The following is a 40,709-nucleotide window of genomic DNA, read 5'->3' as shown; positions in this document are numbered from 1 at the left end:
AACACACTTTCTCGCAGATAAAGTTTATTACTTAAAAAATTCTCAGGAGGCTGCGCCTATTGCAGCTATATATGTAGCAAAGCAAGGCACAATTGTTAATGCGTCTCGTATAACTGTTACGGGTGATAATCCAGATGAAATATCTCAATATGGTGCATTCGTACAAGATAGCGGAAAGCTTATTCTAAGGGATTCAAACTTTAAGGATATCCCCGGTCTTCGTGTTCTAAATGGAGTTATTCAGATGAATGACGGGAAGATTGAGGGAACTTCGCACGCTATTTATGCATCGGGGAAAGAGACGGATGTTATTTTAGTTAGTGTCAATGTTGAGATTAAACCAGACAATTTGAATGCAAAGGGTATAGGGATTGTAAGTGGTCTTAATGCATTTGTTAGGATGTCAGGTAGCACTGTTACTTTTAATGAGATTGGCGCGTTTTCAACAAAGTTTGGGGGGAGATATCTTCTCGATACCATGACGATTGAGGGAAAAGGAAAAAAATACACTGCTATAGTTAATAATGAAAGTGTCGATAAATTACCAGAGGCTTTTGACATATTGCAAGGTGGGGATGTTCATTTGAGGAGTAGTTCTATTGTGCTTAATGATATGCATGGCTTTTTGGTTAAAAATTTTTCAGCTTTTGTAAATAGTAGAGGCCAGCCTATTCATAATTATGATCTATCAGACGCTTTTAAGAAGACAAATATTGAGATTGAGAGCTCAAATATTTCTGTGCAGGGAAAGGGGGTTTATGGTCTGTATTTTAATCTATTAGATCCAAACACAGTGGCAGAATATTATGGACAAAAAGGTGTTTCAAAAGAGCCAAGAATCACTATGGGAGAGGCATCTGTTCGTTTAAAACAGACAACTTTCACAGTTCCAGATGGTACAGCTATTTATGTTACTGGGCAGGGCGGTTATGGAGCCAGTGTTTCTCTTGATTTATCAGAAGCAACAAAGATCTCTGGTGATTTGTTATTAAAAGCTGAAAAGAACTCTTCTATATCTATTAAAGCAAGCGCTTCTTCCCTTACAGGGGGGGCGCACGTTGAAGATACTTCTACTGCTAGATTAGAATTAACGCGTGGTTCTACTTGGTATCTCACAAAAAGCAAATATAAAGGTTTGCAGGGTTCTGTTTTTACAGATTCATCACTTTCATCTGTGAGTCTTTCTGATAGTACATTTATTTTCAATCGGGATGTATCCAGCGGTTATCAAACATTGCGTATCGGGAATGAACGATACAAGGAGGCATACAATGCGGAGGGTAATGTTCAGATTAAGCTCAGTACGTTTTTAAATGATGATGGTTTGTTTGATTCTCAAAAAACCGATCGTATTTTGATCGATGGAGATGTTTCCGGCGCTACATTGCTTGTGATGGAAAATTTTTCCAAAACTTCAGAAAAGAAAGTAAGCGGTGAAGGAAGCAACAGTATTTCACTTATCCAAGTTTCTGGATATGCGCGTGAAGATTCTTTTAAACTAATGGGCGATTATACTGCAATAAATGGTTTGCCTTATCAATATCGTCTTCGTGCTTATGGACCAAGTTCTTCTTTTGGAAAAGCAGATCCTATGAATAGATTAGTTGCAGGAGATCGGGACTTTTGGGATTTTCGTCTCGAGGGTATTTATATTAGTCCTAAACAAGATTCTTCTACGATTTTACCTATTCCACCTTCACCTTCTGCGCCGGTAGATCCTACACCTACAGACCCTGTTCTCACTCCATTACCTACACCTATTACACCAACACCTGCTCCGTCTGAGCCCTCTGATCCAAGTGATCCTACACCTGCAGATCCTTCATCATCTTCTTCTGTGCCTATTACACCAACACCTGCTCTGTCTGAGCCCTCTGATCCAAGTGATCCTACACCTGCAGATCCTTCATCTTCTTCCTCTGTGCCTATTACACCAACACCTGCTCCGTCTGAGCCCTCTGATCCAAGTGATCCTATACCTACAGATCCTTCATCATCTTCTTCTGTGCCTATTACACCAACACCTGTTCCGTCAGCGCCCTCTGATCCAAGTGATCCTATACCTACAGATCCTTCACATTCTTCTTCTGTGCCTATTACACCAACACCTATTCCGTCAGCGCCCTCTGATCCAAGTGATCCTACACCTGCAGATCCTTCATCTTCTTCCTCTGTGCCTATTACACCAACACTTGCTCCGTCAGCGCCCTCTGATCCAAGTGATCCTATACCTACAGATCCTTCACATTCTTCTTCTGTGCCTATTACACCAACACCTGCTCCGTCAGCGCCCTCTGATCCAAGTGATCCTACACCTGTAGATCCTTCATCTTCTTCCTCTGTGCCTATTACACCAACACCTGCTCCGTCTGAGCCCTCTGATCCAAGTGATCCTACACCTACAGATCCTGTCCCCACTCCGCCTGTTCCTGTTAAGCCTGATATTCAGCCCGAAATGGGAATTAGGGCGGTTGTCCCACAGTTGCCAACTTATCTCCTTTTACCAAATGCTTTATTCCATGCCGGCTTGATGGATTTTGCCTCTCAAAATAAAAAATTGAAGGCAATACGAAGCTTTTCTGGAGGTTCTTTGAAAAGTGATGAAAATCCAGCATTTTTTATCCGTGGTTATGGTGGAAGCTACCACTATGCTTCAAATCTTTCTGCTTTTGAATATGGCTATGGAGCAGAACTTGATTATAGTGCACTGGAAGCAGGTGTTTTGCTGAAAGAAATTGAGAGTTCAGAGAGTTGCACATTCTTTGGGGTCACGGGAACTTATGGAAAACTCTCTCTCCATCCTCTAAATGTTGAACAGAGCAAAAAAAGCGCATTTGATAAATGGTCTGTTGGAGCCTATGGAAGTTTACAGCATGATACGGGTTTTTATATCGATGGAGTATTATCGTATGGACTTTTTAAGGGAGATGTTTTGACACTAGCACGGGGCAAGGTTGTTGCGTTAAAGGGTAAACAGTTTAGCGGTTCTTTAACAAGTGGCAGAACGTTTGCAACAGGGTATAAAGGTGTTGTTTTTGATCCGCAGATTCAGGTTGTTTATCAGCATCTTCAGTTTAATCCGGCACATGATGTTGATAATATTGAGGTTGATTTAGGAAAATTTCATCAATGGGTGGGGCGTGTTGGTGGGCGTTTAAGCAAGACACTTAATGTTTCTGAAGAGGGACGTGTCGTTTCTTTTTATAGTAAGCTTTCTTATTTGCATAGTTTTGAAGATAAGCGATTTGTTTCTTTTAAAAACGATTTCCAATTAGGTTTTTTTGGTTCTTCTTTGGAAGCAGGTCTTGGGTTTAATGCGCGTCTTTCTTCAAAACTTTCTCTTTATGGAGATATAAATTATCAGCATAGACTGACAAAAGCAGGGTTTTCTGGAGCAAGTTTCTCTGCTGGTTTGCGCCACCTTTTTTGACAAAGTATGATATGTCTTTTTATAAAAAAGGCAGTAGAAAATGCTGCCTTTTACTTTATTAAAATCTTCTCTTATTTTTTCTAAATGGTTCTTTTGTCTTGATGAAAAAGGTCCACAATATATGATTTCTTTGGTTTGTGATTGAAAATGCCTCGTAAGTGTGTTTATTTTTTAGAGAGGAAGATGGGTTTCATGCGCAATTGCTTCTGGAGGATTGTGCGGCTATTTTAGCTGTAATGGTTGTTGTTTTTTTCTTAAACAGAGATGTTGATAATACCACACTCACCATTTTCGCTACCAAAGGCAAGGTTGTGTCCTGTCTGATCCCAGTTGAGCGCTGAAATGGCGCTTTTTCCATAGCCTTTTAGAAGAACCTCTTTTCCATCGTGAAAATGTGCACACAAAATCATTCCGTCATTGAAGCCTATTGCTACAATGTCTTCGCTTGGATGGCATGCAACGGTGCTGACAAGTGCATTTGCTCGTGTGCCCAGTTCTAATGGTGTTTTTCCCATGGGGCCATCTTTTGTATGAAAGGGCCAGACAATGGCTGCTGATGCACCGGATGTTGCTAACCATTTTCCCTTCGCGCTCCAAGACCAGCTTTTGACTTTGCTTGGGTAGCCACTCATGCGGAGATGCTGATTATCAGTGAGACGCCAGCCATGGAGGGCGTTTTCTTGCATGGTAGAAATGACATAGCGGTTGTCTGGTGAGAAGGTGACACCAAAGTGTGCTCCTTTCCAGACCAATGTGGTGGGAGATGTTTGCGTTGATAACCAATGAAGGGTAACACCATTGTAATGGGCAACGGCAAGGCGCAACCCCTTTGGAGCAAAAGCAAGACCTTCTATACTGCGTTCATGTATAAGCTCTTGCAGTTCTTTGCCAACATTTGCCAGTGTGATACGTGAAGAGGAAAAAGCAAAAACTTTCCGTGGTCCAAATGCAACATTGCTTATCCATTTGCCTTCCTGTTTGCCCAGTACTTTTGTATGACCATCTGCTGTTGTTTGACAGACCTTTCCGTCTTCTCCACCTGTAATGATAGCTGTGTTATCATGGGAAAAATGGCTAGAAATTATTCCTTGGTGAACTTCAATGGTTTGTGGGATTGGGTTAAAAAAAACAATAAAACCTTCAACCGAGACAAAAGCTGGTTTGTTATCAATAAAACCGGAGGAAAGACAATAATTTTGTAAATTGTAATTGGTAATGCTTGGCATTGTTACTCGCTTATGCACAATTTTCAAAACCCGTTCTCAGTTTTTCGGCATCAAGGGTGCGTCCAATAAAAACAAGTCGGCTTTCACGTTTTTCATCTTCACGCCATGGACGTTGGTGCTGTCCTTCAAGGATCATGTGTATGCCTTGAATGACATAACGATCATCGTCTCCTTGAAATGCGATAATGCCTTTTAAACGCAAAATATCGGGACCCTGTTGTTGCGTGATCTGTTGAATCCATGGGAAAAATTTTTCTGGTTGAAGGGCACCTGTTTTTAAACTTACAGAGGTTATTGTAATATCATGAATGGTGGATTTGTGGTGATGTGCATGATCATGATTACAATCGGGACCACAGACATGGTCTGCGTGCTGATGGTCAAGAAAATGGGGATCATTATCTAAAGTGCGTTGGAGGTCAAAGGAACCTCGATCGAGGAGTTTATCAAGAGGGATGTTAGCGCGCTCTGTTGCGTAAATTATGGCTCTGGGATTAATTGCAAGAATGAGCGATTGCGCGTGTGCACGTTCTCCTTCGCTGACAAGATCAATTTTATTTAAGAGAACAATATCAGAGAAAGCAATTTGCTCTTCAACTTCTCGGCTTTTTTTAAGTTGGTGTGAAAAATGCTTTGCATCAACGACTGTGATGACACTGTCGAGAGCGGTTTTTTCATGGACCGTATCATCCATAAAAAAAGTTTGTGCAACGGGGATTGGGTCAGCAAGCCCTGTTGTTTCTATAATGATAGCATCAAATCGATGAGAGCGTTGCATTAGACTTTCCAAAATGCGAATAAGATCGCCGCGCACGGTGCAACAGACACAACCATTATTCATTTCATAAATTTCTTCGTCCGATTCAACGATAAGATCATTATCAATGCCAATTTCACCAAATTCATTGACAATGACTGCGTAACGTTTGCCGTGGTTTTCACTCAGAATGCGATTGAGAAGAGTGGTTTTTCCTGATCCAAGATAGCCTGTGAGAACCGTAACAGGAAGTTTTGTGGGAGTGTTTTGCGTCTTTTCCATGGTTCATGCCTTTTTATTGAAATGTGTTTATTTTAAATCGATTGATATCATCAAGTAAACCATGAAGCCCACAAAGAACATGAGAGAAAATTGCTTCACCGGCTTGCGGTGTTGCTTCACTTGCATTGCCTGCTGCTCCTTGTTTGTTAAGGTCACGCATTGTCCATCCAAAGGCATGAGGACCATAAGCGCGTAAATACTGATAGTTGGCAATCATATCAGCTTGCTTATTATGAAAATTTTCTGCTTTCTCCATATGCACTTTTTCGGGTGCTAAATAGAGCATGAGAGAGGTTTCTATAAAACCTCCATGGATATCAAGATGCTGTTGAGACGGTACCATTAAACCTTGTGGTAGGCCAAAACGACTCCAACTTGTTGCTACCGCAAGCATTGAAAAACGCCTCCGTAATTCGGTGATAACAATACTCATTAAGGGTGAATTACCTCCGTGAGCATTGAGAAGAAGAAGACGGTTGATCCCTTTGTGATAACAGTTTTCACCAATCTTTATCCATCGCTCAATAGCCTCGAAAAAGGTGAGGGTTTGTGTGCCTGTAACATCCATATGTTCTATAGAATAGCCAATCTTTTCAACCGGTAAAAGTGCGATATGAAATTGCTCTTTTGTTTGTAAAGTGAGGGCTTTTGCAAAAGCTTCAGCAATGATCCAGTCGGTTTCGAAGGGAAGGTGCTCTCCGTGATATTCGTGTGCGCCCAAAGGTAAAAGAGCGAGAAAAGGCGTGTTAGATATCATAAATTATTGCCCAAAAGAGAAGTTAACACAGAAAAAATGATCAAAAGTGCTGTCACTATTTAATCTATCTATAAGAGAAACGCAAATAGGCGTTTTTTTACATCACATATGGATGCTATAAAAATGAGAGTTTTGTTAAAAATAGTGAAGATTTTATTGAGCAAAGCCCACTCAATTTTTTTGTAATATGAGGCGACCTTTCTAAAGATAGCTATCTTTGGTAAGACTTTCTGATGCAGATTCTCATTTTTAATAAGTAAATATTCATACAGATTAAATACTTAACATCATGTAATGAAAAATAATTTTTCATTGTTTATTGAAAACACAATTTTTTCTGTAAGTTGCATATTCTTCTTTTTACTATGGAGCGAGGATAACCAAACTATTTCTATTGTTGCAATAGTACAGACTTTGGTTGCAATCAGAAGTTCTAAATTCTTAATTCAAGTATCTGTATATTACAAAAGAATAGAAATGTTTATTGATTGATTTTACTTTGGATAGTGTCTTAATAGACTTTAGTGCTCATGAGAAAAAATGAATATAAAGGGAAGGATTCACGTAAGATAAACTTGCAGTCTCTGAGAGCTCGATGAGTTTATAAGATGATTCAAGAAGAAACACCGTTGGATACATGATAAACAGAACGCCATTGTGTTGCACATTGATATGCTTGTTTTAAAGAAACCTTTCCTAAGGTATTCAAGCCTATTTTGCGACGCTGTTCGTGAAGGGTATAACGGTAAATCCTCATAATATAAAATATATTGTACTTCACTATATTTACTTTTTTAAAGTAAAAAGCGACACCACCATTCACTTTGCCAGTTTTCAATATTGTGTTAACAGCGCTTGATAGTTAAAATATCTCATAAGTGAAATTTTCCTTTTTTCAAGTGTGTTTACACACACATCGTTTTCTTTTGTGATTTGAAAGCGAAGAATTTTGATTGATTCAATATAAACAGAGTTAAAATTAAGAGAGTCTTATAATAATCAGCCCTCTCATTCAACATGCAAAACAAGAAATTATTATTATAGATTAGTATCCTGCTATTAATTAAAATGATCGATTGCTAAATTTATCATTCAATATCAGTTTTCATGGCGTTATTTTTTCAATGCGCTTACTTAAGTTGGTATCTCAAAAATGCAATTTTTAGTCAGTTTCTCTACCACTTTTCTTTCAAGCATTTGATTAATTATTTATTATTATTTATTTTGCACAAATTGCAGACAGTTATGTGAATATTGCCAAAAATTTATTTCAAAGAGAATTATTTTTTACTAATACAGAGTAAATATAATTACTCAAAAGATAAATAGGGCTGCGCTCTACAATATTGACGAAAAATATGGAATAACTTTTATGAGAATTAAGAAAGAAAATTGCTTTTCAGTATTTTGGGGGATCATCTCATTTTTCATGACTCTCTTTTTATTTAATTTTAGGTAGTTTGTTGGTGCTCTAGTGTTGCTTATAATGTTTTTGTAAATCTGATAGATTTACTTATTTTATGCGTTTGTTTTATTGGGTTTTAAAGTCAATATTTAAGTTCTTTATGCTGTATGAGATAAAGGTGCTGAATTACCTTTTTGAAGATGCTATGCGCTATTTTTCTTTATATATCAGTAAAAGTTGAGAATCATTTTATTAACGTCTTTTCTATTTGAAAATAGAGATCTTGATTTATTTTTACATTTTATAACTGTTTTATAGAAAAATAATACACTATTTTAAGGTTTATTTATTAGGATAGATTTGTTTTAGATCGAGCTTTTTATTCGCTATCAATTTTATTTTCAAGTTTATTGATGAGAGATATAATAAAAATTCATTAAGTAATATTTCATTTTTATATTTATTGAAATAATAGAGAAGAATTATCATTAGATTGACAGTTTTAAATGTTATAGTTCTTTAAAATTTAATTACATTTTAAATTATTTTTATCATTTGTTGTTTTTGTGTCTTTACATGCAATACACAATGTGTTATATCTGTAATATAATTACAGATAATATTTTATTATGTGTAATTATATAAATAATTAAATATAAGTTTTGGTTTTTATATATGTGAATATTCTTTCATTTTTTCAGTGAAGAAAAGAGGAGCAAAGAAAGCTATGTTTAAAATATTTAAAAATCGTGTATGTTCATTTACTTTTACACTATTTATTCTTTTTTTTGTACAAACTATAGAGGGAAATGCAAGTTTTGTAAAAAATCAATTTCAAGAGAGAGTGGCAGTTACTATTTCTACACTAGAAAAAAAAGTAGTTATTAAAGCTGTGGATAGAGCTGTTATTCAAGGCGTTGAGGAACAAAATGCTATTGCTTTGGGGAAAGCTGAAAAAACTGCTGCCTTTTCAGGTGCAGCTTTTTGGGGGGGAATAGGTATTATATCACTTCTTGCTTCTTTATGTATTGGGGATGTATTAGGTGCTGTTGTATCTCTTTGGGGAATATTCACTACACTTTAGTAGAAAGCTCATCGACAAAGTCGATGATTTTTTTGTTCATTTCATGATTTTGAAAAAATAAATATTTGAACTTATTTATACTGTATTGGATGGAAAAATCACTATTATTAATACCAAATGTAGCTTTTATTAACATTATTAAAGTTCAATGTCCTACATTTATGTTTTTTTACAAAATAATGTAACCTCATTTTTTACAGTTTATGGTTATTTCCTAGTAATAAGGCTAGTATACTTACTATCTTTATCAGCCTTTTAATATTGTTTACCTTCTCTCATATGAAGATTATTCATTAAAGGCATATTTTATCCTTTTTAAATTTTTTTATCTTTTATAAGAGGATAAAATAAAAAGATTCCTGTATTCATAGCTCTTATACAATAAGAAAAATGACAAATTATCATTTCAAATTTGTTTATGTTAAATCCATCAAAAGTATTTTTTACATAGAACAAGTTGCGTTCGTGTATGGATAAGATTATCAAAAAAAGAGTAAAAATTCTTCTCATGAATCATCTCAAGGCTCAAGGGCTGTCGTAATATTGACAAATAAAATGATGATGCCGGTTTGTATCTTTATAGAGTAAAGATAGTGATACACAATGAATCTTATGCCATCTCATGGGGTGGTTTATATTGTAGCATTTACGCGCCATATTGTGAGAAGGAAGTGGTGATATGCATCGTTGAAAATGCCTTTATTAAAAGATAAATACTTTTATTTGCGATACAAGTGTATTCTGGGTTGTTCTGTCGTGTCAGGGAAAGATGCTGTTAAGTAAGGTAATTAAGGAGTGTTTATAGCTTAGCGGAAGAAGGGACATGAAGTAAAAGGTCTTGTTTAGCACGAAGACGCGCAATCCATTGATCTTCACGAATAGCAGTATTATGTATTGTAATGAGTTCGTTTTTTTTAATTGCAGCTGTTACTGTTGCTTTTTCTAAAAGACCACAAGGAATGGCGTGGTGAGCGCGTGCTTCTGCGATGTTCATTATCCAAGCGCGATAAGTATAAAGACCGATAAAGTCTAGCTGATCACCTGGATGTAAATCTTTTTTAGCAACAGCACAGACTTCTACTACGGGATGGCTAAGAGGAACCATATCTTTTTTGCCATAAAGCATAGCGCGTGCGCAGGTGAGGGGAACTTCCATTGCTGTTAAATGATAGGGACGGTGAAAGGTGAAATAAGGCCCCTGACCAATTTTTAAATCTTCCATACGTTCGCGTAAACGTGGGTGTGCTATTTCTGCAATGACAAAGACACCTGGGGAAACACCTTGGCCTGTTGAATAATCTACAATACCATATCGCTGCAAAATGCCTCCATCTTGTTTTGGGATAAGCACTTTGTTTAGATCTTGCAACGCCGCTTGTGGTCCATGCATTCCTGGGCAATCGGGGAGAAGTCCAGTGGCATTGGCAATTGCTGCCATTTCAACCATTGTTTTGGAACCATCAATAAATTCAACCAACATGCGCACATTCATATTACGCCGGAATGCTTCTTCTTCGTAAGCATCAGGTGTAGCATCAAAGCGCAGAGGATTATTTTTTCCTTTACCTGCTGCAACAATCTTATGTCCAAGGGCTGAAACAAATTCTATGAGTTCCATACAAGAAGTTGGTTCATCTCCGGCACCAAGTGTATAAATGAGCCCTCGTTTTTCTGCTTCATGTTTGAGATAAGCGCCAATTGTAACATCTGCTTCAACATTCATCATGACAAGATGTTTGTTATTCTCAAGCGCTTTGATACCAATTTCTGCTCCTGCTTCGGGATAGCCTGTTGCATCAACGATAATATCAATTTGTTCATGACGTAAAACAAGGTTAATATCATCTGTTGCTGCAATCAAATTTTTTTCAATGCTTTGCGTGAGAGCATAAGTATTTTCAACTTCACAGACATGTCCATCCTCGCCATAGGCTATTGTAGCGGCATCAAAAATACGTGACGGCGTCCTAGTGGCTACTGCAGCGACTGTTATACCATCCATATGCGCAATACTTGATAATAAATCTGTGCCCATTTCACCACAACCAATCAGTCCAATACGGATGGGGGGATGCTTTTCTGCACGTTGTTTCAAATCATGCGCTAAACCTGTTAGGTTCACATTGCTTGCCATTCTTTTTTCCCATTTGAAAACTATTCTGCTAAAGAACTTTTCTCATTCATAAGGTGCATTTGCTTTTAAGACAATTAATCTTTTATTCTTGATGCTCTAATCAATGGATTTTATAAAAGCAAGAGGGGTGGTTGTTTTTATCAAATAAAATAGGAATAGCGTTATGCAGCAAAAAATAGCAGTACAAGATGTCACCAGTTTTATTGGGAAAGAAGTGGGATTATCGGGGTGGCGTCTTGTTACACAGGATATGATTAATCAGTTTGCATGCGCTACAGATGATCATCAATGGATACACGTTGATGAGGAAAAGGCTAAAAAGACACCTTTTGGAGGCACAATTGCTCATGGGTTTTTAACATTATCGCTTTTGTCTACGCTCGCTTATGAGGCACTTCCAGAGTTGGAGGGGAGCACAATGGGGATTAATTATGGTTTCGATAAAGTACGCTTCATGAGTCCTGTGAAAACAGGGGTACGGGTACGTGCGCGTTTTGTGTTAGATGATGCAGAAATTCGCCCTTCTGGTCGAGTGGTTTTCCATTATGGGGTTACGGTAGAAATTGAACAGTTAAAAAAACCAGCTCTTACGGCTCAGTGGCTTATTGTGGCAGTGATGGGGGAAAAATCTTCCAATATCTAGCTTAGTTTGAGTACTTTATTTTATAAAATTTTTGTACAATTCTATGAGAAGTTTCTTCAATGATAATATTGAGAATAATCTATAGGGTGATAGATATGCTGGAGCTATCATAGCGTTGATAGCTATAGCAGATTGCTATCTTTCCTAGATCTTTTTGAAGAGGAGTTTCTTGGTGAAGATAGTGCATTGCCTCACGCTTTTGTTTATAGCATTCTTTAATGGGATCATAGCCCTCACATAAACAGAATGTTTCAAATGGAATATACTTGCGTTGCTAATTCACGGGCTTATTTTAAAGAAACATCTCTCAACGCTCGTCACACCCATTTCGCAATGGCGCCTGTGAATAGTATAACGGTAAAGCCATTGAGCACCCCATATCTTTATGCTTGTGAAGAAGAAAACCGGTACTATCATATTATATGCTAGCACCTTATATGCTAGCACCCAATGTTAAGACAGGTCTTGGTGCTTGAGACAATTCATAAGAGGCACGCCTTCCTTGCTTGTATAGTTTTTACTCACACGGCTCTTCCTGCTTGTAACATGCAAGCGAGAGATTTTGATTAATTCGATATGGAACAAATTGGGAATGAGAGGACCTTACGGTATTCAGAGTTCTTATTCAATATGTTGTCTAAGGTTGGGAAAGGTCGTGACCAATGTCTTAATTTGACATGATAATTTATCATTTTTATGTTAAGAGAGAGTTTCAAATATTGTAAGATCTCTCATTTCATTTCCTTTTATATTCAATCAGTTAAAACTATTTTCTTTCATGTTACAAACGGATGGGGAGAGATAAAAACGGTTTAAGAAAAAAGTTCCTAATCTCTTATGAACGTTTTCGATAACCAAGGGTTGTTGCACTTGGAAAGTGGCAAAGAGGATGATGATACTGGTATGTGAAATTCTAAGTCTTTTAATGTTTTGTTTTATCAAGTTTTTGTACGATTTTATCAGAAGTCCATTGGGTTATAATATTGAGCATGATCAAAAGAATGATGACAATGGTCATGATGAAGGTATTATAGCGTTGATAGCCATAGCGGATTGCCATATCCCCTAAACCGCCTCCACCAAGATATCCAGCAAGTGAGGTGGCTCCTATGAGAGAAATGACCATGACTGTAAAACCTGTAATCAGGCTAGGGAGAGCTTCAGGAATAAGAACATGTCTGATAATTTGAAGACGGCTTGCACCCATAGAGCGGATCGCTTCAATGAGACCGTTTTCAACGGTTTTAAAAGAGAGTTCCGCCATGCGTGCATAAAAAGGAATAGCTGAAATGGTCAGTATAAAAATTACAGCAGGCATTCCTATCCCTCTTCCTACAACGATACGCGTAACGGGAAGAAGATAAAATGCAAGAATAATAAAGGGAATGGCACGAATACTGTCAATGATCATGCTTAAAGGGCGATTGATGAGAGATGAGGAAAAAATCCCCCCGCGTGCTGTTGTGTGAAGAAGAAGACCAAGGGGAAGTCCTATAATAAATGCCATAAAAGAAGCACTAAGTGTCATCAATATTGTATCAATAACAGCTTGGGGAAGTTCATGAGACAGAACATTAAACATAGCCTAAGACCTCACAATATCGTCCTTTTTTCGTTAACCATTGAACAGCTTTTTCTAAAGCTTCTTTATCTTCTCCAGGAAGAGCCAAGAAGAGTCGCCCGATGGTTTCATCTTGAACTGTATCAATGCCACCATGCAAAATACGTGCTTTTAAACCACTCTCATTTTCTAGAAGATGAAGAAAAGGCTGCTGGGCAATTTCACCGGCAATATTGATTTCAATGACAGCTTCTCGCCCGATTGGTTTGAGATTTTTCGCAAATTTTTCAGGAAGTTGCGGGGTGACAAGCTTGAGCATGGCTATGGTTGTATCGTCTTGCGGTGATGTAAAGATGTCTTTCACACGTCCTTCTTCTACGATGTTCCCCTGATTAAGAACAACAACGCGATGCGCTATGGTACGCACAACTTCCATTTCATGGGTGATGAGCACAATCGTGAGATTGAGGTGTTTATTAATATCAGCAAGGAGCTCTAGAATAGATTGTGTGGTTTCAGGGTCAAGAGCAGAGGTGGCTTCATCTGATAACAATATTTTAGGATTAGCAGCGAGCGCACGAGCAATGCCAACGCGTTGTTTTTGCCCCCCTGACAATTGTGCCGGATAGCAATATTCTTTTCCATATAACCCAACCAATTCAATCAGTTCAAGGGCACGTTTGTGGCGTTGTTTTTTACTTACACCACTTAATTTAAGCGGCAATGCAATGTTATCAAGAATATTTTGCGATGAGAGAAGATTGAAATGTTGAAAAATCATCCCAATTCGTTGACGGTAAGGCGCCCACTCTATCTCTGATAGATTTGAAATATCAACACCTTCAAAAAAAATGGACCCTGCATCAATCTTCTCTAACCCATTTAAACAGCGGATAAGTGTTGATTTTCCTGCTCCACTGCGCCCAATAATGCCAAGGATTTCACCAGCATGGATATTTAAAGAGAGATTATTAATTACCGGAACACCAGCCGTTTTGTTAAAACAACGGCTGATGTTTTTTAAGGAGATAAGGGTAGGTTTTTCCATTCACAATTACTCGGATATTTGGCACAATTACCAAGAAGTTTGGGCGGTTTTGCCAAAAATCTCTTTGATTTTTGCACGGATAAGATCGTTGTTGTAAGCGGCAACTAATTTTTTAACCCATGGCTCATCTTTTTCGCTCGTGCGTACAACGATGATATTATCATAAGGATTATTTTTTGCGCTCTCCCATGCGACGACATCTTTTTCGAAGTTTAATCCGGAAACAATAGCCCAGTTTGTGTTTATAATTGCAAGATCAAAATCGTCAATAGCTCGCCCTAACATACCAGCATCGAGCTCACGAATTTGCAGGTTTTTAGGATTTTCGATAATATCAAGTGGAGATGCAAGAATATTATGGGGGTCTTTTAACTTAATGAGACCTAAAGAATTGAGAAGAAGTAAGGCTCTTCCACCATTAGATGGGTCGTTTGGAATACCAACATGTGCACCATCACGTAGATCTTTTAAGTCTTTGATTTTGTGCGAATAAACACCGATTGGAGCAATAAATGTATAGCCGACAATTGAAAGTTTATAGCCACGTTGTTTCATTTGTTCATTAAGATAAGGAGCGTGCTGAAAAGCATTCGCATCGATCTCTCCTGCGTTAACAGCGTCATTAGGCAAAGCGTAATCAGAAAAATAAACGAGTTCAATATCTAAACCGGCCTTTTTAGCCTGTTCAGCAGCAGTTTTCCAAATAATCGCATCCCGCCCTTCCATAATACCAAGTTTGATTTTTGATTTGTCTGTAGCCATGACAAAAACCGTAGATAAAAAAAGTGCAAAGAGAGAGAGGAATAATCCTATAATCCGACTACGAGAAAAAAATTTTAATGTCATGTGCTTTTAACTTTCTTTTCCAAGAGATTTTTTGAGGGAAGTTTCAATATACTCTGTATTTTTATACTCTGTATTTTTTAGGAAGATTTAAAGTTATACAAGCTTTAGAGAATATTCAATCACTTTTATTTTTAAAAGAGTATTATTTTTCCTCCTATTTTTAGTATTTTGGGGGCTTATCATCATTCATTCTCTGAAATTCTCTGTAATTTAGGCAATCAATTCTTTTATTGCAATCATTTGTTGAGGGAACCAATAACACTTTAAAAACTTCTTTAAGGGACGATTGGTTGAAGGACCAGATAATCAAATGATGCTTTAGCTGTAAATTTATGAGGAGCATACTGCGCAATCAAGATCAAAAGGCCGTGTTCGTGTAGAGGGGGAATAAGGGGAATAAAGAGAGATTTTGTTGCAATGTTGAGGGGGCTTTTGGGCGGGAAATAAAGGTTGCTGATCATTGGATTTAACCGCGGCAAATTTTTGCAAAGGCGAAATTTTGCCCTTCACATGTTTTGAGAGAGGAAGAAAAATAATGTTAAGAAAGAAATTTTTATCAACAACAATGATTTTATGGGCTTTGGGAGCGTCGGGGGTGGCTGTGACTGCTTCTCACGCGGAAGCTGGAACCATTGCAGGAACAGTTGCTCGTGTTGCTTCAGGTCAGGTATCTTTACGCACAGGTCCTGCGACAGCTTACAAAGTGATCTCAATGGTTCCAATGGGAGAAAAAGTGCAAATTTATGGCTGTCTATCCAATAAAACTTGGTGTTCTCTTGGTTATCACGGAAAGGTTGGTTGGGCATCTGCACGTTATGTCAATGTCAACAATGTTCCTACCGTTGCTTTTACAAAGATGCCAGTAAAGCCAAATGCTATGAGAAAATCGCCAAAAGTAAAAAAAGAAAAAGTAAAACAGGTTGTTTCTGGTTTTAAAGCTCTTCCGGCGATTCAAAAAACACGGAAAAACATACAAAAACTCTACAGAACAGATATGATTATCGATTCTACAGGTGTCAAAAAAAGAGATGAACGGACAATTTTAAATCCTTCGCCCAAAGCACAAGGAGTTTCTGTAAAGCACGTAAATGCTTATAACCCCTTCTTTCCTGATAATGTCAATTATAAAAATTTTGAACGTAATGAAACACGTTACCGTGTTGTGACTTATCCTGCTCGATAAGGGTAAGTTAATTTCACAACCGGAATGATAAAAAGGATCAGCAGCATGAAGCAAAAAATGCTTATGCTGCTGATCCTATTGTACCGTAAAATGGCATTAAGACTGCGATGATTAATTAAGGTGGCGAGGTATTCATGGATATTCAGAGTAAAATTTGTCAATACCCCGAATTACAGTCCTTTAGGCTGGTGATATGAATCTCCAGCAGGGGAAGATCCTACTGAAGAGAAGCCGGACTTTTGACAGACCGGCTAAGGCTCTTTATCCTTTCGGACAGGGCGTTAATTTACGGACTTAGGCTTTATCAAATTACGAGAAATGAGCAATTCAGCAATTTGAACTGCGTTCAATGCTGCTCCTTTTCTTAAATTATCGGCGACAACCCAGAAAGCTAAACCATTTTCAACGGTAATATCTTCACGAATACGGCTAATAAAGGTGTCATCTTCTCCGGTACATTCATAAGGTGTGGTATAGCCACCATCTTCGTGTTTATCGATAAGCTGACAACCGGGAGCATCGCGGAGAAGCGCTTGTGCTTCAGATACGCTTAGTGGTTTTTCAAATTCAACATGGACAGCTTCGGCATGACCGATAAAGACAGGGACACGAACAGCAGTGGCTGTTAATTTAATCTTCGGATCGAGAATTTTCTTCGTCTCAGCAGTCATTTTCCATTCTTCTTTTGTATAACCATCTTCCATGAAAACATCGATATGAGGAATGACATTAAAGGCAATGCGTTTAGTGAATTTTTTTGATGTAATTGGGTCAGCAACAAAAACAGCACGTGATTGTTCGAAAAGTTCGTCCATTCCTTCTTTACCAGCTCCAGAAACCGACTGATATGTAGAGACAACAACACGTTTAATGATTGCAGCATCATGGAGAGGTTTTAAAGCTAAGACCAGTTGAATTGTTGAACAATTAGGATTTGCTATAATATTACGCTTAGAAAAGGCATTTATAGCTTCGGCATTGACTTCAGGGACGATCAACGGAACATTGGAATCATAGCGCCACGTGGAGGAATTATCGATGACGACACAGCCAGCGGCAGCGATTTTAGGAGCATATTCTTTGGAAATGCTTCCTCCCGCAGACATCAGACAAAAATCTGTGTCAGAAAAATCGTAAGTATCCAGTGCTTTTACTTTTAAAGTTTTATCTCCATAAGAAACTTCTTGTCCTAATGAGCGTCGTGATGCTAGAGGGACAATTTCATGCGCAGGAAAACCACGTTCCTCTAAAATTGTAAGCATTTCACGACCAACATTTCCGGTTGCGCCGACAATTGCAACTTTAAAACTCATTTTCTATATACTCCTCATGTCTCTCCACGTTTATTCCCCGTGCTATACTCAGGAGAGAGTGAGTTGGTCAAGGAACATCATTAAATTATATTTTTGATTTTCAACAACTCAATTTTGTACACATCAATCACCATCAGCAGCACAATAAGTTGTTTTATTTCAAATGATACGTCTTTTTAATCTTTCAGAATTGAAAAATTGAATATTGTACGCGAAACTGTTATCTCTTTTAGAGAGCACTTTAATTAAGTGAATTCCATATCTTCTGTCAATTGTTTACCTTCACACTTTTGAATTTTTTAAGGATGCTATTACGTATTGCGTTGGGGGAATCTTTTAATACCTTATCTGTTAAGTGTTGAAGTATTTGATCTTCTCCCTATGCCTTTAAAAGCGAAGCTTCCTATTACAGTCTGTAAACAGCCAGATTCTAGCGGTTACTTTTAGCGACTTCCCATTTTTCACTTGAACTTAAGGCTCAACAAGCAAGTCTAAAAATATTTAAAAAGACATTTGGCGCCTAAAAAACATTTGAATGTTTCAAGGAGGTATGCATGCTTCATATTCTCATACCTTAAATGATAGAATTTATGGCACAACAAGATAAACTTAAGTATCCATTATATAAATAAATTCTTATGAAAGTTATACATATAGTTTTTCGTGTCTTATTTTTACTTTAATCCTGTTATGCCGTAAAATATCGTCATTTGAAGTATGGTGGTATAAGATCTTTAAGCTTTTTTGATATATTTAAGTATTTTTTTAGTGCGTGGGAATGTTCTTAGGCTTGTTTGGCGAGCTTTTTGTTTCAAGTGGATTATATGAGTGGAAAGCCGTTGAACACCTCCATGTTTAATGTTTAAAAAAAAGAGTAAGTTAGCACCATCATACATTTTTTCAGCACTCAATGTGGCTACAGTTCTTGGTATGTGAGACGATTCAATTAAGAGGTATGCCTTTTTGTACATTTTTACTCACACGCTAACTCTGCTTGTAATGTGCAAATAAGTGATTTTGATTGATTCAATATAGAACAAGTTTGAAATGAAAGAATTTTACGATATTCGAGACACTCATTCAATATACATAACGTTAGATTATCATTATGAATCAAAGCGCTATAGCTAAGTTAAACTCGTTAGAATTCGGACTATTTACAGACCAGATTAGATTTAAGAAATTTCGTTCTCATGAGGTGTGGGGAGACAGTCAAAATTCTTTTCAATGTTATTAAGGACGTTGATTGTCCTTTCAGTGAATTTATGAAAATAAGGGGCCATTTTTTTCACCAGAAATCAACTGCAAAATAGCCCTTTGTTTTTTGCGGGTCATCATTCTGAAACTTTTCAAAAGTAAATATTCTGCTTTGCTTTCTACTCTGTCATCACAATGATAGAGGGGATCTTCTTTTTTTGTGTTATCAGCATAAAAGAAGGAAACGGGAACATCTAATATATGAGCAATTTCTTGTAAACGTCTTGCACTTACGCGATTTAAACCTTTCTCATACTTTTGAATTTGTTGAAATGTTACGCCCAAATGACTCCCTAATTGTTTTTGAGAAAAACCCATGAGGTTTCTTCTAAAGCGAATTTTTTTGCCTAAAGAAATGTCATAAAAATGTAGATTTTTGGCTCGCACTTTGCTCCCCCTCCGGTTGCGAGCGCCCTCGCATTAGTATTCCGGGGTCTGGAAGTGCTGACTCAAAACAGCCTCTTGCTTTTAGTGCTGAGAGCACTTGGACATAACAAGAGCCCCCGGAAATTCCGGGATATCCGCAAAAAGCGGTTTTATTTCTAGTTTGAGTTTTTCGGGCTTCCAGACCCTATTTGATCGTCGCGTATACGACCAAAAACACAAGTCTCATTCATAGGGTAATTTCTTTAAATCGTCAACCAGAGTGACAGCAGTTGTTTTGGTTGTTTTTTGCAAAGTTTACATGCAACTGTTGCAATGCATCCCTTTATTTTGATGAAATTTAGGACAATTTCTTGGTGATCATTATGGGGTATGTTTAAAATTGTAACTATATGACTTTATCCTTTATTTTGTATAAAAACGGAAGCGTCTTTTCGCATTTAGAAGCAAAAGACTTTTTAGAGTAAGTATAACATTGGAAGTTGGTAAAGAGGGGAGTTGGTAAAGAGAATGCTGGTGCTGGCGTGTGGTGGATTAGCACCAATATTAAAAAGATTGCACAAGCAAAAGAGAGCTTTTCATAGAGCAGTGATTGATAACAGCTTTCTCCAGAAAAAATGAACGAAATTTTCTTATTTTTTATAGGTTATTTTTTCATCGTTTTGCAAAGGGCGCGCTTCTGAGGCAAGCATAATGGGGACGCCATCACGAATAGGATAGGCAAGTTTGGCTTTGAGAGAAATGAGCTCTTGTGTTTCTCGGTTGTAAGAGAGTGTGCTTCTCGTTATTGGACAAACGAGTAATTCGAGCATTTTGGGGTCTGTGGTCATTTTTTTCATGTTTTGACGTTTATTAGTTTAAACGGTAATCTGTACCTGTTTGTTTCATGAGTGAGCGTTCTGTTAATGCAAGAAGAGTTTGGGCACGGCTTTCGATATCTGGAGCTTCAAGGAGAGCTTGCTTTTCTGCTGGTGTAAAGGGGATAAGAGCTGAAAAAGCATTAACCAATATAGGTGTAGGGGCTTCTATGATACTGCTCCAATTATATTCCATTTCATGTATGGTTAGATATTTTTCTACAACGTCGAGTAAGCTCTCTCGGTTAATGCTTTCTTCAACATCAAATTCTTGCAAGTCTTTTATGTTTGATTGGATGAGAGCTGTTCGATAGGATTTTGTGTTTGTCAATTCTTGTTCTAAGGTGAAGCGGCAAATACCTTGTAAGATAATGAATAGTTGTCCATTTCCTGTTTCACTGTAGTTTGTAATGCGCCCTATACAGCCTGTTTTATAAAGTTGTGTAGAGAAGCGGTCTGTGTTCGATGAAAGTGGTTGAATAATGCCCAATAGACGATCAGTTACCATAACGTTTTCAATCATTTCAAGTGATTCTGGTTCAAAAATGTTGAGTGATAAAAAACCGCCGGGTAGTAAGAGTGCACCTTCTAAAGGAAAAAGGGCAATTTGCTTTGGAAGATCATTTTCGCAATTGTAAGAGATATTACCAGCTTTCATGAGTATTTTGTCACCTTTGTTCGGTAGTTTTAGTCTGTAAATAGTCGCAATTTATGACACTATTGAGAAAGCAGAAAACCTACTTCTTGTACATTAAAATCATACTTATAAAATACTTGAAGTCCTTATTCTAAAAAAAGAATATGAAACCCTATCTTTAAGGTTGAACTGCGCGAGAAAGAATATTGCTTTGCGATCTTTTTAGTGTGTGACGTTTTGCATGATTTTCAAGAGGTATTTTTGTTTATAGCTTTTGATTTTTGTCTTAAATTTCCTAAAATGTGTTCCTTGCAGTTTTTGTAAGGTTCAAAAGGATACTATTATAAATCTTTTGAAGCAGCTTACGCAAGTTTTAAAATGAGAATATTTTCATCACTTTACTAATGACAGTGTGATAAAGATAGGTTATAGGTTAGGGCATGCTGGAAAGAGCGTTATCGTTTCTTTCATTCTTTTGCGGGAGAGTGCAGATTGCGAATTTTCGCATTGCCGCCGAAGGGGAAATAGCCCATAATCTCTCAGGCTTTAAGGACCGTAAAAGGAAGAAGGCAGATCTGGAAAGTCGGGAGAGCCCGCGCCGAAGGTGTAAGCGAAAAATTTTTTCGCGAGTCTCTCAGGTTGATGACAGAGGGGTGCAGAGACGGTCATATTCTGTGGGCGTTAGCGCAGCTTTGGAGTTATTATGGGCACAGCACAAGAAACATCTTTTTTAAAAACACTTCCTTTATATGATATGCATGAAAAAGCAGGAGCAAAATTTGGCGCTTTTGCGGGGTGGAACATGCCTTTAACGTATCCTCTTGGCGTTTTGAAAGAGCATCTTCATACGCGTGCACATGCGGGATTGTTTGATATTTCTCATATGAAATTGATTGCCGTTGAAGGGGCACAAGCCGTGGAATTTTTGTCCTATGCTTTTCCTATTGATGCAGCAGCTTTAAAGATTGGGCACTCACGGTATAATTACTTGCTTAATGAGCAGGCTGGTATTCTTGATGATCTTATCATTACCCGTTTGGAAGAGGACCGTTTTATGTTGGTCGCTAATGCTGGGAATGCACAGGCTGATTTTGTAGAATTGGAAAAGCGTGCGGTTGATTTTGAATGTCAAGTGATTGCTCTTGAAAGGGTATTGCTTGCTCTTCAAGGTCCTGAAGCGGCCGCTGTTCTTGCTGATGCCGATTTGCCAGGGAATGAATTGCTCTTTATGCAAGGATTCGAACCACAACAGGATTGGTTTATAACGCGTTCTGGGTATACGGGAGAGGATGGTTTTGAAATTGCTTTGCCTATAGGGCATGCGCATATGTTGGCTGAAAAATTGCTGAGTGATTCTCGTGTTGAGTGGATTGGACTTGCAGCACGCGATAGCTTGCGGTTGGAAGCAGGGCTGTGTTTGCATGGAAATGACATTACCCCTGATACGACACCTATTGATGCGGCTCTAACATGGGCTGTTCCTAAAAGTGTTCGAGAAAAAGCACAATTTTATGGCGCGAAGGCTTTTCTTGAAGCGCTGCAAAAAGGGCCTGCTCGTTGTCGTGTTGGATTAAAACCGCAAACGCGCCAACCTATTCGTGCTGGTGCGGTGCTTCTTGATGATCAAGGTAATGAGATTGGAGTTGTAACATCAGGTGGTTTTGGTCCTTCTTTTGATGGTCCTGTCGCGATGGGTTATGTTTCTGTTGATTGTAAAGTTGAAGGGACACAAGTCTTTACAGAACTGCGAGGCAAAAAGATTGTATTATCAGTTCATTCACTTCCCTTTGTTGAACAACGTTATTTTAAAGGATGATTTTTATGTCTAAAACTTATTTTACACAAGACCATGAATGGCTTAGCGTTGAAGGAAAAGTGGTGACTGTTGGGGTTACGCATTATGCGCAAGAGCAATTAGGAGATTTGGTTTTTGTTGATTTACCACAAAGTGGGACAAAACTTTCCAAAGGAGAGGCAGCTGCTGTTGTGGAATCGGTGAAAGCCGCTTCAGATGTTTATGCTCCTCTTGATGGTGAAGTGGTCGAAATAAATGAAGCATTGGCTGATAATCCTGAATTGGTAAATCAGAAAGCCGAAACAGAAGGCTGGTTATGGAAAATGACATTGCAGGATGAGACACAACTGGAAGGGTTGTTGGATAAAGATGCTTATAAGGCTTTGATTGGATGAGTATCATGATCGAGCGTTCTTTTTCTTCTCGACATATTGGGCTGCGTCCTGATGAAACACAAAAAATGCTTGATGTTTTAGAGCTTGATTGTGTTGATACACTCATTTCTCAAGCTGTTCCACATTCTATCCATTTGGGACGTTCACTTAATTTACCAAAGGCTGCTAGTGAAGGACAAGCCTTGGAAGAACTCTCCAAGATGATGGAGCGTAATTGTGTGCACAAAAGTTTTATTGGGCAAGGATATCATGGGACTCATGTGCCCCCAGTTATTTTACGAAATCTGTTTGAAAATCCTGCTTGGTATACTGCTTATACGCCTTATCAAGCAGAAATTAGCCAAGGTCGTTTAGAACTTTTATTTTATTTTCAGACATTGGTGAGTGAACTCACAGGTTTGCCTGTTGCTGCTGCTTCCCTTCTTGATGAAGCAACAGCTTTAGCTGAAGCCAATGCCCTCGCTTTTCGCTTTTCCCGTGAGAAAAAGACGAAGATTTCTCTTCAGAGTCTTTTACATCCTCAGACTTTAAGTGTTGCGCAAACGCGTGCTGAAACACAAGGTATTTGTATCAGCCCAGAGAGGAAAATTTGTTCTAATACAGCGGCAATTGTTTTGTCTTGGCCAGATACAAAAGGTGCTTTTCATGATTACAGTGAGATCATAAAAGAGGCAAAGGAAAAAGGAGCTTTAGTTATCGTTGTGGCTGATCCTTTAGCGCTTACCCTTATGGAGCCACCTGCTCAATGGGGGGCAGATATTGTTGTTGGCTCTATGCAGCGTTATGGCGTTCCAATGGGCTTTGGTGGTCCACATGCTGGTTACCTTGCAGTGAGTGATGCGTTAACGCGTCTTATTCCAGGGCGTATTGTTGGTCAATCCGTGGATACGAGAGGGCGTGTTGGTTTTCGTTTAGCTTTGCAAACACGTGAACAACATATTCGGCGCGATAAAGCGACGTCAAATATTTGTACAGCACAGGCTTTGTTGGCTAATATGGCAACCGCTTATGCTGTTTGGCATGGGCCGAAAGGTTTACAAGAAATTGCGCAGCGAATTCATCATTTAACATGTCGTTTTGTTGCTGGTTTAGAGGCTGCAGGTGTTTTTTGTGAAGGAGAATCTTTTTTTGATTGTGTAAGCATTGTTGTGAAGGGAAAAGCGAAAGAGATTGCACATCAAGCCAAAATGAGTGGACGCCTTATTCGTGTTCTCGATGATGACACCATTGCAATCAATTTTGATGAATTATCGACAGAAGAAGATGCTTGTGCTTTAGCGCAGCTTTTTGGGGCACAATTAGGCGATCAGGTTTCTCCACGACTCTTTGGTAAAAAGCGGAATGCTGCTTTTCTTTCCCAGCCTTTTTTTCATGCGGTTCATTCAGAGACAGATATGATGCGTTTTTTGCGTCGTTTGGCGGATAAGGATTTGGCGCTGGATCGTGCTATGATTCCTCTTGGCTCTTGTACAATGAAGCTTAATGCGGCGGCTGAATTGATGCCTGTAAGTTGGGCTAGTATGGCCAATATATACCCCTTTGTTTCACAAGAGGATGCAGCGGGTTATTTAGAGATGATTAATCAGTTAAATGCATGGTTGTGTGAAATTACAGGATTTGCGCAAGTTTCTTTTCAGCCAAATTCTGGTGCTCAAGGTGAATATGCGGGGCTTTTGGCTATCCGACGATATTACCAATCACGGGGAGAACATCAACGTACAGTTTGTCTTATTCCTGCATCTGCGCATGGTACCAATCCAGCTTCGGCACATATGGCAGGTATGGAAGTCGTTGTGGTAAAATGTTTAAGCGATGGTGATGTTGATGTAGACGATCTCAAAATGAAAGCGCAATTGCATAAGGATAAATTGGCTGCTCTCATGATTACTTATCCTTCAACACATGGTGTTTATGAGGAAAGCATTAAGGAAATTTGTTCTATTATTCATGAAAATGGCGGACAAGTTTATTTCGATGGTGCTAATCTCAATGCGCTTGTGGGGCTTGCTCGTCCTGCAGATATTGGCGCTGATGTTTGTCATATGAATCTTCATAAAACATTTGCCATTCCCCACGGAGGTGGTGGTCCTGGTATGGGACCAATTGGAGTTGCAGCGCATCTCAAACCATTCTTACCAGGGCATGAACAGGATGGGACAACACATGCGGTTTCGGCAGCTCCTTATGGAAGTGCGTCTATTCTTGCGATTACATGGATGTATATTCGAATGATGGGGGCTGATGGCTTAAAATATGCAACACAAATAGCCATTTTAAATGCCAATTATATTGCTGCACGTCTTTCACCCGCTTATTCCATTCTTTATCGGGGCAAGCATGGACGTGTTGCTCATGAATGTATTGTGGATACACGTGTGTTGAAAGAGCAGTATGGGGTGAGTGTTGATGATATTGCAAAACGTCTCATTGATTATGGATTCCATGCGCCCACGATGTCGTTCCCTGTTCCGGGAACTTTGATGATTGAGCCAACGGAATCAGAACCAAAAGCAGAAATTGATCGTTTCTGTGATGCTTTACTCTCTATTGCTGAAGAAGCGAAGAAAGTTGGTCGTGGGATTTGGCCAAAAGACAATAATCCGTTGGTTAATGCCCCTCATACAGTGGCAGATGCTTTAGATGATGCTTGGGAACGACCCTATTCGCGACAAGAAGCTGCTTTTCCCAACAGTTCTCTTGATCCAGCCAGTAAATATTGGCCTCCTGTATCGCGTATTGATAATGTTGCGGGAGACAGAATGCTCATTTGTTCGTGTCCGCCATTGGGAAATACCTATTAAATAACAAATATGTATTTACTTTGTTTATTTACATAAACAAAAAAGCCCACACATTTTGTGTGGGTTTTTTACTTATTGATCATGTTATTATGGAGTTATTTGTCTATTTTCTAGAATTTTGCATAGTTTTTTATAACATGAGAAAAATCGGAAAAGTCGACAAAAAACTGTGTTTTGTGGGCAATAGGCATGCTCTCCTTTGCCTTCTACCGTATGACATGGTTTTAGTGACTAGGCGCATCGGTCTAGCCAGCTAATTCACGTAAACGAGAGTGAAACCTACGGGGGATAGGGTCCAGTCTGTTGCATGTGTTGTGACATACGACTCTCACTAAGGTGACTACGACCGGTTGCAGAAAGAATAAAATCAAATTTAGTGTTATCTGATGATAAAGCCCCGCGAAACTCTGTTGTTGCATATTCTTAAGTCAAGCATTGTCTAAATATTTCTCTTTAATCTGCTTTTTATAAATATGACGCAAAAATACGTAAGAACACCTGTCAGAATGAGTAAATGCAAAACCAAATGTATTATGGTTGTTTTTTTACAGGGTGTCTTATAAAAAGCCGGCACATCTTTCCAATCCATTGTAGGTCAGTTTGTGACTTTACGGCGTTGTTTTCTTAAGAGCCCGTGTGTTTTAGCTGTTGCCTGTAAATCCACATCCAAACTTAACGCAGCGACATGTTTTAAGTCAGAGATTGAGACAAAAAAGAGCTTTATGAGTAGTTCAAGCTTTTGTATGCCAGATGATGGCGAGGGGATTGCGTATTTCTGTTGACGTAATCTTTGAAACTGGAAGACAATCTAATTTCAGAGAAATATAAAGCCGTAAAGGTGAAACTCAATCCTCAGTTTGTCATCTCCTTTTAATTCAGCTTTACGGCTTTCAGAAGCATCTAAAGCAATGTTTTTTTATAATGGGGATTACATATTGTCCCATGCTTTTATTTATTGTGTTCTTAATGGGATACCCTCATGTAAAACAGAACACTCCAAAAAGAATATACTTTGGTTGTTAATTCACGTGTTTGTTTTAAAGAGACATTTCGCTCCCAATCCCATTTCGCGACGGCGCTCGTGAATGGTACAACGATAAATCTATTGAGAGAGCTCCCAATCTTTACGCTCTATGAAGGAAGAAGTTGGCACTATCATACACTTTGCCAGCCGCTTAATGTTATAGCTCTTGGTACTTGAGATGGTTCATAAGAGGTATTATTCCTTTCTTAAATCATTTTTATCTATACATAGTCCAGTTTGTGGTATGCAAGCGAATGATTTTGATTGCTTCACTATGAACAAAACTGAAAATAAGAGAAACTTATGAGACTGGATGTTTTGTTTGATATATAGAGAATTAATACTTTAGTTTAATTGGGCATTTAATTTTAAAAACTTTGCAGTAGATTCTTTTTTGTCAATTTGTGGGAAAAAGGCTAAGCTTTTGTATTTTGGGTGAAAGCTACTTCCATAAAACAGTTCATCAACTTGTCTATTTTGAGATTTCTGTGAATGTGCGGTGTCTATGATCATTCTATGTGATTGATTGTTGTAAAATCTTTCATAAAAAACCCTCAATTTTCTAAAATGATGATTTTTATCAATTTATTTCTTTAAAGAGTTTTTATGTGTAAATGTATTTATAGCGGGAGCCAAGAGATGTTAGAATTTCATTGGGAAGGGTATCGGCATCTATAGATACTCTTTCAAGTGTTTGATGGGGTCCAATGAGTTCTACCCAGTCACCTGTTTGAGGTTTTTGATCAAGATCGGTCGTATCTACAATAATGGAATCCATAGAAACCCGCCCAACCATGGGAAGTTTATACCCGTTGAAATAAACTGTTCCTTTATTCGAAAGAGCACGGAGCCAGCCGTCTGCGTAGCCTATAGAAATGGTTGCAAGAGTGCTTGGTCTGTTGGTTATAAAGCTTTCTCCATAACCAACAGGTGTGCCTATATCAACAACGCGGTTTTGAATGACTTGGGCTTCAAGTTTTAAAACAGGTTTCAGAGGTGATGGGTGTTTCCCCCGCGGATCAACTCCGTAAAGTGCAATGCCGGGGCGAACAAGATCAAAATAAAAATCTGATCCTAGAAAGATACCTCCAGAATTGGCAAAGGAAACTTTGCAAGCAGGCAATTGCGCAAGGATGGTTTTTAAAGTAGCCAATTGGGCATAATTGGATGGGTGGGTATCATCTTCTCCGTTAGAAAGATGACTGAGAATATATTTTATTTCTGCTTTTTCGAAAATTGTAGGGTGTTTGATGAGTTTTTGTAATTCTTTTTGATCCAGTCCTAATCGGTTCATATGGGTATCGATTTGAACAATTGCTGGAAATTTTTTATCTTTTTTTTGACAAATTTTTTGCCAATTTTCAATGGCATTCCAAGAGTTTAGAACAGGAACAATACCAGATTGTGCGACAAACTCTTCTGCTAAGTGTGGAAGTCCATTCAGAACGGCAATCGTGACATGTGATGGTAAGATGCTTTTTAATTGGAGGGCTTCTATGATTTGGGCGACAAAAAAAGTGCGACAACCAGCTTGATAAAGGGCAGGAGCAATTTTGTGAGCTCCTAATCCATAGGCATTTGCCTTTACAACTGCTGAACATTGTGTTGGAGCTACACGTTTGGCTAAAGTGATATAATTGGAAACAATGGCACTGACATTGATGGTTGCTACAGCTACATAGAGTGATGTATTGATTTCATCATTAACGGATTTTTTCATTTTAAAAGCTTATCTGTGTTCGTGAAATACGGAGTTTTTTGGTTATTTCATTGAGGTTCTTTACGATATAGGGAAAGACACTACTTTCTATGGTTAAAATCATAAGGAGCTTATACTGAATTACGCACCATTAAAGTCGTTTTTTTATGTAAAATGCTACTCTGGATATAAGAGATATTTTAGTTTTATTTGTGTTGTTAGAAACACGGTATCTTCTAATAATTTGTAAGACATAGACTTTTGTTTTTTACTTATTTTCCCTAGTTGAGGCATATAAAAAATAGAACATAGTTTATTGTATTGTATCATTTTGAAGAGTGCAATATTAGGCTGTTGTTGCTGGTGCGATTGTTTTGATTAAACATTGCATTGGCTGCTTATTCAGAGAAGGTAAAATGATTAAATTAACCACTCTAAATCAATGCATTACAAGTTTTCTATCATGGGGGGAAGATCACTTATCTGTGCAATTTTGGATGTCGTCTCATGCACTTAAAGTTATTTTTGTTAAATAGAAAACAGTGTGTAAACACTTTCTGATATATTAAAAACTGTTGATTTAGAAAGCCCGTTGATTTGGATATTGTCGATTTTCAAGATGGATTGGGTATCCAATATTTACTTTCTATTGTTTGATTGGTTTTTAGTGAAATCAATTTTATCGCTTTATAGAGCGCGTTAGACTCTTTTATTTATGGATATTTATGGAAAGCGCAGTGTAAAAAGGTCAGTAACGAAAACAATAGATGTAATGCCGGAAATCTTGTTGAAGATTCGTGCGGTTATCGTTCAATCAACAAAAATTTTATCTCTCTTATTTGAAGGTTTTAGGTTATAAGTTTTGTTAAGCGAGAGAGTGTTATAGCGTTACAATGGAAATATGCATTATGTGTTAAAGGGGAAAAGAGTACCGTGATTGTTTAATACTCAATGTTTTTGTTTTTCTTTGAATGTGATTTGTATTCGTATTTTCCTCATTCGTTTAATAAAGTGTTAATCTTGAGATTTTTGTTTTAAGAAAATTGTTGGCAGATGGTTATGCAAGTACTATATCACGTCAAGGATTCGAAATTTAACGTTCAATAAAATATGGGGAAGAGTATGAATACGTCTGCTACCAATGTTCCGTCAAACATCAGTAGCGTTGCAAATTTTCCGATTCCTGAGAATGTGTTCGCCCTTACTGTCCAAGAGGTTTGTCACTATACAGATCGGTTATTTAAATTTCGTTTGAATCGTCCGGATAGTTTTCGTTTTCGTTCGGGTGAGTTTGTTATGATCGGTTTGCCAAATGCAGAAAAGCCGATTTATCGCGCTTATTCGATTGCAAGTCCTTTTTGGGATGAACAGCTTGAGTTTTTTTCGATAAAAGTTCCAGAGGGACCTTTAACCGAGCATCTCCAAAAAATTAAAATTGGTGATACAGTTCTCATGCGTAAAAAATCTACAGGAACACTGGTTCTTGATGCTCTTATTCCTGGAAAACGTCTTTATCTTCTTTCAACTGGGACGGGGGTTGCTCCTTTTGCAAGCCTTATTCGTGATCCTGAAACTTATGAAAAATTTTCAGAAGTTGTCCTTATTCAAACAACGCGTGAGCAGAGTGAGTTAGTTTATGCAAAAGATCTTGTTTCCTCTTTGCAACAAGATCCACTCATTGGAGAGTATGCACAACAGTTGAGATTCTATCCTATGACTACTCGTGAACCTTCTGAGCATATGGGCCGTATTACGACTGTTATGGAAAGTGGGGACTTTTTTGAAACAACTGGACTTCCTAAAATTCATCCTGATGAAGATCGGGTGATGATTTGTGGTTCCATGGCAATGTTAAAAGATTGCGCAAGGATGTGTGAAAGTTTTGGTCTTGTTGAAGGGGCTAATAATGCTCCTGCTACTTATGTTGTAGAGCGCGCTTTTGTGGAGTAATGAGTGGAAAAGTTGAGGCTTTATCTTCTTTCAAACCGGTACGGTTTTTTTTCCTTTTGCAAGCTTTATTCGTGATCTTGGCACTTATGAAAAATTTTCAGAAGTTGTCCTTACTTTAAATAATGCGTGAGCAGAATGAGTTAATTTATGCAAAAGATCTTTTTCCTCTTTGCAACAAGATCCACTCATTGGAGTATATGCACAACAGTTGAAATTTTATTTTATGACCACTCGTGAGCTTTCTGAGCATATGGGGCGTATTACGACTGTTATGGAGAGTAGGTGCTTTTTTGAAACAAGCGGCTTTGAAACAATAGCACTCTCCTAAATTCATCTCGATGAAGATCGGGTGATGATTTGTGATTTTATGACAATGTTAAAGATTGCGCAAGGATGTGTGAAAGCTTTGGTCTTGTTGAAGGGGCTGATGTTCTTGCATTTTACATTATATTGTAGAAAGAGCTTTTTTCGAGGGAGAGGGAAGTTGTGATGCAGTATATGCTAATGCAGTAATCGAATCCCAATCACTTATTGCAATGAGTTGTTGGGGCGCTATCCAAGAACCGCCAACGCAGAAGACGTTAGGCAGTTGGAGCCATTGTGTTGCACTTTTTTGTGTAATACCGCCTGTTGGGCAAAACCGGATATCAGAGAAGGGAGATGCTAAAGCTTCGATGAAGGCAATACCTCCAGCGGCTTCAGCTGGGAAAAATTTGAGATATGAATAGCCTTTGTTTAATGCTTGCATGAGTTCACTTGGGGTCATTGCAGCGGGAAGAAGGGGAATTTCACTATTTTTTGCACAATTGATTAATTCATTTGATAATCCGGGGCTTACAATAAACTTGGCTCCCGCTTGTTCGGCTTTTTCGTAATGTGTTGTGTTGAGAATTGTTCCGGCTCCAACAATTGCTTCAGGGACTTCTTGTGTAATTTTCTGAATTGCTTTGAGGGCATTTGGTGTTCGCAAGGTGATCTCAATTGTTTTTAATCCACCTTTGACAAGAGCACGTGTTAAGGGTACAGCACTTTGTAGATTGTCAATGAGTAAAACAGGTATAACAGTTTGTCCTTGGAGATATATTAAAAGCTTTTCTCTTTTTTGGCACATGATATTTTTTCTTCTTGGAGATGATATTATTTGTATCGTTTGATTAAGCACAATATGTTAAAGAGTACATGAATAAATCTTGAAATTGAATGAAACGCGCGTTATGGCAAAACACATGGAAAAGAATTTTAAAGTTGCTGCACTTTATTGCTTTGCAGATTTGAAGCATTATCATCAATTACAAAAACCTTTGCAGGATTTATGTCAAGCAAAGGATATCAAAGGCACTCTGCTTTTAGCACAAGAGGGAATTAATGGAACGGTTGCTGGTTCTTGTGCTGCGATTGAGGCATTGGTGGATTTTATTACGGCTGAGCCAGCGTTTCAAACGCCGGAGATTAAATATTCATGGGCATCAAAAATGCCTTTTCATCGCATGAAAGTGCGGTTGAAAAAAGAGATTGTGACAATGGGGGTTGAAGGTGTTGATCCGCTAAAAGTTGTTGGTACTTATGTGGATCCTGAAGATTGGAATGCTCTTATTCAAGATGAAGAGACAATTTTGATCGATACGCGTAATGATTATGAATATGCGATTGGGAGTTTTCAAGGAGCGATTGATCCGCAGATTAAAACATTTCGCGAATTTCCTGAATGGGTGCGTCAACATGAAGCTGATTTAAAGAAGAAAAAGAAAATTGCTATGTTTTGTACAGGCGGTATTCGGTGTGAAAAATCAACAGCTTATGTACGTGAACTTGGTTATGAGCAGGTGTACCATCTAAAAGGAGGTATTTTAAAATATTTAGAAAAAATTCCAAAAGAGGAAAGTTTATGGTGGGGTGAGTGTTTTGTTTTTGATGAGCGTGTTTCTGTTCAACATGGTCTTGAAGAATGTAGACGCGAATTATGTCGCGCGTGTCGTTCTCCTCTTAATGCTGAAAGCAAATTATCGTCTCATTATGAGGAAGGTGTTTCCTGTGATGCTTGTTATAACACGCGTAGTGAAGCCGATAGAGAGCGCTTTCGTGAGCGCCATAGGCAGTTTCAATTGTTGAAGTTGCGTGCTATTGATTCTCATCAAGGGACATAAGGATAGCGCAGTGTAGGGCTGTAAATTTTAGCGTTTTTCTCTTAAATTTAAGAGAAAAGAGTTTTTTGATATTGGTAGAAAAATATTCTATAAGACCGGATATTATTCGGTCTTTTTGTCTATGTTAAATTATTTGATTTATAAATAATCATTATAGATCGTTTGCTCTCCTTACATTTTATAGGATTGAGTTTTTAAATACTTTTCATTTTAAAATAGAAACTTTCTTCACCAACAGCGCAGGGGAGGGAGATTCATAGCTTAAGAGAAAAGCGTATGAATAAGATGTGATTAATAAGAGGAGATGAAAAAGCAGATGCTAGGTGGGAAAAATAAAATGATAATAGGAGTTTATGATTCCAGAGTTTAATATAATACATTAATTTATAATGATAAATTATTTTTATTTGAATAAAAGAGTTAAATATTGTGAACTTTATTGCTTTCAAATTAGATGAGAACAAATCACCTAAAACTCATTCACCTGTACGTTACAAATGGGAGAAACGTGTGGACAAAAATCATTTTAGATAAGGTGTTATGAAACATTTCAATGTAGGAGTTTCTGCAATATTGGGAGTTGGCAGATAGAATGGGGGCACAGGCTTGTACTTTCATAAGTATAAAGAGGGTGCGATGTAGTTAATCTATACTACACAAGCTATATTATATGGGGAATTTTCATGATATTTTGCTTAAGCGATGCTGTGAAATGAATGTGGAAACAGGGATGTTTTTTTAGGATGTCAATAAGAAAGATAATGGTATTTGTTGGAGGAAGGACATCGTTATCTTTAAAAATGATAGTGCTTCAGTCGTTACTATCCCCAGTTTTCAATGTTGGTCATCCTTGCATTTGAGAGGATATATAAGAGGTTCCCCTTTTTTCAGTTGTTTTTTATTTGTAATGCGCAAAAGAATGATCTTAACGAATTCATTGTAAGAGGGTTGAAATAAGAGAATTTTATGATGAGATTGTTGTTTAAGGGCAAAATAATAAATTATCATTATAAATTAATGTGTTGAGTAATTTACTTTGCGTTATTTTCTGCTGCGGATATTAGGAGATAGAATAGGGCAAAGAAATGAGGGGCTTTAAAAGCAAGACAGTGATTTATGTTGCACGGATGATGTAAGGGGTGTCATCTCATGAAAGCGGATGGATAGCTTTGTCTGGTGGAAGAGAGTGTTGTTTTTTCGCATCATTTTATCTTTAAGAATTAAAAAATGTTTAAAATTAAAAAAATGATTGAAATGAGCAAGAATTCGTTTTATAGGATGCATTGCCCAAAGTCGCACGTGCCTGTGGGTGTCCGCTGGTTCTCAAATGGTGAGATTAACCGGTACGGTACCTGGAACTAACCGCTCCAGTCATTCTTACAGCCAATTGCAAGAATGAGGACATCTTGAAGCAACGACGGTGCGGGCCTTTCTGGTGTCTTCCAGTTTTAAATACTGGGATAACTATAGAGGCACACCTCATTGCCTTCAGTGCGGAAGTGGTTTTCTCAACTCCAATCAAAAAGGCAGATAAAATAGAATGACGCGGCTTCGCGCTGTTCTTTCGCTGCATACAATGCTAATTTCTGGTTTTTTGTAATCAGAATGGGGATAGTTGTTGTGTGTTTTTTGTCCTTTAGCTTTTGGCAGTTTTGGCTGTCCAAGCATAGAGTGGGGGAGCTTTCCCTCAAGGAGAATTGCAGATGGCAACGCAACGTATTCGCGATTTTCTTGCAACACATCGTTCTGAAGGTCCATGCTTAATTGTTGACCTTGATGTTGTTCGTGACAACTATTTAAATTTTGAAAAAGCTCTGCCGCAGTCGCGTATTTTTTACGCAATAAAGGCAAATCCAGCACCTGAAATCTTGCGTTTGCTTGCTTCTTTAGGATCTTCTTTTGATGCGGCTTCTGTTGCAGAAATTGAAATGGCTTTAAAAGCAGGAGCAACGTCAGAGCGTATTTCTTTTGGGAATACGATTAAAAAAGAACGTGATATTGCACGAGCATATGCATTGGGTGTTTCACTTTATGCAGTTGATTGTGTTGAAGAAGTGGAAAAAATTGCGCGTGTTGCTCCAGGAGCACGTGTTTTTTGCCGTGTTCTTACCGATGGAAAAGGTGCAGAGTGGCCATTGTCACGCAAATTCGGTTGTGTCCCTGCTATGGCGGTTGATGTTCTAAGACGGGCACACCAATTGGGTTTGCAAGCCTATGGTGTTTCTTTTCATGTTGGGTCTCAGCAGGTTGATCTGAGTGCGTGGGATCGTGCTTTATCGGATGCTGCTACAGTTTTTAAGCGTTTGGAACAAGAAGGCATTTCGTTGAGGTTGGTGAATATGGGGGGCGGTTTTCCAACGCGTTATTTGAAAGATGTCCCTACAGAACAAGCTTATGGTACAGCAGTTTTTGATTCATTGAAAAAGCATTTTGGTAATCGTATTCCTGAGACGATTATTGAGCCTGGGCGTGCGATGGTTGGTAATGCTGGTGTTATTCGTACAGAAGTGGTTCTGATATCTAAAAAAGCTGATAATGATAATGTACGATGGGTTTATCTTGATATTGGAAAATTTAATGGTCTTGCTGAGACTATGGATGAAGCCATTCGTTATCCTATTGAGACACCTCATGATGATAAGGTTATGGAGCCTTGTATTTTGGCTGGACCAACATGCGATTCGGCAGATGTTCTCTATGAAAAAACACCTTATCCGCTTCCTCTATCCCTAACGATAGGAGATGAAATATTGATTCATGGGACGGGTGCTTACACAACAACTTACGCATCGGTTGCTTTTAATGGTTTTGAGCCTTTACGATCATATGTGATCTGAGGTTTCCTTTTAACTATAGGTTTTTTAGATTTTTTGCTATGCTCGTCATGGCGCTATAAGAGGGCGATCATTGAGATGAACATGATGAATTTTCAAACAAAAGATGGGGCATGTTTTACACTTTTATTGGAGCAAGAAGCAGATAAGCCTTATCGAGAAATTTTGCTTGATTCAACGATGGGGTATGGACGTAAACGTAAATCATCAGAGGCTTTACGTCGTGGTCGGTTAGCTGCTCAAGGACTTTCTTTTGTGGTTAAAAATGCGCTTGGAGAGCTTGTGGGAAGTGTCCGTCTTTGGCATGTTTCTTTTTCTAAAGGAAAAAATAAAACACAACATGCTTTACTTTTGGGTCCCTTGGCTGTCGCATCTGAATGTGCTGGTCTGGGAATAGGATCAATTTTAGTCCGCCACGCAATTGAAACAGCAAAAAAATTGGGATATGGCGCCATTTTGCTGGTAGGGGATTTTGAATTTTATCAACGTTTTGGCTTTTCAAATAGTTTAACAGAAAATTTGGCAATGCCTGGTCCTTATGAAAAGCATCGCTTTCAAGCGTTGGAACTGATACCACATTATCTTTCTGGGTGTTATGGCACTTTAGTTCCTAGTGGAGAACGAGAAGTTTCGAATCGTTTTCAGCATCATAAAGTGGCTTGAAGATAGTGTTTAAATTTGTTTTTCAACAGCTGGCGTTGAGGGGAGCATACTATTCTGACTAGTGCCAAAGTATTTAGCGGTACAAAGTTTTGGGGAGTTGTATTGCGATTTTATTATATGGCTTTTTCTTTATGTGGCTGGTTTCTTATTTTTGATAATTTCAGTTAAGTGAGTAGGAATATATTTAAAGCTCATTTTTTTGGAATAGCGTCCTGTTTTATAATATTAAGGAACCGGATTTTTGAGTGGTCTTGTATTCTTTTAAAGCCGGTATCATCATGCAGTTTTCCAGTTTTCAATATCGTTGGTAGATCATGCATCGAAACGGTTGGATATTTTACTTTTTTCTTAAGCAGTTTTTATCTCTTTGCTTTTTATGTGCAAGGGAATAGTTTTGATTGATTCAATAGAGAGACATTTTGAGAAATTTTATACAATTTTAGCGCTTGTTCAAAGAGTATAAAAAATAAAATTATATGTTCAAAAGCAACTTTTTTGAAAAAAATATATCATTATTTTTTTTTGCTATAAAGGTAGATCGTTTTGCAATTGGCATGAGAGTATCAAATACAAAATGATTTTCTCATGTAAAATTTTGTATCCAGAATCAAAAAAATGTTCTCCTACATATTATAAGGGAAATAGGTGAATGAATAAAAATCACAAGAATCATCAATCTTTTATGAATATTCTTGTGAGAATCAAAAGAGTGAAGGGCAAAGAATCTTACAGAATAGTTTTTATGAGGATAGTAGCGTAAAAGGGGGGGTAGATAGATGAGAGATTTAATGACAGGCGCAAATATTGTTTTAATGTTTTTTGCCCTACGGTGGTAAATCAAAAATCCTATAGAAATAGCTGCTTTATCTTTATGGTGTGGAGCACTTTAGATAAGCTCTTTGTTTATTATCATCCAAAACAATTCTTGTATGCGAGAAGTTATTTTTAAGTGCGTAAAGAGCCCGCATTGAAAAGAATTTTTATCAGAAGAATCATTTAGAATCATATGTTGATTTATACTGTCTCTTGAGAAGAGATAAAGTGCATAGGAAGCGAGGAAGGTGATAAAGATAAAAAATATTTCTCAATTTTAATTAAGCTTAGTGACTTGGTGGTGCATCCATGAGAGGTGGTATTTTTTTAAGAAAAATGGTCATAAATGTCAAAATAACAAAGATAATGGTCATAATAAAGAAAATATCACTAAAAGCCATAATCGTTGCTTGTATGCGTACCATACCAAACAATTGAGAAAGAGCAAGAGTATACGAATCAAAGGTTTCTGTTTTGAAAAATAAAGTAAGCTTTGAAAGCATTTCAGTTGCTTGTCTGTTTGCGTGGTTAAGCGTTTCGGCTATTCGTTCATAATGGAAGTCTGTGCGTTTTGTCATGAGAGTGCTGATAATCGCAAGCCCTACAGCACCACCTAGATTCCGTGTGAGATTAAAGAGTCCAGAAGCATTTTGCATTCGTTCTGGCGGGAGTGTTCCCAAGGCAATATTATTAACAGGAACCATACATAACATCACAGAAGCACCACGGAAAACTTGCGGCCAAAAGAGTTGCCAAAAATCCCAGTTATCTGTGATAGAGCTCGCCATCCAAGTGCCTATTGCAAAACCCAAAAGTCCTATTGCCATCATTAAACGTGCATCCATTCGGGCTGAAAGAAATCCAGCAAGCGGAGCAGTTAATAACATGGCGAATCCTGAAAGAAACAATGTTTCTCCAATCATGAGGGCATCATAATGGCGGATTTGGCTTAAATAGACAGGATAAAGATATGTGAGTCCATAAAGACCTATTCCCAGTGCAAAGGAAAAAATGGATGCAGCAGAAAAATTAAAATTAGAAAAAGTAGAGAGATCTACAATGGGTTCTTTTGCTGTAAAAGCACGCCAGAAGAATAAGGCTGCAGCAAGAATCATGATAATGAAAAAATTCCGAATCAGCCTATCACTCAGCCAATCATGACGAGCTCCTTCTTCTAGAACATACTCTAAAGTTCCCAAGAAAGTAGCCATAGAAATGAGGCCTAACCAATCAAATTTCTTCATTAAAGAAGGATCAGCTTTATCAAAATCAATTAATTTCCAAGCGAGAATTGAGATGATAATCCCGAAGGGCACATTGATGAGAAAGAGCCAATGCCACGATGAGAGATGACAAATATAGCCTCCCACGGTTGGACCAATGGTGGGGGCTAATGTTGCGACCAGTCCGACGATAGGGGTAACAATGGGACGTTTGGAAGGAGGAAAAAGGACATAGGAGGCAACAAAAACACTAGGGATAATTCCACCACCAATAAAACCTTGTAGTGCGCGATACAAAATCATCTCTCCAATAGATGTTGCCGTTGCACAAAGAACAGAAGTAATCGTAAAACCGATAGCTGATAAGGTAAAGAAAACACGTGTTGAAAGCAATCGTCCTAAAAATCCAGAAAGCGGCAACATGATGACTTCAGCGATGAGATAGGAAGTTTGAACCCATGAAATTTCTTCAGAGCTTGCTGCAAGACCCGCTTGAATTTCAGCTAAAGAAGAGGAAACGATTTGGATATCTAAGATTGCCATAAACATGCCAAAAGACATAGCAATAAAAACTATAATTTTGTGCATTCCGATGCGTTCTTGAGATTGTATGGGCTCTGGTATGGAAGATGTCATAGTAAGATCTTCTACTTTTTTGTTATAAGAGACTTTTATCTTGTGGCTTTGTACGTGTATCAACTTTCACTGAAACACTCATCCCTGCTCGGATATGTCCGGTTTTTAAGACTTCTTCTGGAATAGAAATACGTACGGGAATGCGCTGGACAATCTTTGTAAAGTTACCAGTAGCATTTTGTGGAGGCAAAAGAGAAAAAACAGCGCCTGTTGCGGGCGAAATAGAAAGCACGTTTCCTGTAAAAAACTCCTTTTTGAATGCATCAATAGCAATATAAGCCTTTTGTCCTGCGTGAATATTTTGCAACTGTGTTTCTTTATAGTTGGCTTCAATATAAAGTGCATGTATGGGGACTAACGCCGCAAGACGTTGGCCATTTACAACAAAATCTCCCGTTTTTGCTGTTAAATTTCCTATAACGCCATCAAATGGCGCTCGTATAACGGTCGAATCAAGATCACGTTGTGCTTTTTCACGCGTGAGTTCTAAACTCTTTGTTTGGCTTTCTATTTCACTTCGTTGCGCTTCTAGCACTCGGATATTCGCACGTGCTGCAGCCATTTGTGCGTCCGCTCTGTTAACATTCGCAACGGCTTGTTCATAAGCTGATTTGGCATCATCAACCTCGGATTGAGGAGCATAACGATTTTTTTTCAGTTCTGTTACACGTTTTAAGGTGAGTTGTGCATTGGTTGCTATGGCTGAAGCGGCTGCTTTTTGTGCTTTTGCATCATCTAAAGCACTATGAGCGGCTGTGATTTGTGCATCAATGCGTAGAAGTGTTTTTTTCTGTGTGTTAAGATGTGCGTCTGTTTGATCCAAGGCTATTTGATAATCACCGTTGTCTAGGTAAAATAAAACATCGTTCTTTTTTACAACTTGGTTGGCTTTAATGGCAATTTTTTCAATATATCCATTTAATTTAGTCGCAATAGCTGCTATATCCCCTTGCACGTAGGCATCGTCAGTGGAGAGTATATAACGCCATTGCGTTATATACTTATAGCTAAACCAAAGCACAGAAAGTGCAAAGACAATAAGAAGAGCTTTGATTACTTTCTTTTGTTGCGTTTTATTGAAGTTTTTGGTTGAAAAAATTGTCTCAGTTACGGACATGATTTTATACTTTCAATATTTATGTTCCACTGAGTATAATAAACCCATCACTATAGACTAGGGTGATATACATGCAAGGACGATAAGAGCTTTTCAAGCAATAAGATGATTTTTGAAACATAATGCTAAAAATATGAACTTGCAAGTTCAAGGTCTTATTTTGTTACGCATTTTTTACAAAGGCCTCGTACTTCTAGGGTGCTTTTGTGGGCTTGGAAGTCAACAGCTTGAACCATCTGTTTTAAACTCGATACAATCGTTTGATTTTGTATTTCATTGACTGTACCACAGTTTTCGCAAATTATAAACGTTGTAAGTTCATGTTGACAGTTTTCAGGGTGTAAACAGACCATAAAGGCATTTACACTTTCAAGACGATGAATACACTTTAACTGTACGAGTTTTTCTAACGCACGATAAACTTGGAGAGGTGCACGAAAACCTTCTTCGCGTAAGTGATTGAGAATCGCATAAGCACTTAAAGGCCCTTTTGCATTTTTTAAAGTGTTTAAAACCAATGTTTGGTTACGCGTCAGTTTAGATGACATTGACATCTTCCTTTTGCTCTTATGGCAAAGCATAAAGCGTGTAAGAGGTTTATGCAATGGTGATTATAGAATATGTACTCTATCTTTAGCCTTATTGTGATATGTAAGAAAAGTTGCAATCGTTGTGAGGGGAGGGGTATTATAATCTGAAAGCCGCTGTTATCTAGCAAGGAACTTTTTATACGCTTTTTATTTTAGTGTAATGTATTGAAATACAACCAGTTGTTTATGTTATTTTATTTTAAAAAAAAGTAAAAAATGAT

At 38.0% G+C, this 40,709-nt stretch carries 28 protein-coding genes, 1 pseudogene and 1 riboswitch; of the genes and pseudogenes, 12 read left to right on the top strand and 17 right to left on the bottom strand.

Annotated features, from left to right (window positions below; all coding sequences use genetic code 11):
* On the top strand, positions 1-3,430 hold a 3,430-nt coding region (locus tag ACFIKD_RS07645; RefSeq protein ID WP_375647645.1), incomplete at its 5' end, for an autotransporter outer membrane beta-barrel domain-containing protein.
* Positions 3,431-3,684: 254 nt separating this feature from the next.
* On the opposite strand, the gene ACFIKD_RS07640 is transcribed toward ACFIKD_RS07645, so the two are convergent.
* The 4 genes from ACFIKD_RS07640 to ACFIKD_RS07625 all read right to left on the bottom strand — a co-directional run bounded on the left by ACFIKD_RS07640 (position 3,685) and on the right by ACFIKD_RS07625 (position 7,233).
* Entirely contained in the window at positions 3,685-4,656 is a 972-nt protein-coding gene (locus tag ACFIKD_RS07640; RefSeq protein ID WP_375647643.1) for a WD40 repeat domain-containing protein, read from the bottom strand.
* A gap of 10 nt (positions 4,657-4,666) precedes the next feature.
* A complete protein-coding gene (locus tag ACFIKD_RS07635) occupies positions 4,667-5,695 on the bottom strand; it encodes a CobW family GTP-binding protein (protein WP_375636447.1) in 1,029 nt (342 codons plus the stop codon).
* 13 nt (positions 5,696-5,708) lie between these two features.
* On the bottom strand, positions 5,709-6,452 hold the full coding sequence (locus ACFIKD_RS07630) for a creatininase family protein (RefSeq protein ID WP_375636448.1): 744 nt from the start codon (positions 6,450-6,452) through the stop codon (positions 5,709-5,711).
* 613 nt (positions 6,453-7,065) lie between these two features.
* Positions 7,066-7,233: a hypothetical protein gene (locus tag ACFIKD_RS07625; protein ID WP_375644968.1), complete on the bottom strand. Its 168-nt coding sequence runs from the start codon at positions 7,231-7,233 to the stop codon at positions 7,066-7,068.
* A 1,351-nt stretch (positions 7,234-8,584) separates the two neighbouring features.
* Here ACFIKD_RS07625 and ACFIKD_RS07620 point away from each other — a divergent pair.
* Positions 8,585-8,941, top strand: a complete 357-nt coding sequence (locus tag ACFIKD_RS07620; protein ID WP_375644967.1) for a hypothetical protein — start codon at positions 8,585-8,587, stop codon at positions 8,939-8,941.
* A 799-nt stretch (positions 8,942-9,740) separates the two neighbouring features.
* Here ACFIKD_RS07620 and ACFIKD_RS07615 read toward each other — a convergent pair.
* Positions 9,741-11,075, bottom strand: a complete 1,335-nt coding sequence (locus ACFIKD_RS07615) for an NAD(P)H-dependent oxidoreductase (RefSeq protein ID WP_375647641.1) — start codon at positions 11,073-11,075, stop codon at positions 9,741-9,743.
* Between the two features lie 163 nt (positions 11,076-11,238).
* Here ACFIKD_RS07615 and ACFIKD_RS07610 point away from each other — a divergent pair, with 163 nt between their 5' ends.
* On the top strand, positions 11,239-11,718 hold the full coding sequence (locus ACFIKD_RS07610) for a MaoC family dehydratase (RefSeq protein WP_375636453.1): 480 nt from the start codon (positions 11,239-11,241) through the stop codon (positions 11,716-11,718).
* Positions 11,719-12,640: 922 nt separating this feature from the next.
* On the opposite strand, the gene ACFIKD_RS07605 is transcribed toward ACFIKD_RS07610, so the two are convergent.
* Genes ACFIKD_RS07605 through ACFIKD_RS07595 form a run of 3 tightly spaced genes read right to left on the bottom strand, consistent with a single transcriptional unit; the run spans position 12,641 to position 15,173 of the window.
* Entirely contained in the window at positions 12,641-13,300 is a 660-nt protein-coding gene (locus tag ACFIKD_RS07605) for a methionine ABC transporter permease (protein ID WP_015856780.1), read from the bottom strand.
* The gene (locus ACFIKD_RS07600) at positions 13,293-14,327 is read right to left on the bottom strand and encodes a methionine ABC transporter ATP-binding protein (protein WP_015856779.1); all 1,035 of its coding nucleotides are present in this window, start codon (positions 14,325-14,327) and stop codon (positions 13,293-13,295) included. Before ACFIKD_RS07600 ends, ACFIKD_RS07605 begins: the two co-directional genes overlap by 8 nt.
* Before the next feature lie 27 nt (positions 14,328-14,354).
* Positions 14,355-15,173 (bottom strand): MetQ/NlpA family ABC transporter substrate-binding protein, encoded by an 819-nt coding sequence (locus ACFIKD_RS07595; RefSeq protein WP_015856778.1) that lies wholly within the window; start codon positions 15,171-15,173, stop codon positions 14,355-14,357.
* A 535-nt stretch (positions 15,174-15,708) separates the two neighbouring features.
* Between ACFIKD_RS07595 and ACFIKD_RS07590 the strand changes: the two genes are divergently transcribed.
* A complete protein-coding gene (locus ACFIKD_RS07590) occupies positions 15,709-16,356 on the top strand; it encodes an SH3 domain-containing protein (protein WP_375644966.1) in 648 nt (215 codons plus the stop codon).
* Between the two features lie 281 nt (positions 16,357-16,637).
* Here the strand turns inward: ACFIKD_RS07590 and ACFIKD_RS07585 are convergent, their stop codons facing one another.
* The 4 genes from ACFIKD_RS07585 to ACFIKD_RS07570 form a co-directional block, all read right to left on the bottom strand.
* Positions 16,638-17,669 carry an aspartate-semialdehyde dehydrogenase gene (locus ACFIKD_RS07585; protein ID WP_375644965.1) on the bottom strand — a complete coding sequence of 344 codons (1,032 nt, stop codon included), beginning with the start codon at positions 17,667-17,669 and terminating at the stop codon, positions 16,638-16,640.
* 1,263 nt (positions 17,670-18,932) lie between these two features.
* Complete coding sequence (locus ACFIKD_RS07580) at positions 18,933-19,313, bottom strand: helix-turn-helix domain-containing protein (protein ID WP_015856775.1); 381 nt, start codon at positions 19,311-19,313, stop codon at positions 18,933-18,935.
* Positions 19,314-19,942: 629 nt separating this feature from the next.
* Positions 19,943-20,149 (bottom strand): Trm112 family protein, encoded by a 207-nt coding sequence (locus tag ACFIKD_RS07575; protein WP_273788597.1) that lies wholly within the window; start codon positions 20,147-20,149, stop codon positions 19,943-19,945.
* Positions 20,150-20,162: 13 nt separating this feature from the next.
* Complete coding sequence (locus ACFIKD_RS07570; RefSeq protein ID WP_375647639.1) at positions 20,163-20,825, bottom strand: LON peptidase substrate-binding domain-containing protein; 663 nt, start codon at positions 20,823-20,825, stop codon at positions 20,163-20,165.
* A 447-nt stretch (positions 20,826-21,272) separates the two neighbouring features.
* Positions 21,273-21,370: riboswitch (glycine riboswitch) on the top strand.
* Between the two features lie 137 nt (positions 21,371-21,507).
* Here ACFIKD_RS07570 and gcvT point away from each other — a divergent pair.
* The 3 genes from gcvT to gcvP are packed head-to-tail and all read left to right on the top strand — an operon-like array spanning position 21,508 to position 25,795.
* The gene (gene gcvT, locus ACFIKD_RS07565) at positions 21,508-22,620 is read left to right on the top strand and encodes a glycine cleavage system aminomethyltransferase GcvT (RefSeq protein ID WP_375647638.1); all 1,113 of its coding nucleotides are present in this window, start codon (positions 21,508-21,510) and stop codon (positions 22,618-22,620) included.
* Positions 22,621-22,625: 5 nt separating this feature from the next.
* Positions 22,626-22,994: a glycine cleavage system protein GcvH gene (gene gcvH, locus ACFIKD_RS07560; protein ID WP_273723568.1), complete on the top strand. Its 369-nt coding sequence runs from the start codon at positions 22,626-22,628 to the stop codon at positions 22,992-22,994.
* Between the two features lie 5 nt (positions 22,995-22,999).
* Positions 23,000-25,795 (top strand): aminomethyl-transferring glycine dehydrogenase, encoded by a 2,796-nt coding sequence (gene gcvP, locus ACFIKD_RS07555; RefSeq protein ID WP_375647647.1) that lies wholly within the window; start codon positions 23,000-23,002, stop codon positions 25,793-25,795.
* A gap of 1,628 nt (positions 25,796-27,423) precedes the next feature.
* Here gcvP and alr read toward each other — a convergent pair.
* Entirely contained in the window at positions 27,424-28,539 is a 1,116-nt protein-coding gene (gene alr / locus ACFIKD_RS07550; protein WP_375647637.1) for an alanine racemase, read from the bottom strand.
* Positions 28,540-29,640: 1,101 nt separating this feature from the next.
* Here alr and ACFIKD_RS07545 point away from each other — a divergent pair.
* Both ACFIKD_RS07545 and ACFIKD_RS07540 read left to right on the top strand, forming a co-directional pair.
* Positions 29,641-30,468 (top strand): ferredoxin--NADP reductase, encoded by an 828-nt coding sequence (locus tag ACFIKD_RS07545; protein WP_375636462.1) that lies wholly within the window; start codon positions 29,641-29,643, stop codon positions 30,466-30,468.
* Positions 30,469-30,483: 15 nt separating this feature from the next.
* Positions 30,484-30,935, top strand: a pseudogene (locus tag ACFIKD_RS07540) (ferredoxin--NADP reductase); the annotation flags it as partial.
* Here the strand turns inward: ACFIKD_RS07540 and eda are convergent.
* A complete protein-coding gene (eda, locus tag ACFIKD_RS07535; protein WP_375636463.1) occupies positions 30,914-31,579 on the bottom strand; it encodes a bifunctional 4-hydroxy-2-oxoglutarate aldolase/2-dehydro-3-deoxy-phosphogluconate aldolase in 666 nt (221 codons plus the stop codon). The pseudogene ACFIKD_RS07540 and the gene eda sit on opposite strands and share 22 nt — an antisense overlap.
* A 115-nt stretch (positions 31,580-31,694) precedes the next feature.
* On the opposite strand from eda, the gene ACFIKD_RS07530 reads away from it, so the two are divergent.
* From ACFIKD_RS07530 to ACFIKD_RS07520, 3 genes are all read left to right on the top strand, one after another.
* Positions 31,695-32,612, top strand: coding sequence for a rhodanese-related sulfurtransferase (locus ACFIKD_RS07530; RefSeq protein ID WP_375647636.1), 918 nt, complete (start codon positions 31,695-31,697; stop codon positions 32,610-32,612).
* A gap of 1,703 nt (positions 32,613-34,315) precedes the next feature.
* Complete coding sequence (locus ACFIKD_RS07525) at positions 34,316-35,449, top strand: type III PLP-dependent enzyme (RefSeq protein WP_015856754.1); 1,134 nt, start codon at positions 34,316-34,318, stop codon at positions 35,447-35,449.
* A gap of 75 nt (positions 35,450-35,524) precedes the next feature.
* Positions 35,525-36,109: a GNAT family N-acetyltransferase gene (locus ACFIKD_RS07520; protein WP_375636465.1), complete on the top strand. Its 585-nt coding sequence runs from the start codon at positions 35,525-35,527 to the stop codon at positions 36,107-36,109.
* 1,100 nt (positions 36,110-37,209) lie between these two features.
* On the opposite strand, the gene ACFIKD_RS07515 is transcribed toward ACFIKD_RS07520, so the two are convergent.
* The 3 genes from ACFIKD_RS07515 to ACFIKD_RS07505 all read right to left on the bottom strand — a co-directional run bounded on the left by ACFIKD_RS07515 (position 37,210) and on the right by ACFIKD_RS07505 (position 40,446).
* Positions 37,210-38,781, bottom strand: coding sequence for a DHA2 family efflux MFS transporter permease subunit (locus ACFIKD_RS07515; RefSeq protein ID WP_375647635.1), 1,572 nt, complete (start codon positions 38,779-38,781; stop codon positions 37,210-37,212).
* A 22-nt stretch (positions 38,782-38,803) separates the two neighbouring features.
* Positions 38,804-39,898 (bottom strand): HlyD family secretion protein, encoded by a 1,095-nt coding sequence (locus tag ACFIKD_RS07510; RefSeq protein WP_375636469.1) that lies wholly within the window; start codon positions 39,896-39,898, stop codon positions 38,804-38,806.
* A gap of 155 nt (positions 39,899-40,053) precedes the next feature.
* Positions 40,054-40,446: a Fur family transcriptional regulator gene (locus ACFIKD_RS07505; protein WP_015856750.1), complete on the bottom strand. Its 393-nt coding sequence runs from the start codon at positions 40,444-40,446 to the stop codon at positions 40,054-40,056.
* Positions 40,447-40,709 lie beyond the last annotated feature (263 nt).

This window comes from Bartonella sp. CR84HXZ, from assembly GCF_042194535.1.
GTDB classification, from domain to species: domain Bacteria; phylum Pseudomonadota; class Alphaproteobacteria; order Rhizobiales; family Rhizobiaceae; genus Bartonella; species Bartonella grahamii.
The sequence above is the reverse complement of the archived record's forward strand: the minus strand, read 5'-3'. Positions and strand labels throughout refer to the sequence as shown.

Coding starts and splice junctions, on each gene's coding strand:
- ACFIKD_RS07640 (WP_375647643.1), bottom strand. CDS start 4,656: ATGCCAAGCATTACCAATTACAATTTACAAAATTATTGTCTTTCCTCC.
- ACFIKD_RS07635 (WP_375636447.1), bottom strand. CDS start 5,695: ATGGAAAAGACGCAAAACACTCCCACAAAACTTCCTGTTACGGTTCTC.
- ACFIKD_RS07630 (WP_375636448.1), bottom strand. CDS start 6,452: ATGATATCTAACACGCCTTTTCTCGCTCTTTTACCTTTGGGCGCACAC.
- ACFIKD_RS07620 (WP_375644967.1), top strand. CDS start 8,585: ATGTTTAAAATATTTAAAAATCGTGTATGTTCATTTACTTTTACACTA.
- ACFIKD_RS07615 (WP_375647641.1), bottom strand. CDS start 11,075: ATGGCAAGCAATGTGAACCTAACAGGTTTAGCGCATGATTTGAAACAA.
- ACFIKD_RS07610 (WP_375636453.1), top strand. CDS start 11,239: ATGCAGCAAAAAATAGCAGTACAAGATGTCACCAGTTTTATTGGGAAA.
- ACFIKD_RS07605 (WP_015856780.1), bottom strand. CDS start 13,300: ATGTTTAATGTTCTGTCTCATGAACTTCCCCAAGCTGTTATTGATACA.
- ACFIKD_RS07600 (WP_015856779.1), bottom strand. CDS start 14,327: ATGGAAAAACCTACCCTTATCTCCTTAAAAAACATCAGCCGTTGTTTT.
- ACFIKD_RS07595 (WP_015856778.1), bottom strand. CDS start 15,173: ATGACATTAAAATTTTTTTCTCGTAGTCGGATTATAGGATTATTCCTC.
- ACFIKD_RS07590 (WP_375644966.1), top strand. CDS start 15,709: ATGTTAAGAAAGAAATTTTTATCAACAACAATGATTTTATGGGCTTTG.
- ACFIKD_RS07585 (WP_375644965.1), bottom strand. CDS start 17,669: ATGAGTTTTAAAGTTGCAATTGTCGGCGCAACCGGAAATGTTGGTCGT.
- ACFIKD_RS07575 (WP_273788597.1), bottom strand. CDS start 20,149: ATGAAAAAAATGACCACAGACCCCAAAATGCTCGAATTACTCGTTTGT.
- ACFIKD_RS07570 (WP_375647639.1), bottom strand. CDS start 20,825: ATGAAAGCTGGTAATATCTCTTACAATTGCGAAAATGATCTTCCAAAG.
- gcvT (WP_375647638.1), top strand. CDS start 21,508: ATGGGCACAGCACAAGAAACATCTTTTTTAAAAACACTTCCTTTATAT.
- gcvH (WP_273723568.1), top strand. CDS start 22,626: ATGTCTAAAACTTATTTTACACAAGACCATGAATGGCTTAGCGTTGAA.
- gcvP (WP_375647647.1), top strand. CDS start 23,000: ATGATCGAGCGTTCTTTTTCTTCTCGACATATTGGGCTGCGTCCTGAT.
- alr (WP_375647637.1), bottom strand. CDS start 28,539: ATGAAAAAATCCGTTAATGATGAAATCAATACATCACTCTATGTAGCT.
- ACFIKD_RS07545 (WP_375636462.1), top strand. CDS start 29,641: ATGAATACGTCTGCTACCAATGTTCCGTCAAACATCAGTAGCGTTGCA.
- eda (WP_375636463.1), bottom strand. CDS start 31,579: ATGTGCCAAAAAAGAGAAAAGCTTTTAATATATCTCCAAGGACAAACT.
- ACFIKD_RS07530 (WP_375647636.1), top strand. CDS start 31,695: ATGGAAAAGAATTTTAAAGTTGCTGCACTTTATTGCTTTGCAGATTTG.
- ACFIKD_RS07525 (WP_015856754.1), top strand. CDS start 34,316: ATGGCAACGCAACGTATTCGCGATTTTCTTGCAACACATCGTTCTGAA.
- ACFIKD_RS07520 (WP_375636465.1), top strand. CDS start 35,525: ATGAACATGATGAATTTTCAAACAAAAGATGGGGCATGTTTTACACTT.
- ACFIKD_RS07515 (WP_375647635.1), bottom strand. CDS start 38,781: ATGACATCTTCCATACCAGAGCCCATACAATCTCAAGAACGCATCGGA.
- ACFIKD_RS07510 (WP_375636469.1), bottom strand. CDS start 39,898: ATGTCCGTAACTGAGACAATTTTTTCAACCAAAAACTTCAATAAAACG.
- ACFIKD_RS07505 (WP_015856750.1), bottom strand. CDS start 40,446: ATGTCATCTAAACTGACGCGTAACCAAACATTGGTTTTAAACACTTTA.